Source organism: Novosphingobium olei (assembly GCF_012927405.1).
In the GTDB taxonomy this organism is placed as follows: Bacteria; Pseudomonadota; Alphaproteobacteria; order Sphingomonadales; family Sphingomonadaceae; genus Novosphingobium; species Novosphingobium olei.
Genome location: NZ_JABBGM010000008.1, coordinates 110,486 through 156,029, shown reverse-complemented (window position 1 = coordinate 156,029; position 45,544 = coordinate 110,486). Strand labels below are relative to the sequence as shown.

Here is a 45,544-nt window from a genome sequence, read left to right as displayed (position 1 = left end):
CGATCAGCCTCGACACCACCGGGAAGGTGGGCGGGAATTAATCGGAATGGGGGGGCGGGATCAGGTCGGAATCCCGGGCGGGAATTCCTCGGAATGGCGGGCGGTATCATTTCGGAATCCGCAAGCTGCGCGTCAATGCGCCAGGCGACGATTCGCACCAGCCCGACCAGCAGTTGATCCAGCTGCTCTCCGATGCCTTCGAGGCACGGCGCATGATACTCGCCTCGCCCGGGCAGTCGCTCAACCAGATTGCGGCTCGGGAAACCTGCTGCCGAACACGGCTGGCAAAACTGCTGCGCCTTTCCTGGCTCAGTCCTCGCCTGGTCGAGCTTGCTGTCGCTGGAACGCAGCCGAAGGGCATGACCAAGAAGAACCTGCTGGGTACCGATCTGCCGCTCGACTGGAGCGAACAGGAGCGCGTGTTCGGGCTGGAGCACTAGCGCTCTGCTCCGCCCGAAAATCGACCTGCAGTCAGGAAAGCGCGAGCGGAGAATCGGGACAGATTCGGCGGCCTTCTAGAGGCAAGATCTGTATTCTCTGCCCGCACGCCGCCAGCGCATATCCCACGACAGTCGCGGTTCTGCGCGCCATTACACCTAAAGGTGCCCGAAGGCGAAGATCAGTGTCTCATGCTGACTGTCTGGTGCTTTCGAGAAGACTCGAGAAAAAGTACAAAATCGCCACAAGTTTCGTCACTAAATTATCCACGCGGATAATGTTCACGCGAGTACGAGCGCATTCCGCGACCTGACGATTAACGGACGCCATTGGGTGACTTTGAGGAAATCCCTCCGCCAGTCCCCTCAGAGAGAATTTTCGTTTCCTCTGAAGAACTTAACACTGACTGGTGCGGTCGAGAAGACTCGAACTTCCACGGGCTTTCGCCCACAACGACCTCAACGTTGCGCGTCTACCAATTCCGCCACGACCGCATATCGTCCCGGGCGCGAAGGCTTCGAGCTGGCTCGAAAATCGGCGTCCCGTCGGGGTAGGAGGGCGCCCCTAGCAAAGGACTTTGGGGGGCGCAACAACCATCGCACGATTTTTTCATAGCCGCGCAGGCGGGCCCCCTTCCGGACGCGGTGCTACTCCGGTTTCCAGCCGATTTCGGCCACCTTGGCGGACTTCGGCACGTCGGTTACCGCCTCGTTGATCGTCACGCTCTCTCCCGGCTTCAGGCTCGCCTTGGGCGGGTTGACGTCCCAGGTGTAGACGACCTTGTCGCTGGCATCGCGCAGTACGATCAGGATAGGCGGAAGATCGCGCACATCCTTGCCGACATTGGTCACCGTGCCGCTGGCGCCGAAGTATTCGGTGCCGTTGGGCAGGGTGCGACGGTCCTGGCGCTCGGCCGGGAAGGACAGCTGCAGGTCAGCCTGATTGGGCCCGAACGTGGGCCGCGCCACCGGAAGCCAGTCGGGCAGGCCGAACCAGGCGACCGCGCCGATCAGCGCTGCCACGAGCAGCGCGAAGGCGACCGCTGCGGCTGTCCACAACTTCGCGGGGTTTCGGCGCGGGCGGAACGGCGGTTCGTGATCGAAGCTCGACGGGGCGGACTGGAAATCATCCGCGCCTTCGTCGCTGAAGCCATAGCGGCGCGGCACGCTGGGCGCGGCGGGTGCGGCATCCTCGACTGCAGCAACGGGGGGTGGAGAAACCGGGGCCGGGGCAGCGGGCGGCGGCGGAGCTGCGGGCGCCGGAGCGGCCTGCGGAGCGGCTGCGGCAGAAGGCTGCGGCACTGGCGCTGCGACCGGTTCGGCAGCCACCACCGGCGCGGCGGCGGGCGCCCGTTCAGGAAGCTCCGGCCCCTGCTGGAACCAGCTGTGGCGGCACTTGGCGCAGCGGACGGTGCGACCTTCTGCACCGATCGCACTGTCGGGAACGACATAGCGCGTCGAACAGGCGGGACAGGCGATAATCATGAACCAAGGTCTAAGCATGCCCGGCACAAGGGAAACAATAGCCGCGCGTGCTGCAAATTGCGTCCCCGGCCTTTTTTCCACATGGATTGACGCCTATAGCGCTGGAAACGACACAAAGTGCACAATGCCGGGCAGACCGGCGCAGCATCGTCACGGGATCCGCCGCAACAACATGACCACGACCGACGCCGAAATCGTCCAGTTCGACAACGTCGGGCTGCGTTACGGCGCCGAGCGTGAAGTGCTGACCGACGTTTCCTTCACGCTCTATCCCGGCTGCTTCTATTTCCTCACCGGCGCCAGCGGCGCGGGCAAGACCAGCCTGCTCAAGCTGCTGTACCTGGCCCAGCGCCCGTCGCGCGGGCTGATCCGCATGTTCGGTACCGATGCCATCACCCTGCCGCGCGAACGCCTGCCAGGCTTTCGCCGCCGCATCGGCGTTGTGTTCCAGGACTTCCGCCTCGTCCCCCATCTTTCGGCCTTCGACAACGTGGCCTTGCCCTTGCGCGTTGCCGGGGTGAGCGAGCGCGAGATCATCAGGCCGGTGACCGAAATGCTCGACTGGGTGGGCCTGGGCGATCGCCAGCATGCCCGCCCCGCCACGCTTTCGGGCGGGGAGCAGCAACGCGTTGCCATCGCCCGGGCGGTGATCGCCCGGCCCGACATCCTTGTGGCCGACGAACCGACCGGCAACGTCGATCCGGACATGGCGCTCAAGCTGATGCGCCTGTTCGAAAGCCTCAACCGGCTTGGCACTACCGTTGTCGTCGCCACCCACGACCTGCACCTGCTGGGCAAGGTCGATGGCAGCCTGCTGATGCGGCTTGACAAGGGACGGCTGGCCGATCCGACCGGCGCCTTGCGCTATCCCCCGCGGCGTGAAAGCGGCGGGATCGGCTTTGCCGACGCGCGGGGACCGGGCGCTCCCCGGCTGGGCGAGATGGACAGCGACGGGCTGGCATGAACTCCTGGCCCCTTCCCCTAGCCGGCGCGACGCGACGCGGCGATGCCCGGCTTCTGCCACAGGGCGCCCTTTCCGGCCCGATGCCGTGGGTGATCGCGATCATGATCGCGCTGACCGTGGTTGCCGCCGGCAGCGGCCTTGCCCTGCGCAACGCCGCGCGCGCCGCCAGCGCCGATCTGGAGGGCGGGGTCACCATCCAGATCGTTTCGGCCGCCCCCGCCGAACGCAATCGCCAAGCCGATGCCGCGCTTGCCGCGCTGAAAGGCATGCCGGGCCTCGCGTCGGCAGATCGCGTGGCGCAGGCCCGGCTCGAGGACCTGATGGAGCCCTGGCTCGGCACGCGCCCGGGAGACGACGTAGAAGCGCTGCCCATCCCCGCGCTGATCGACCTGCGGCTTGATGGCACGGCAACGCCCGAACGCCTCGCCGCCCTGCGCGCGCGTATCAAGCCAGTCGCGCCCGCTGCGCGGGTGGACGCGCAATCCGCCTGGCTCACGCCCGTGTTTCGGGCCATCGGGGCGCTGCAATGGCTGGCAGGCGGCCTGATCGCGCTGCTCGCGCTCGCCACGGTTGCGGCGGTGCTGCTGGCATCGCGCAATGCGCTGGGCAGCCATCGCGCCACGATCGAGATCGTCCACATGCTCGGCGGCACGGACCGGCAGATCGCGCGGGTGTTCCAGCGCGGCATGGCGGTCGATGCGGCGGTGGGCGGCCTCGCTGGCTTCCTGTTCGGCACGGCGGCGATGCTGGCGCTGGGCCGCGCCTTCGCACCACTCGGCTCCGGGCTGGCCAGCGGAGCGATGCTCGGCTGGATCGACTGGCTGGCGCTAGGCATCATCCCGCTCGCCGGCATCGCGCTCGCCGTCGTCACCGCGCGGCTGACAGTGCTCGCCGCCCTGCGCGAGATGCTGTAGGATCATCGGCGATGCGCAAGCCACCCGGCCTTTTCCGTCGTCTGCTGGCGAGCGTTCTGCTGGTCTGGACGCTCGGCTTCCTGTGGTTCGCGCTGTTCCTGCCGCAGCCGGCGGGCGACGTGCGCACCGATGGCATCGTGGTGCTGACGGGCAGCGGCGGCCGCATTCCCCGCGCGTTCGATATCCTGCGTCGGCATCAGGCGGACAAGCTGCTGATCTCCGGCGTCGATACCGAAGTGCGCCCGCGCGAATTCGCCGCCGAATACGACGTGCCCCCGCGCTTGTTCGCCTGCTGCGTCACGCTTGGCTACGAAAGCGTCGACACCCGGTCGAACGCACAGGAAGCCGCACGCTGGATAGCGGCGCGCCACATCTCCTCGGTCCGCCTCGTCACCACCGATTGGCATATGCGCCGCGCCGCCTTCGACTTGCGCATCGCCGGCCCGAAGGATCTGGTGATCGTGGAGGACGCGGTCCGGTCGCGTCCCAGCTTCAAGATCCTGTTTATGGAATACAACAAGTTGATCGCGCGCCTGATCGCGTGGGCGGCGGGCTGGTAGGCGCTGGCAGAAATGGCATCCACCGACGGTTCACGCGGAGCACGGCTCTCCGAAGTGCTGCGCAGCCTTGCGTTCTACGCCGTGTTCTATCCGGGAACGGCGCTGTTCGTGTTCGCCTGCGGGCTGTGCGTGCCGTTCTCGATGCCGGGGTTCCGGCGCGTGGTGCGCGCCTGGGCCGGGTTCCATCGCTGGTGCGCGCGCGCGCTGGTGGGCATCCGGCTTGAGGTTTCGGGCTATGCCCCCCGCGGACAGGTGCTCTACGCGATCAAGCACGAGGCCTTTTTCGAGGCGATCGATTTGCCCTGCCAGTTCGATCTGCCAGTGGTCTTCGCCAAGGCCGAGCTGATGCGCATTCCGCTGTGGGGCCGCACCGGGCGACGCTATGGCCTGATCTCTGTGGAACGCGATGCCGGCGCGCGCGCTTTGCGCACGATGATTTCCGAAGCGCGCCGCCTGACCGCCGACGGCCGCCCGCTGGTGATCTTTCCCGAAGGCACGCGTGTGCCGCACGGCACGCAGGCGCCGCTGCAATCGGGCTTTGCCGGAATCTACAAGCTGCTCGGCCTGCCGGTGATTCCGGTCGCAGTCGATACCGGCCCGCTTTACCATCGGCGCTGGAAGCGTGCGGGCATCGCCCATTACCGCTTCGGCGAGGAGATCCCACCTGGCCTCCCGCGCGAGGAAGTCGAAGCCCGCGTCCATGCCGCGATCAACGCGCTGAATCCCGTCCCATGACCGGCGAAGCGCCCCGGCAGGAGCAGTATTCTTCAGACGGGGACGACCATCGCGGGGCGCTCGAAGTGCTGGGCCCCGGCCTTGTCACCGGCGCGGCGGACGACGATCCGTCCGGCATCGGCACGTACAGCCAGGTAGGCGCGCAGTTCGGCTACAACCTTACCTGGGCACTGCTGTTCAGCCTGCCGCTGATGGCCGCGATCCAGGAAATCTGCGCGCGCATCGGCGCCAGCACCGGGCTCGGTATCGCGCAGAACCTCAAAGAGCACTATCCACGCAGCCTGCTGCGCATCGTCGTGCTGCTGCTGCTGGTAGCCAACGTGATAAACCTGGGCGCGGACCTGGGCGCGATGGGTGCGGCCTTTGCGCTGATTGTGCCCGGCCCGGTCCTGCCGGCGACGATCGCCTTCGGGTTGATCAGCATCCTGCTCGAGATCTTCGTTTCTTACGAACGCTACGCCAACGTGCTCAAGTGGGCGACGCTGTCGCTGTTCTCATACTTCGCGGTGGTCGTACTGGCGCAGGTCGACTGGCCCGCCGCGATCAAGGGCACGCTGGTGCCCGGCTTCGCCTTCGACAGCGATCACGTCATGGCGCTCGTCGCCGTGCTCGGCACGACGATCAGCCCCTACCTGTTCTTCTGGCAATCCGCGCAGGAAGTGGAGGAGCAGCATCGCCGCCACACCAAGCCGCTGATGGTCAGTCCGCGCAGCGCCGGCAAGGAGTTGCGGCGCATCCGCACCGATACGCTGATCGGCATGACCTTCTCGAACCTGACCGCGATCGTGATCGTCATCGCCACTGCCGCCACGCTGCATGTCGCCGGGGTGACCCAGATCAGCAGTTCGGTCGAAGCGGCAACGGCGCTGCGGCCGCTGGCAGGCGAGCTTGCGTTCGCGCTTTTCGCCATCGGCATCATCAGCACTGGCCTGCTTGCCGTGCCGATTCTGGCTGGCTCGGTCGCCTATGCCATCGCAGAGATGTTCGGCTGGCGCGAAGGGCTGAACCGCGCGCCGCGCGAGGCCAAGGCGTTCTATGCGGTGATTGCGCTGGCAACCTGCGCCGGGATCGCGATGAACTTTTCCGACATCAACCCGATGAGGGCGCTTTACTGGTCTGCCGTGGTCAACGGCCTGCTCGCCCCGCCGCTGATGGTGGTGACGATGCTGATCGCCAGCAACCGACGGATCATGGGCAACTTGGTGGTATCGCGCGGGCTGGCGTTCGGCGGGTGGCTGTCGACGGCGGTGATGACCGCCGTCGCCGTGCTGTTTCTGGTGATCTAGAGCCAGATAAGGTTAGGCCTTCAACCGCTGCCGTTGTGATCGCTGCGGCCGAAGTCGGGCCGCGCATCGTCCTGGCCCATTTCGATGATCCCTCGCCGGATCGCGCGGGTGCGGGCAAAGTGATCGAACAGCGCATCACCATCGCGCTTGCGGATCGCCTTCTGCAGCTCGGTCAGGTCCTCGGTAAAGCGCTGGAGCATTTCCAGCACCGCCTCGCGGTTCGAGAGGAACACGTCGCGCCACATCGTCGGATCGGACGCGGCGATGCGGGTGAAGTCGCGGAAGCCGCCGGCCGAATACTTGATGACCTCGCTTTGGGTCACTTCCTCAAGGTCCGAGGCGGTGCCGACGATAGTATAGGCGATCAGGTGCGGCAGGTGGCTGGTGACGGCCAGCACGCGATCGTGGTGTTCGGGGTCCATCGTTTCCACGCGTGCGCCCAGCGCTTCCCAGAAGGCATTGAGCGCCGCGACCTGCGCGGCATCGGCGTCCTCGGGCGGGGTGACGATGCACCAGCGGTTGCGGAACAGCGTAGCGAACCCTGCGTCCGGCCCGCTCTGCTCGGTACCGGCGACGGGGTGGGAGGGGATCACCGGATGGCCCGGCAACGCCTCGCCCAGCTGCGCCATCACGCTGGCCTTGCTCGACCCGACGTCGGTGACCAGCGTTTGCGGTGAAAGCCCTGACGCCATCGCCTTGGCCGCCGCGCCCATCGCGCCGACCGGCACGCACAGCACGACCAGATCGGCACCCGTCACGGCCTCGGAAGCGCTATCGGCAACCGTTCCGGCGAGCGCGATTTCGCGCGCGCGGGCGCGCACGCCCGCATCGGCGTCGTAACCGGTGGTCACCGAATCGGGCAGGTACTGCTGCACCGCCCGCAACACGGAACCGCCGAGCAAGCCCAGGCCGATCACCGCGACGTGGCGGAAAGGGGCGGCGCTCACTGTGCGGCCTCTGCCATGGTGCGCAGCGCGGTGGCGATATCGTCCATCTGTTCGGGCGTGCCGATGGTGATGCGCAGGCACTGCGGCAGCCCCTGCCCCGGAAGCCAGCGCGTGATGTAGCCGTGCTCCATCAACCCGTCGTAGGCGGCTTCGGCGGTCAGCTTGCCGGAAAACTCGATCAGCACGAAGTTGGCCTCGCTCGGCAGCGGACGAAGCCCGTGGTTGCCGAGTGCCTCGAGCGCGGCGACGAAGCGCGTCCGCTCGCGCAGGTTGTGCAGCCGGCTCGCCTCGACGAAGTCCTGGTCCGCCACCGCCGCGATGCCGGCCGCCTGCGCGGTGAGCGAGACGTTGAACGGGCCCCGGATGCGGTTGAGCATGTCGACGATCGCCGGCGCGCCGGTGCCCCAGCCGATGCGTTCGCCGGCAAGGCCGTAGATCTTCGAAAACGTGCGCGTGACCAGCACGTTGGCGCTCGACGCGGCAAGCTCGAGCGCGCCGTCTGCGTCTTCGGGCGCCACATATTCGGCATAGGCCTGGTCGAGCACCAGCAGGATGTCCGGGCGCAGCCCGGCGTGCAGCCGCGTGATTTCGCTGCGGCCGATGTAGCTGCCGGTGGGGTTGTTGGGATTGGCCAGGAACACCACCCGCGTCCGTTCGGTCACGCTGGCAAGCAGCGCATCCACATCAGTGCCATAGTCGCGATCGGGCGCGATGACAGGCGTGGCCCCGCAGCGCCGCGCAGCGATGTCGTAGACCGAGAAACCGAAGCGCACGTAGAGCACTTCGTCGCCAACGCCGGCATAGGCTTGCGCTGCAAGGTTAAGCAGTTCGTCCGATCCGGTGCCCATGACGATGCGTTCGGGCGCAATCCCGTGCAAATCGCCCAGCGCCTTGCGCAGGTCCTTGCTGTCAGGATCGGGATAGAGCGAGGGCGCAAGCGGGGCGGTGCGCGCGGCCAGCGCCTGCGCGCTGGTGCCTAGCGGGTTTTCGTTGGCCGAAAGCTTGATCAGCGGCCGGCCGTCCTTGCCCGCCGACTTGCCCGGCACATAGGCATGGATGCCCAGGATCCATTCCTTGGGGCGCGGGGCATCGGCCACTTCGCCCACTGGGGACATCGGGGCTGCGGAATTGTCGGAAACGTCTGCCATCACGGGAGCGGGCCTTAGCGACCTTGCGCGATCAAGGAAACAGCCCCTTTCAGCGCGTCTCGCGATAGAATTTCATCTCGCCTTCCGCGCGGCGCAGCACCAGCGCGGTGCCGACCAGATCGGCGCAAGTCTTGTCGAAGCGCGCCTTGTCCATGTCATTGGGCACCAGGGTCACCGCCAGCCGCCCGCTGGCACCGAAGGGGAAGCGTGGGCTGGCAAGGTTGTGGACGGGTTCGATCAGTTCGACCCAGCGCGGCGTGCGCTTTTCCCCCAACGGCAGTACCCAGCCATCCTCGAGCGTGTAGCCTCCGGCCAGATCGCCGGCATCAGCGGCATCGCCATCGCCGAAGCCGACCCGCACGCCGATCCCGGCGATCCCGGCGCCGCTGGGCCAGGTGACGCGCACCGTCGGTCCCTTGGTCACCGGCACCGCGCGCCATTCGGGTGCGACCGGCGCAGGTTCGGTGGTTAAGCAGGTGCGCGTGCCGATGAACTGCCACGATCCGGACGCATCCTCTGCCAGGGCGCCCGCGACGAGGTGATATTCGAAGCGGTGATCGGCGGTGATGACCAGAGAGCCGCGGATCTCCGGCCCAGCATCGAGGCGGTAGGAACCCGTCATTTCGACCGGCAGGGCCTCGGCTACCACGGGGCCAGGCTTGGCCTCGTCCTTGCCCTTCTCCTTGCGCGCCAGGGCATGGGCGGGCGCGATGAGCAGGGCGAGCGTGGCCAGCATGCCGAGGCGGAAGCTTGCGTCGAATCTCATGCCGCGAGTGTGACCCCCGCTGGCCATCGTGCAACAAAAAAGGGCCGGAAGCGGGCTAGCGCTTCCGGCCTTCAGTCTGTTCGCAGGAGGAACATCGTCTGGCGGTGCCGGGGGAAGAGAGGGAGAGGATCAGCTCCCCCGGCCCCGCCAAGCTGGTAGAAACTCAGTAATTGTAGGCGCGTTCGCCATGCTCGGTGATGTCGAGGCCTTCGCGCTCGGCTTCCTCGGTCGGACGCAGACCGATGGTCTTGTCGAGGACGAAGAAGAGGATCGCGGAGACGCCACCCGAGAGGACGAGGGTCAGGACAACCGCTTCGATTTGGGTCTTGAGCTGTCCGAGCATGTCGTAGGTGCCGGCCTTGGCGGGGAACACGGTGTAGTCCACCCAGCCCTGGCCGCCGAGCGACGGGTCCGCGACGATCGCGGTGCCGATCGCACCAACGATGCCGCCGATGCAGTGCACGCCGAACACGTCGAGCGTATCGTCGTACTTGAGCGCGTTCTTCACGGTCGAGACGAAGATGAAGCAGATCGGCGAGACGACGAGGCCGAGGACGATCGAGGTCATCGGAGCTGCAAAGCCCGAAGCCGGAGTGATCGCGACGAGGCCGGCGACGGCACCCGAGGCAGCGCCGAGCATGGACGGCTTGCCGTGCTTGATCTGCTCGACGATCGACCAGGAGACGGCCGCGGCGGCGGTGGCGACGAAAGTGTTGATGAAGGCGAGCGCGGCGAGGCCGTTGGCTTCGAGGTTGGAACCGGCGTTGAAGCCGAACCAGCCCACCCACAGCAGCGAGGCGCCGATCATGGTCATGGTCAGCGAGTGCGGCGGCGTGGCTTCCTTGCCGTGGCCAAGGCGCGGACCGATGATGAGGCAGCCGACCAGGCCGGCGATACCGGCGTTGATGTGGACGACGGTGCCGCCGGCGAAGTCCAGCGCGCCCCAGCCATAGAGCAGGCCGGCATCGGCGGTGTTGTCCGACAGGAAGTCCGGACCCGCGAAGTACCACACCATGTGCGCCATCGGGAAATAGACCAGCGTCAGCCACAGCACGGTGAAGATCATCAGCGGGGTGAACTTCACGCGTTCCGCGAAGGCACCCACGATCAGCGCCGGCGTGATGCAGGCGAAGGTCATCTGGAAGATGACGTAGGCATATTCGGGAATGTAGACGTTGTTCGAGAACGTGGCCGCATACGTCGAGGCCGAAACGCCGGCCAGGAACGCCTTCGACAGGCCGCCGAAGTACGGCGAACCGCCGGTGAAGGCGATCGAGTAGCCCCAGCTGACCCAGACGAGGGCCGCAACCGACACGATCATGAAGACCTGCATCAGCACCGAGAGCATGTTCTTGGTGCGGACGAGACCGCCGTAGAACAACGCCAGCGCCGGGATGCTCATCAGCAGGACGAGCGTGGAGGAGAGCAACATCCAGGTGGTGTCGCCCTTGTTGACCATGGTGGCCATCTGTTCGGCGGTCGGCGCCTTGATCGGCCCGGCCTGTGCAAACGCGGCGGACGCGGCGCCGAGCGTCAGCCCCAGCCCCGCTACGCCACTGATCATCTTGCGGATCATTTGGTTACCCCTCATGTCGGAAGTCAGAGAGCCGTGTCGCCGATCTCGCCCGTGCGGATGCGCGTGGCGGAGGCCAGGTCGAGCACGAAGATCTTGCCATCGCCGATGGCTTCGGTGCTTGCGGTCTGTTGGATGGTTTCGATGATCTGCGGCGCGAGCGCATCGCTCGCGGCGATCTCGATCTTCACCTTGGGCAGCATGTTGGTCGAATATTCGGCGCCGCGGTAGATCTCGGTCTGGCCCTTCTGACGGCCAAAACCCTTCACTTCCGACACCGTCATCCCGGCAACGCCCAGCCCGGACAGCGCTTCACGCACCTCGTCCAGCTTGAACGGCTTGATGATGGCGATGATGAACTTCATTCATGCCCCCTTTCGCGGCCTTCCCGCCGGGCGTCCCGCCGGCTAGAAAGTTAAAGCAAAGGGCATGCCAAACCGAAAAATGCCTAGAAAACATACGTAGGCAGGAACAAACCCAACCAAATTGGGTTAATGCGCGCCCGATTCTTGTGCAGCGCAACGTGGCTGCCTAATTTTTGGGCAACACTCCCTGCCGCAAATTTGGGCAGTGGACTGGTCGCTCACAGCGAGAGGCGCGCAAACACCGGCAAGTGGTCGGACGCGATCGCAGCCTGCGGGCTGTGATGCACCCCTGCCGCTTCCACCCCCCAATCCTTGCTCACCACGATCCGATCGAGCTGGGCGAGCGGCCGCCGGGCCGGAAAGCTGCGCCCCGGCGCGAGTACCGCGAGGCCGGAATCGAACGCCGCCAGCGCTCCGCCGCGCTGCGTCCATTCGTTGAAATCGCCCATCAGCACGGCGGGCAGAACACCGTCACGGGCCTTGAGATGATCGCAGACCGCGCGCACCTGCTGGCGGCGGCGCAGGCCCGACAGGTCGAGATGCATGCCGACGACGCGGAACGGCCGCCCATCGACGGCGAGTTCGGCGCAGACCGCACCCCGCGGCTCGAGCGTAGGTAATGCGACGGCGCAGACATCGCGCACCTCGATCCCGCGCCGCACCAGCAGCACGTTGCCATGCCAGCCAAGGCTGAGCGGCCGCATCCCGGGGGCAACCGGCACCCACGGGCTGTGATCGTCGAGGCTGGCGCGCGGGATCACGCTTTCGCGCGCCCCGAACCGACGATCGGCCTCTTGCAGGGCGATCACGTCGGCATCGATTTCGCGCAGCACGGCAAGGATACGGTCAGGATCGCGCCTGCGATCGAGGCCCACCCCCTTGTGGATGTTGTAGCTGGCGAAAGTCAGGCGCACCGGGTGACAATTCCTGCGCCGAGCGGCCGGTTCCCCGTCAGGCTCCCCGGCGGGTGCGTCTTCAGAGGAAGTCCTTCAGCGTCGCGATGAAGCGTTCGAACTGGTCGTGGTGCAGCCAGTGCCCGGCGTTTTCGAATTCGACCACTTCGGCATTGCGGAAGTGCTGGATGCGGCCATCGCGTTCGGGATTGCCAGCGGTCGAATCCGCACCGTTGAGCAGCAGCGTGGGACAGGTGATCGCGTTCCACAGCCCATGGAGCTGTTCAGGGCTGATATCGTAGGGCGCGGCGTCGACGTTCAGGTGCGGGTCGAACTTCCAGCTGAAGGTGCCGTCCTCGTTGCGGTTGATACCATGGAGCGTGAGGTGCCGCGCCTGAACGTCGGTCAGGTACGGGTTCTCGCTCTTCATGCGCGCATAGGCGTCTTCAAGGCTGGGATAACGGCGCGGCAGGCGGCCGGCGGCCTTGCGCTTTTCGCCGATGAATTCGCGCACGCGCCGTGCGAACGGCACGTTCTTCATCATCGCCTCGCGCTCGGGCGTCGGGAAGATGCCTTCGATGGCGACGAGCTTGCGCACGTTTTCGGGAAACAGCCCGGCATAGCGCAACGATGTGTTGGCACCCCACGAATGCGACACGATCGTCACCGGCGCCAGATCGAGCTGATGGATCAGCTGGGCCACGTCGTAGACCAGGTCCATCGTCCGGTAGTTGCCGTCCGAAGTCCATTCGCTGTCGCCATGGCCACGGTGGTCCATGGCGATGACGTGCCAGTCCTCGCGCAGCGCCTCGGCCGTCCAGTCCCAGCTGCGGCAATGGTCGCGGCCGCCGTGCACCAGCAGCAGCGGCGGCTTGTCGGTGTTGCCCCAGTCGACATAGTGCAGCCGCAGGCGTTGCGAGATGAAGGTGTTCGAAGTCGGGCCGAGCAGGTTCATGCCCGCTACCTGCAACGCGATGCCCCCTTGCGCAACCCCCGCAGGACTACCTTTCCTTGGTGGCAGAAAAGGTCAACTCGGGATTGCGCTCCTGCTGGTAGCTGACGTCCCAAGCCGATCGCGCCATGAACACCGGATCGCCATCGCGGTCCTTGGCAAGGTTCGACAGGTTGAAATCGGCAAAGCCCTTCAAGGCGGCGTCGCTGCCCTTGATCCAGCGCGCGGTGTCGAAGGGCGAGGCTTCAAGTACAGCTTCCACCTTGTATTCGGCTTCCAGCCGGCTGATCAGCACGTCCAGCTGCAGCTGGCCGACCACGCCGACGATCCACTGGCTGCCAATCTCGGGATAGAACACCTGGATGACGCCCTCTTCCGAAAGGTCGTCGAGCGCCTTGCGCAGCTGCTTGGTCTTGGTCGGGTCCTTGAGCGCCACGCGGCGCAAGATTTCGGGGGCGAAGTTGGGCAGACCGGTGAAGCGGACGTCATTCTTTTCCGACAGCGTATCGCCCACCCGCAGCGTGCCGTGGTTGGGAATGCCGATGATGTCGCCGGCTTCCGCCGTATCGGCAATCTCGCGGTCCTGCGCGAAGAACAGGATCGGCGAATGAACCGCGATCGGCTTGCCCAGGCCCGAAGGCGTCAGCTTCATGCCGCGCTTGAACGTGCCCGAAACCATGCGCATGAACGCGATGCGGTCGCGGTGCTGCGGGTCCATGTTGGCCTGCACCTTGAAGATGAACCCGGTCACGTCGCTCCGTTCCGGCAGGACGGTGCCTTGTTCCGACGTTTGCGGGCGCGGCGGCGGAGCGAAGCGGGCGATGGCGTCGATCAGTTCGGCCACGCCGAAGTTCTTGAGCGCGGAGCCGAAATAGACCGGGGTCAGGTCGCCATGGCGATAGGCTTCAAGATCGAATTCCGGATAGCCGGCCTGCGCCAGCTCGATCTCTTCGGCCACCTCGGCCGGGATCGGCGCGCCCTCGCCCTTGGCGTCGCGCTTGCCCAGGAACTCGCGGCTGTCGCCTTCGGGGCGTGCGATCGTGTCGGTGGCGAAGTCGAGCACGCCTTCGAAGATGCCGCCCATGCCGATCGGCCAGGACATCGGCACAACGTCGAGCGCCAGCGCATCGGCCACTTCGTCCAGCGTCTCGAACACGCTGCGCCCTTCGCGGTCGACCTTGTTGACGAAAGTGATGATCGGCACCGAGCGCATGCGGCAAACCTCGAACAGCTTGCGGGTCTGCGGCTCGATGCCCTTGGCCGCGTCGATCACCATGATCGCGGAATCGACGGCGGTGAGCGTGCGGTAGGTGTCTTCGGAGAAGTCTTCGTGGCCCGGCGTGTCGAGCAGGTTGAACACCACGCCGTCCTTCTGGAAGGTCATCACCGACGAGGTGACCGAGATGCCGCGCTGCTGTTCGATCTTCATCCAGTCGGACCGCGCGCGCCGCGCTTGCCCGCGCGCCTTCACCTCACCCGCAAGGTGGATCGCGCCGCCTTGCAGCAGCAGCTTTTCGGTCAGCGTGGTCTTGCCCGCGTCAGGGTGCGAAATGATGGCGAAGGTGCGGCGATTGGACATGGGAGCGCCCCCTAGCGAAGGGGCGCGCCGCTGTCACGCATCGGCCTCGTGCCGACATGGGTTCAACGCGCGGAAAGACACAGCCGCAGCGCTTCGGCCTCGGTCTTGTCAGGCAGGCGTCCGCCCCGACTGGAAAGCTCCAGGTGCGAGCCTGACCCGCGCGAGGTGACGACAACTTCCATGTCCTTCGCGGTCAATCCCTGACTTAGGCACGCACGCAAGCCGCCCGCCGCAAGCGCCGAGTTGGCGAACAGGACGTGGCGCATTTCCGCCTTGCGCTCGCGCTCGCCCACGGTCAGCGCAAGGACCACCAGCGCGCCGATCAGCGCGATCATCACCGCCATCCGCTTCATGCGGGCCGCACCGTGATCGCCAGCCGGAACCGCGCCGTTTCGCCCGGCGGCAGGGTGACAACGCCCGGCTTGTCGGAAAAATCACCGTCGAAGCCCACCGGATCGGCCACGCCAGTCCAGGGCTCCAAGCAGATGTAGCGCGCGCCGGGTACCTGCCATGCGCCGAACATCGGGCTGTCGGGAAAGGCAAGGTCGATCCACGCTCCGCCATCCGCGCCATAGGACAGCTTGCGGCTGGCAAGGTCGGTCCAGATCAGCGCGTCAGCCTCGAACAGGGCCGAACGCAGCGCAAGTTCGCGGCCCTTCACCGGCGTCGCCTCGCCTTGGGGCAGCAGCAGGCCGGTGCCCTTGGTGATGCGGCGCACGTCCTGCGGTTCGTCGCGTTCGAACACGATCCTGTGCGCGGCCTTGTCCGCCCCGCCGGGAAGCGGCCACGCGAAGGCGGGATGGAAGCCGAAGCTGAAGGGCAGCGGGCGGTCGTTGGGATTGAACACGCTCGCTTCGACCACCAGCGTGAAGTCTTCGACCGAGAAGGCGAGTTCGAGCACGAAGCCGAACGGGAACACGGCGCGGGTATCCGGCGAATCGGTCAGACGAAAGCGCGCGTTGGCTGGCCCGGTCTCAAGGGCGGCGAACTGGCTGCGACGGGCAAAGCCGTGCTTGGGCAGCATGTATTCCCGGCCATCGACGCGCAGTGTGTCACCGGCCAGCGCACCGACGATGGGAAACAGCAGCGGCGCATGGCCGGTCCAGAATGCCGGATCGGCATCGGTCATGTATTCGGTGCCCGCAGCATCGCGCAGCGACCAGAGTTCGGCGCCCAGCGGATTGATCGCGACCTTCAGATCGGGACTGGCAATGCGCACCAGGTCGTCGTCTTCGTCCATCGAGATCATGCGCTGTCCTTAACGTTTTCTTCGGCGGCCGCCGGTATCCTTCCACACGGCTTCAACCGGGGGGACCGAGCCGATGCGTGGCGATGCCGACTTGCCCGCCCTTCTGCGTGTTGCATCGCAACAGCGCGGAGGGCAACCATGATGATGGCGCGAAAGCTGGGACTGCTTGCGCTCGCAACTCTGGCGCTCGCCGGATGCAGCAAGGGCACGCACTACCCTGTCACGCCCGCGCAGGCGCACCAGATGCTGGTCAAGCGCGATCTGCCGCTGATGATGTTCGGCGCCGAGGCCACCGGTACACGGCTGGTGGCGGCGTCCAACAGCCAGGTTGTCTGGGCGGTGACCGATGCGAACGACACCGAGATGCTGCGCCTTGCCGCCAACATCGCCCCCGAGGCAGACGGCAGCCGCATCAGCACCGAAGTCCTGCCACCTGCCGGGCGTCGCCACGACAAGGTGGAACAGGGCCTCGCCGAAAACGAGGCTATTGCCGATCTCTATCGCGCAGTCGGCGAAGAGCAGGTCGCATCGACGATGGCCGACCGCAAGTTCCGATATGACGCGATCAACAGCGCGATGATCAAGGCGGCCTTCGCCACCCTGCCCAAGCTGCAGCAGCAGGCGATGGAACAGGCGTCCGAAGCGCAGCGGGCGCGGCGCGAGGCGGAGACGAACGCCCGCTCCGGCTATGCCTCGGGCGATGACTGGAACGCGCGCCGCCGCGAACGGGCCGGCGAGCCCGATCCGACCTTCGGCAAGCCGATGGACGACCACGGCAGCAGCACCAGCGACGACGAGGACTACTGAAGCCCTCGTCGCACAGGCTCATCCGCGCAGGGTGGCACCCTGCTTGGCCGCCGCTGCGACAATCCTGTCGGCGATCGCCTTCAGCGCGGCTTCGTCGTAGCTCTTCTCGACCGGTTGCAGCGTAACTTCCACGGCCACGCTCTTGTGGCCCTCGGGCACGCCAGCGCCCCGGAAATCGTCGAACACGCGCGCGGCCACGATGTTGGCCTTGTCCGCTCCGCGCACGCTGCGCAGCAGATCGCCCGCCGGCACGCCCAGCGGCAGCAGGAAGGCAAAGTCGCGCGTCACCGCCTGCAGCGCGGGTGGCGTGAAGGGCGCGCGGGCAAAGCCGCTCTGTGCCTTCTTCGCCGGGATGCGATCGAGGAACAGTTCGACCAGAGCCACCGGCCCGTCGATGTCGAAGGCCTTGGCCGTGCTGGGGTGGATCATGCCGAAGCGCGCCAGCACCTGCTTGGGGCCAAGCCGCAGGGTGGCCGACTGGCCGGGATGGAACTGCGGCCCCGCCTCACCCATGACCTGCAGGTTTTCGACCGGCGCGCCCGCCTCGCCGAGCAGGGCCAGCGCCTCGGCCTTGGCGTCGAACGCGTCAAACGCGCGGGCCTTGCCGGTTGCCCAACCGCGCGGTGTACGCTCACCAGCGAGCACGACGGCAAGGCTCAACTTTTCGTCGCTGGCCCCGCCTTCACCGCGCAGGTAGCGGCGGCCGACCTCGAACACGCGCACCGAGGTGGCGCCGCGATCGAGGTTGCGCTTGGCCGCACCGAGCAGGCCCGGCAGCAGCGACGGACGCATGGCCTTCAGGTCTTCCGAGATCGGATTGGCGAGCGTCCACACGCCCCCGTTTCCATCGGCGAAGTGTGCGGCCTCGCTCTCGGGCAGAAACGACCAAGTCACGGCTTCATTCAGCCCCCGCGCTGCCGCTGCCCGGCGCACGCGCCGCTCCAGCGTCTGCGCAGGCGTCGCGGTCGGCTTGGCCACGCCATCCGCGCGCGGCAAGGCAACGGACGGCACGGCATCGAGGCCATGAACGCGGATCACTTCCTCGACGATGTCGGGCGCGCCGTCGACGTCCGGACGCCAGCTCGGCACCGACACGGCCCAGTGATCACCCGTATCGACCACGCCGAAGCCCAGCGCTGCCAGAATGTCCTGCTGCCGCCCGCCCGACACGTCGACACCGCCGAGCTTGCCGACAAGCGCCGGATCGTAGGCGACGGTCTTCTGGCCCGAAGGCGGCGTGCCCGCGCGCACCACTTCGCTGGCTTCGCCGCCGCAGATCTCCACGATCAGCTTCGTCAGCAGGTCGAGCCCGGTATCGAGAAACCCCGGATCGACGCCACGCTCGAAGCGGGTGCGCGCGTCCGAGGACAGCGCGAGCGCCTGTCCGGTGCGGGCGATGCGCTGCGGATTGAAGTAGGCCACCTCAAGCAGCACGTCGGTCGTCGCGTCGCTGCAGCCCGAATGCTCACCGCCCATGATCCCGGCGATGTCGTGCACGCCGGCATCGTCGGCGATCACGGTCATGCCGGCATCGAGGATGTAGTGCTTGCCGTTGAGCGCGGTCACGCCTTCGCCGTCCACCGCGCGGCGTGCCACGACCGCGCCGGTCAGCTTGGCCAGGTCATAGGCATGGGCCGGGCGGCCATAGCCCAGCATGACGTAGTTGGTCGCATCGACCAGCGCCGAAATCGGCCGCTGGCCCGCGCCCTTCAGCGCATCCTGCAGCCACTTCGGGGAGGGTCCGTTCTTCACGCCACGGATCACGCGGCCATAGAACGCAGGGCAGCCCTCGGGGTCGTCGGTGCGGATCTCCACCGGGCAGGGATAGCTGCCGGCCACGCCGCCTGTCGCGATCGGCTTCAGCGTGCCGAGGCCTGCCGCCGCCAGATCGCGGGCAATGCCGTAAACGCCCATGCAGTCGGGGCGGTTGGGCGTGATCGCCACGTCGAACACCGGATCGCTGCCGAGGTAGTCGGCAAAGCTCGTGCCCACCGGCGCATCGGCAGGCAGCTCGATGATGCCGTCGTGTTCCTCGCCCAGCCCCAGTTCGCGGGTCGAGCACATCATGCCGTTGGATTCGACCCCGCGCACGGCGGCGACCTTCAACGTCATGCCGTTGGCGGGCACCACCGCGCCGGGGACGCCGAGAACGCCGACAAGGCCTGCGCGGGCGTTGGGCGCACCGCACACCACCTGCAACGGAGCGCCTTCCCCGGTATCGACGGTCAGCACCTGCAGCTTGTCCGCCTGCGGATGCTTCTCTGCGGTCAGCACGCGCGCCACCTTGAACTTGGCGAGCGCGGCCGAGGCATCCTCTACGCCCTCGATCTCAAGTCCGAGCGCGGTCAGCTTCTTGGCGATGGTATCGGCGTCGGCTTCCGTGTCGAGGAAGGTCTTGAGCCACGAAAGTGCGAACTTCACGGCCTAACTCCCACGCCGCCCGAAAGGGTGGGCACATCCAGCGCCCCGAAACCATAGTGCGACAGCCAGCGCGCATCGCCATCGAAGAAGGCGCGCAAGTCGTCCATGCCGTATTTCAGCATGGCAAGGCGATCGACGCCGGTGCCGAAGGCAAAGCCCTGCCATTCGTCGGGATCGAGTCCGCCGAATTCGATCACCTTGCGGTTGACCATGCCGCTGCCGAGCACTTCCATCCAGCCGCCGTTCTCCACGTCGCCGCCACCGCCGACCACGCGCTTGCCGTTGATCACCGTGTAGCCGACGTCGACCTCCACCGAAGGCTCGGTGAAAGGGAAGTAGCTGGGACGCAGACGCAGCACGATGTCGTCGCGTTCGAAGAACGCCTTGAGGAAGGTCTCCAGCGTCCACTTGAGGTGGCCGAGGTGAATGCCCTTGTCGATCACCAGCCCTTCGATCTGGTGGAACATCGGCGTGTGCGTCGCATCCGAATCAGAGCGATAGACGCGGCCCGGCGCAATGATGCGGATCGGCGCGCCTTGCGCGATCATCGAGCGGATCTGAACCGGGCTGGTGTGCGTGCGCAGCAGCATCGACCGGCCCTTGGCGTCGGTATCGGGGAAGTAGAACGTATCGTGCATCGCGCGCGCCGGGTGCGTCTCGGGCATGTTGAGCGCGGTGAAGTTGTGCCAGTCGTCCTCGATCTCCGGCCCGCTCGCCACGGCAAAGCCCAGGTCGGCGAAGATTTCGGCCAGTTCTTCCATCACCTGGCTGACCGGGTGGATCGAACCCCGCGGCACCTCGGGCGCGGGCAGCGACAGATCGACCGTTTCGGCCACCAGCCGCGCTTCGAGCGCCGCGCTTTCCAGCGCCGCCTTGCGATCGGCCAGCGCCGCGGTCACGCCTTCGCGCGCGGCGTGGATGGCCGGCCCCTGCACCTGCCGCTCTTCCGGGCTCATCTGCCCCAGCGTCTTGAGCAGGGCGGAGACCCAGCCCTGCTTGCCGAGCGCGGCCACGCGGATCGCTTCCACCGCTTCGGGCGTGTCGGCCGCGGCGATCGCGGCGAGAGTTTGATCGAGCTGTTCCATGGTGGCTCGCGCGCTAGCGCCAAACCGCAGCGAATCCAACCCCGCTACCCGCCCGCCCCTACCTATCTGCCGGATGCTTGAGCAGCGGGTGGTGCAGCGCCTGCACCGCAGCGCCCGCCGCCTCGAGCCGCGCGCGCATCACGCCCGACAGCACCGGGTGAGGCGCGGCGACATACTGGCTCGGGCTCATGCCCATGAAGCGGTGGAAGTCGCGCACGAACTGGGCCTGGTCGTGGTAGTGCCCGTCGATCGCGCCGATCCATTTCAGGCTGGGGTCGAGCATGTATTGCGCCAGGCTGCGCATGAAGCGCTGGCGGCGCAGCAGCAGGCGCGGCGGAAACCCGAAGTGCCGCCGGCAAAGACGCTCCAGCGTGTGCGCCGGCAGCCGCGCCGCTTCGGCAAAGTCGGCCACGGTCGCAAGGTCGGGATCGAGCAGCGCGGCATGGCAGGCGACGATCCGCTCCTCGTCCGGCAGTTCGACCGGCACGCGGGCGGCGAAGTGCGCGCCGATCCTTTCAAGTTCGCCCGCTTCGTCCGCCGTTTCCCCGAACAGGCCCTCGATCAGCGGACGAAAGGCGGCAAAGATCCGCTCTTTCCGCGGGTCCATCAGCCGATCAGCATAGACGTGCGCCGGGGCATCGACGAACCGCGCCCAGCCCAGCGGCAGGAAGCCGATCCCCCAGATCCGCGTGGTGCCGACGGAAAAGCGCACCGTGGTGCTGGTGGGTCCGGTAAAGGTCGCCTGCACCCCGCCCAGCGGTGCGCCGCCGCCGATGTCGCTATCGGGATAGCTGCCCTGAAACATGCGCAGGTTGGCCCATTCCGGATGGAGCCAGTCGAATGCGCTGGCGCCTTCGGGCACGTCGATCTCGGTCAGGTAGAAGCTGGTGAAATACGGCCGCAGCTCCGCTGGCGGCGGATGAAACCGAACCCGGACAACAATGCCCCCGGACACTTGTGCGATCCCCTGTCATGCCCTGTTGGCACACGGCATAGACCCAATCCGGTTTCAAAAGAAACACCGAGATGAGGATCGAGCGCCCGCCTCGCGCCGCGCAGACGAAAAAGGGCGCCAACCTTTGCAGGTGGCGCCCCAATCCGGTTGGCTTCGACCAGCAATTACGCCGGAAGAGCAGCCTTCGCCTGCGCGATGACGGCGGTGAACACGCCACCTTCGTTCATCGCCAGGTCGGCCATCGCCTTGCGATCGAGTTCGATCCCGGCGAGCTTCACGCCGTGGATGAACTGCGAATAGGTCAGGCCTTCGGCGCGGACAGCGGCGTTGATGCGCTGGATCCACAGGGCGCGGAACGTGCGCTTCTTAACCTTGCGGTCGCGATAAGCGTACTGGCCGGCCTTTTCGACGGCCTGACGGGCGACGCGGATGGTGTTCTTGCGACGGCCGCGATAGCCCTTCGCCTGATCCAGAATCCGCTTGTGCTTGGCACGGGTGGTAACACCACGCTTGATACGGCTCATAAGTCAGCGCTCCTCAGTTCAGCCCGTAGGGCGCCCACTTCTTGATCACCTTCGCATCGGCGTCGGAGATCACTTCAGTGCCGCGGTTCTGGCGGATGTACTTGGCGTTGTGGCTGATCAGGCGGTGGCGCTTGCCGGCAACGCCGTGCTTCACCTTGCCCGATGCGGTGATCTTGAAGCGCTTCTTCACACCGCTCTTGGTCTTGAGCTTGGGCATTTTCGTCTCCTTGACTGAAAGCGCGGCAGACCCGCCATGGCAGCCCTAGTTGGCCAGGCGAGTCCTCGAATCCGCGCTGCGGAAGCGGGGCCATTAGGGGAAGCGGGCCAGAAAGGCAAGCGCTACCCGGCGCGCGCTCACCTCTTCCCGATATCTCCCAGCTCGAACGGCGTGGTCTGATACGTCTCGTTGATCCAGTTGCCGAACAGGATGTGGCCGTTTCCACGCCAGGTGTTGACCGGGTGCGCCTTGGGATCGTCGCTCGGGAAATAGTGCTGCGGCAGATAGCCACCCTCGTCGCGCGCGTATTCGCCCGCCAGCGTCAGCGTATCGTATTCCAGATGGTTGAACATGTGCAGGGCGTTGTGCGCCGGATCGTCGATCAGGCACAGCCCGGTCTCGTCGCTTTCTGCCAGGACCTGAAGCCCGCGCCCTTCGGGCAGGTCCTCCCGGCGCATCTCGCTCCAGCGCGATACGGGCACGTCGAACACGTCGGGAAGCCCGCGCATCCACGGACTGGCGGGCGCGCGATTGTGGTGGCGGAACACGCCGGAGGCCTTGCCGGACAGGTTGTGCTTTTCCACCCCGTGGAAGTGGTGCAGCGCCGCCATCGCGCCCCAGCACACCGACAGCGTGCGGTGGACGTTGTCCTGGCTCCAGTCGAAGATCCGCCGCAGCTCGTCCCAGTAGGTGACGTCCTCGAACGGCATCGTTTCAACCGGCGCGCCGGTCACGATCAGCCCGTCGAACTTTTCCCCCTTCACCTCGCACCACGGGCGATAGAATTCAGCCAGGTGCCCGGCCGACGTGTTCTTGCTCACGTGGTCGGAGATGCGCAGCAGCTCCAGCTCCACCTGCAGCGGCGTTGCCCCCAGCACCCGGGCGATCTGCGTTTCGGTGGTGATCTTGTCGGGCATCAGGTTCAGCAGCGCGATGCGGATCGGTCGGATATCCTGCCGCGCGGCCTCGGTCTCGCCCATCACGATCACGCCCTCGGCTTCGAGCGTGCGGCGGGCGGGCAGGCTATCGGCAATGCGGATCGGCACGGGCAACTTCCTCTGCAACGGCAGGGACGGACGCTGACGGGCGCGTCGCACGGAAATGCAGCCTGGGCTCCGCTTGGTTGCCGGACCGGCCACATCCCTCCGTGCGAGGAGGCGCCACCTTGCCCGGAGAAGGCAGGTTGGCGTCGGGGCGTCTTCCCCAACTCTTGATGCTGGCGGCGATGTAGCGCGCGACTGCCGCAATTGCAACCAAGCGCGCGTACCGACCGTCCGGGCAACTTCTCGCAAACCATTCGCAACAAGCCTTGCTAATGCGAACGCCTCTCATTACAAGGAGTAGGTCAGCTTCGGAGATTCGGGCCCGATGTTCATCTGCATCTGCAATGCGATCCGCGAAAAGGATCTGCGCGCCACCGCTCGCTGCCATGGCGGCGATGCAGAGGCGCTTTACGGCCGGCTCGGCTGCCAGCCGCAGTGCCGCCAGTGCCTTGACGATGCAGAGGACGTGATCGCCGACGAACGCGCCTGCGTGGCGGCTTAACCTTTTAACCCGGCGCAGCCTCGCTTGGCGCTTGCCCACACGGCCCGGTGCGGGCACCATTCCCGTCCTGCCAGCCATTTTCCGGGAGAAGCGCCATGAAGGGCGATGCCAAGGTCATCGAATATCTCAACAAGGCGCTGCTCAACGAGCTGACCGCGATCAACCAGTACTGGCTGCATTACCGCCTGCTCGACAACTGGGGCGTCAAGAAACTCGCCGAATTCGAACGCCACGAATCGATCGACGAGATGAAGCACGCCGACAAGCTGGCCGATCGGATCCTGTTCCTGGACGGCCTGCCCAATTTCCAGGCGCTCGGCCGGCTGCGCGTGGGCGAAAGCGTGGAAGAGATCCTGAAGGCCGACCTGGCGCTGGAAATGGACGCGATCCCTCTGCTCAGGGACGGCATCGCCCATTGCGAAAGCGTGCGCGACTACGTGACCCGCGATCTGCTGCAGGACATCCTCGAAAGCGAGGAAGATCACGTCGACACGCTCGAAAAGCAGTTCGACATGATCGCTCGCATGGGAATCGAAAACTACATCCAGCTGAACAGCAAGCCGGCCGAAGACTGACGCAATCGCCGCGCGGCCACTGTATTTTTCCCGATGGCGCGCCGTCCGGAGTCCTAACCCGGCATCGTTAGCCGCATCGTGTTCAACGACGCGGACCGTAGCGATGACCGACCTGCCCATTTCCCGCAAGCTGATGCTGGCTATCAGCGCCTTTATCGCAACCCTTCTGATCATTGGCGCGACCGGCTTCTTTGCGGTCGGCTATCTTTCCAGTATCACGCAGGACCTTGGCGTAGCGCGGCGCGAAAAGCTGGAGGCCGCAGCTGACATCAACACAGCAGTCTCTGACATGCGCGGCGCCGAAGCCGGGCATATCCTGTCTGTCACGCCGGACGAAATCAACGCTGCGGCCGCGAAGATTCGCGCGTTGCGCTCGATCATCGACGCCAAGGTCGACTGGCTGAGACCGCGCTTGAACAAGCCGCAGACGAAGGCTGCGCTCGAAGCGTTCATCCCCTTGCGCGATGCCTACTATGTCAAATCGGATGCCCGCATCGCGCTCTCCGCACAGAACCGCAACCAAGAAGCTTTCGACAGCTTCAAAGCCTCTGAAGCCGATTTCAATCGGCTAAACGATGCCGCAGCAAGCATGCAGAACACGCAGGCCAAGCTGATGTCCGACTTGGCAGCCGACGCGGCGTCCGCGGCATGGACCGTGCGATTGATCGTGGTCGGTGTCACGGTCATCGCTTTCGGCGTGGCCGGCGTGCTGTTGGTCCTCCTGACGCGCCAGATCGCAAATCCGCTGGTTGAAGTGACCGAAACGATCTCGCTGCTCGCCGAAGGGCGCACCGACGTGATTGCCCGCGCCACCAACCGGCGCGATGAAGTGGGCGATCTTTCGCGCGCGACGCTCGCCCTGCGAGACCTGCTCGTTGCGGCCGAGCGTGCCAAGGACGACCAGGCCCAGCTCATCGTCCGCAGTATCGGCGCAGCCCTGTCCGAACTGTCGCGTGGCAATCTTTCCCACCGCATCGAGGCCGAGTTGCCCGGCGTGTTCGCCTCGCTAAAGGCCGATTACAATGGCGCGGTCACGACCATGTCGCAGACGATGGCCGAAATCGCCACGGTCTCGCACGGCGTCGACCGCGGCGCGGGCGAGATCCGCCACGCATCCCAGGACCTGTCATCTCGCACCGAGGAACAGGCCGCCAGCCTTGAGGAATCGGCTGCCGCGCTTGCCGAGGTAACGCGCACCGTGTCCGACAGCGCCAATGCCGCGCGCGAAGCCAACCAGGCCGTCAGCGGCGCAACCGGCGAAGCAACCGCGTCAGAGGACGTGGTGCGTCGCGCCATCGCCGCGATGGACGCGATCGAAGGCACCAGCCGCGAAATCGAACAGATCATCGGCCTGATCGACGGCATTGCGTTCCAGACCAACCTGCTCGCGCTCAACGCCGGCGTCGAAGCCGCGCGCGCAGGCGAAGCGGGCAAGGGCTTTGCCGTCGTCGCCACCGAAGTGCGCGCGCTTGCCCAGCGATCGGCGGAAGCGGCGAGCGAGATCAAGACCCGCATCAGCCAGGCCTCGCGCGAAGTGGCCAACGGCGTCTCGCTGGTCTCCGAAACGGGCAGCGCGCTCGCCCGCATTGTCGAACAGATCCACCGCGTCAGCGGCTTGATGACCCGCATCGCCGAAGCTTCGGAAACGCAGTCGGCCGGCCTGATCCAGGTCAACGCCGCAATCAACGAGATGGGCAAGATGACCCACCAGAACGCGGCGATGAGCGAGGAATCGACTGCCGCCGCGCGCAGCCTGGCTACCCAGTCAGCCGAACTGCTCGACAAGGTCGCGCGCTTCCACCTTGGCCAGCAAGGCGCGAACCTTGCCGCCTTCCCCGGCCCGACCACATCGGCCAAGGCTATGCCGGCCCCCGCCTACGAGCCGACGCCGGTGCGCGTGGCCGAGGCTGCCCCCCTGCGCGTTGCCAACGGCGGCTTCGCCCCGGCCGCATCCGGCGCGGACGACTGGTCGGAGTTCTAGGGCCGCAGCCTTCAGCGCGGCGGGGCGGCCTTGGCCACCTCGCCGCCCTTCATCACGAAGCTTACTTTCTCCAGCGCCCGCACATCGGCCAGCGGATCGCCGTCGACCGCGATCAGGTCGCCGTAGCGGCCTGCCTCGATCGCGCCGACATCGCCCGTCTTGTCGAGGAACTTCGCGGCCGTGAGCGTCGCTGCGCGGATCGCCTCGATCGGGGTCATCCCCCATTCGACCATCTTGGCGAACTGCAGCGCGTTGTTGCCGTTGGGATAGACGCCGCCATCGGTGCCGAACAGCAGCGTCACGCCCGCGGCATGGGCGGCGCGGAACGTCTCACGCTGCTTGCGCCCGATCATCCGCTCCTTTTCCAGGCTCTCGGCAAAGACGCCATTCTTCTCGCCTTCGGCCAGGATGTAGTCGTCGTTGTAGATATCCATGTCGAGCGCCGCGCCCTTTTCCTTGGCCAGGCGGAAGCTTTCCGCATCGGCGAGGCTCGCATGCTCGATCGTGTCGACGCCTGCTCGCAGCGCCGCATTGATGCCGGCCGTGCCGTGCGCGTGCGCCGCCACGCGCATGCCCAGCATGTGCGCCTCGTCCACCACCGCCTTCAGCTCGGCATCGTTCATCTGCTGCGCCCCGACCGAATCGGTCTTCGAGAACACGCCACCCGTCGCGCAGACCTTGATCACTTCGGCACCGTACTTGCGCACCTTGCGCACCAGCGCACGGAACGCATCGGCGGAATCGGCCACGCCCGGGGCATCGGCGTGGATCGAGGGCGGAAACTCGGTCGAATCGCAGTGCCCGCCAGTCGCGCCCAGCGCATAGGTCGCCGGTACGATGCGCGGGCCGGTGATGTACCCTTCGGCAATCGCCTGCTTCAGCGCGACGTCATCGTAATTGCCGGCACCGACGTTGCGCACCGTGGTAAACCCGGCATCCAGCGTCTTCTTCGCGTTCGCCACGCCCACCACGGTCCAGAACGCATCAGTGTATTCCAGCCCGCGATAGCCGGAATAACGCGGATCGCCGGTCAGGTGGACGTGCATGTCGATCAGGCCCGGCAGCAGAGTGCGCCCGCCAAGGTCGATCACCTCGGCGCCCTGCGGCACGGCATCGCCACGCTTGCCGACGGCAGTGATGCGGCCATCGGTAACGACGACCTGCGCATCGTCGACGCGCTTGCCCGCCACGACGTCGATCATGTGGCCCGCGCGCACCACCACCGTTCGCGCCTGCACCCCGGTCGCCGTGCCCGCCAGCAGCAGCGCGGCAACCGACGCCATCATCACCTTGTTCTTCATGGCAAACCCCTGTTGTACCCTTGTCCAACAGGTTGCACGCGCAACCGCCCGACTGCAAGCGCGGACGTTACTGCGCGTAGATCATCTTGCGCGTCATGCCCCCGTCGACAACGATCTGCTGCCCGGTGACGAAGCCGGCATCGGCCAGCCAGGCGATCGTTTCGGCGATGTCGCGCACTTCGCCAACGCGGCCGACTGGGTGCTGCGCCTTGTCCTGCTCGCTTTGCGCGGGCTCGCGACGGCGGTCGCCGCTCTGCCATGGCCCGGTCTCGATCCAGCCCGGCAGCACCGCGTTCACCCGCAGTTCCGGCCCAAGGCTGACCGCCATCGCATGGGTGAGCGAACACAGGCCACCCTTGGCCGCGGCATAGGCGAAGCTTTCTGGCTCCGACTGCAACGCCCGGGTGGAGGCGACGTGAACGATCGAGGCGCCGTCCCGCGCCCGGAGCAATCCCAGCGCCTCTCGGCTGCACAGGAACGCGGCGGTCAGGCTCGCATCGATCCAGCGCTGCCAGTCGGCCAGCGCCAGCTTGTCGAGCGGCCCGCAGTATGGATCGGCGATACCGGCATTGTTGACCAGGCAGTCAATCCCGTCGGTCCACGCCGCAATCCGGGCAAAGGCCCGCCGCACCTGCGATTCGCGGCCGACATCGCAAAGCACCGTCAGCGCATCGCTGCGCGGCAGCATCGCCGCAAGCTCGGCCAGCCCCTCGCCGTCGAGGTCCAGCCCGACGACGCGCCAGCCCAGCGCGGCAAAATGAAGCATCGTCCCCCGCCCTATGCCGGAGGCGGCTCCGGTAACGACAATGACGCGGCGGGGATCGGAAGAAGCGCTTGAGCGGGTCATGGCCGCTTCAACGCCGAGCCCCCTTCCCGGTGCCCGAAGCGAAGCTTTTTGCCCCGCACCGCGCAACAAAGGCGGAAAAATCGCCCGACGGCACCCGCTTCAGGCCCGGATGCAGCGCCCGCGCATGGATATAGGCTTCGGCCAGGACGCGGCGCACGCCGATCCGTACGTTCACGCGCTTGCGGCGATATTCCGGCCAGCGCCGGTCCGCCTCCTCGTACCGGTCGAACTGTGCCAGTATCCGCCGGTCGAAGCCTTGGCGCGGGCTGTAGAGCCAGCCTTGCACCCACCCGCCCTGGCGACGCGGCGTGAGCACCGGATACCAGCCAGCGCCGTGGGCCACCACGCGCAGTTCCCCGCGCACCGCCCCGTGCCCGATCGGCTCCAGCAGCCGCATCGCCGCTGCGCTTGTCGGATTGTCGTGTTCGTGGGTCAGCGTGCCATAGAAGAAGAACAGCCGCCCGCGCACGCCGGTCAATGCCCGCAGGCAAGCGCCTCGACCACGTCCTCCAGCCGCGCCGGATCGCCCAGCGCCAGGACATGGCCGTCAGATCCTGCGTGCAGCGGATCGCCGTTCCAGTCGGCCATCACCCCGCCCGCGCCTTCGACGATGGGCACCAGCGCCGCCCAGTCGTGCAGCTTGAGGTTGGCTTCGCAGACAAGGTCGATCTGCCCCGTCGCCAGCATCGCATAGTTGTAGCAGTCGCCACCCATCACCATGCGCTTGTGGTCGGTCTTGGCGGCCAGCGCCATGAAGTGCTCGCCCTGGTGATCGTCGAAATAGTGCGGCCCGGTCGTCGCCAGCGTGGCATCCGACAGCTGGCGGCAGGCGCGGACGCGCACTTCCTTGCCGTTGAGCGTGGTCGGGCGGCCCATCGCGCCCACCCAGCGTTCGCCGCTGATCGGCTGGTCCAGCACGCCCAGCACGGGAAAGCCTTCGACCACGAGCGCGATCAGCGTGCCGAACAGCGCGCGGCCGGCCAGGAACCCTGCGGTGCCGTCGATCGGGTCGAGTACCCAGCTGCGATTCGACTTGCCCGCGGTTGCACCGAATTCCTCGCCGATCACTGTGTCCTGCGCACGTTCGGCGGTCAGGATGCGGCGCATCGCTTCCTCGGCGGCACGGTCCGCCAGCGTAACCGGCGTTGCATCTCCCTTGCGTTCTGCCGTTACGCTGCGGAAATATGGGCGAATTGCATCGCCGGCCGCGTCGGCGAGGCGCAGGGCGAGAGCGATATCGTCGTCGAGGTTCATGGTACCCGGCATGGACACAGCCTCCGGGGACGGTCAACCCCGCGCGATGCTTCGCAACGAAATACCTCCATTCTGGTGCTTGGAGGACAGGTCATTTCATGATTATGGGCAAAATTGTCATGGCGTGACGCAGGTCACGGGTCGCGACGGCCACGCTGGCTATCAAGTCGGCATGGTAACGAAAACGGGGAGCATCATGACCGAACAGGCTCAGCCTGCCTTCGACCGCACGCTGGCGCCGAGCGGGCACGCGACGCGTGACGGGCAACCGCTGTCCTATAACCGCGCGCCGACGCCGGATCTGGCGCCATGGATCGCGCGGCTGTACGTCACCGATGTGCATGCGCCGGAAGATTATCGGCTCGAATGCGGACTTTTCTGCGACACCGGTTTCCTGCGTGTCCAGCTTCGCGGCACGTGGACGGCCCAGACCCTGGACGGAACGCGCGAACTGGGTCGTTCGGCCCTGTTCTTCGGCCCCAACACCCGGCGCATGCCGATCGGAGTGACGGGCAGCTTCACCAGCGTCGGTGTCGCTTTCCGCCCGGGATGCCTGACCACGCTTGGCCTGGGTCAGATCGCCAGCCACCTCGACCGCTTGATCGAGATCGACCAACTGGGATTCTCGTCACAGCGGTGGCTGGACCTGGTCAGCGGCGTGTCGAACCCGGAAAAGATCGTCCTTGCCATGGAGCAGGAACTGCGCGCGGTTATCCTCAACCGCAAGCCGGCTGAGCCCGACCCGGTTTCCACCCGGTTCGAAGCGGCCGCCTTCGACGATCCGACCGCCACCGTCGCGGCGCTCGCTGCCGACATGGGCGTCGACCAGCGGCGGCTCGAACGGATCGTCCGGCGCGATTTCGGCATTCCGCCCAAGCAGGTCCTTCGCCGGGCCCGCGCGCTCGACATGGCGAGCCATCTTCGCGGCGTGGCCGACCAGGCCGAAGCCGATTCCCTGGTCCTGCGCTATTACGATCAGAGCCACCTGATCCGCGATTTCTCCGCGCTGTTCGGGATGAGCCCGCGCCAGTTCATGGCGCGCCCCCAGCCGCTGATGACGCTCGCCCTCGAAACGCGTCAGGCGCGGCGGCTCGAAACGATCGAACGCATCGCGCCGGGCGGCATCCGCCCCTGGCAGTAGAGCAGATACGCGCTTTATTGCATATGCAATGAGAAGCTGATCGGCGGGTGGCTGTCCTACACGGCCCCTGCCGCGCTATGCCCGGGGCATGAGCAAAAATAAATCCAGCGATCGCAGATGCTTGACGCACCACCTCACGCGGCGCACGCTTGCCTTGCAGCCGGTACCGGCGAAGTTGACATTTCCCCTTTGTAGTCTGTCAACTTTGTCAACTTGGGGGTCCGAGGTACGCCTGCGGCAGCCTCAATCGAACAGGCTGGAGACCGAGCTTTCATCGGCGATGCGGCGAATCGCCTCGCCGATCAGCGGGGCGATCGTCAGCACGCGGATGCGGTCGCAATCGCGCGTTGCATCGGTGGCAAGGATGGTATCGGTGATCACCAGTTCCTTCAGCGCCGAATTGCCGACGCGCGAAACCGCCGCGCCCGAAAGCACGCCGTGGGTGATATAGGCGGCAACGCCCGCCGCACCCGCATCGAGCAGTGCCTGCGCGGCGTTGCACAGGGTGCCGCCCGAATCGATGATGTCGTCGATCAGGATGCACATCCGGCCCTTCACGTCGCCGATGATGTTCATCACTTCGGACTGGCCCGGCTTGTCGCGGCGCTTGTCGACGATCGCCAGCGGCGCGTTGTCGAGCCGCTTGGCCAGCGCGCGGGCGCGCACCACGCCGCCGACGTCCGGCGAAACGACCATCAGGTCCTGGCCCCCGTACCGCGTCTGGATGTCCGCGGCCATGACCGGCGCTGCGAACAGGTTGTCGGTCGGGATGTCGAAGAAGCCCTGGATCTGCCCGGCGTGGAGATCGACCGCCAGCACGCGGTCGGCGCCCGCCGTGGTGATCAGGTTGGCAACCAGCTTGGCAGAGATCGGCGTGCGCGGGCCGGGCTTGCGGTCCTGACGGGCATAGCCGAAGTAGGGCACCACCGCCGTGATCCGCTTGGCCGAAGCGCGGCGCAGCGCATCGATGCAGATCAGCAGTTCCATCAGGTTGTCGTTGGCCGGATAGCTGGTCGACTGGATCACGAACACGTCCTCGCCGCGGACGTTCTCGTGGATCTCGACGAACACTTCCTCGTCGGCGAAGCGGCGCACCGCCGCGTCGGTCAGCGGGAGCTCGAGATAGGCCGCGACGGCGCGCGCGAGCGGCAGGTTGCCGTTGCCGGACATGATCTTCATGGGCTTCCCTCGAATCCTTGGCTGATCCCTATTCGCGCGCCCTTAGCCCATGATGACAGCTTTGCAACGATTCACGGCGGATTACCCGCAACTCTTGCGCCCGCCCGCCATTGCCCCCTAGGAACCGAGCCATGGCCGAAAAACTGACGATCACCCTTGCCCAGCTCAACCAGTCGGTGGGCGATCTTGCGGCGAACGCCGCCGCGATGCTCGCCGTGCGGGAAAAGGCGCGCCATGCCGACCTGATCGTGTTCCCCGAAATGCAGCTGATCGGCTACCCGCCCGAAGACCTGATCCAGAAGCCTGCGCTGATCCAACGCGCGGCCGCCGAGCTTGAAAAGCTGGCCGCGGTTACCGCAGACGGCGGTCCGGCGATGCTGGTGGGCAGCGTGTTCGTTCGCGACGGCGCGCTGCACAATGGCGTTGCCCTTCTGGAGGGCGGCAGGATCGCCGCGACGCGCTTCAAGTACGAACTGCCAAACTACGGCACGTTCGATGAAAAGCGCCATTTCCTGCCCGGCCCCTTGCCCGAACCCGTGCTGTTCAAGGGCGCGATGCTCGGCCTGCCGATCTGCGAGGACATCTGGCACCCCGACGTGTGTCGCCACCTGGCCGAACTCGGCGCCGAGATCTTCATCTGCGTCAACGGCAGCCCGTACGAGATCGACAAGGACGTGCTGCGCATCGACGGCGTGGCCAAACGCCGGGCGATCGATACCGGCATCCCGCTGATCTACCTCAACCGCGTGGGCGGACAGGACGAGATCGCGTTCGATGGCGCCAGCTTCGTCGTAGGGCCTGAAGGCGCGCTGTGGGTACAGATGCCCGACTGGGAAGAAGCGGTGGTAGACACCGTGTGGAACAAGGTTGCTGTCGGCAGCGGGCATCGCTGGCGGTGCGAAGCGGGCGAAGTCCACGAACTCGCCGAACATCCCGAAGACATCTACTGCGCGATGGTCACCGCCTTGCGCGATTACGTCAACCGCAACCGCTTCCCCGGTGTGGTGCTGGGGCTTTCGGGGGGGATCGATTCGGCGATCTGCGCGGCGATTGCGGTCGATGCGCTGGGGGCGGAGCGGGTGTGGTGCGTGATGATGCCCAGCCGTTACACCAGCCAGGAAAGCCTCGATGACGCGGCCGGGTGCGCGCAGATGCTGGGCGTGCGGCTGGATACCGTGCCGATCATGCCCGCCGTCGATGCCTTTGCCGACATGCTCGCGCCGGTGTTCGAAGGCCGCAAGCCCGACCTGACGGAGGAAAACCTGCAGTCGCGCATTCGGGGCACCACGCTGATGGCGCTGTCGAACAAGTTCGGGCCCATGCTGGTGACCACCGGCAACAAGAGCGAGATGAGCGTCGGCTACGCCACGATCTATGGCGACATGAACGGCGGCTACAACCCGCTGAAGGATGCGTACAAGACCACCGTCTTCGCGATCTCGAAGTGGCGCAACACGGCGCGCCCGAAGATCGGGTTGGGCCCCGATGGGCCGGTCATGCCCGAACGGATCATCACCAAGCCGCCGAGCGCGGAACTGCGTCCGGACCAGAAGGATTCGGACAGCCTGCCCGATTACCCCGTGCTCGATGCGATCCTGACCGGCCTCGTCGAACACGAAAAGAGCGTCGACCAGATCGTTGCCGAAGGCTTCGATCGGGCCACGGTGGCGCGGGTCGAACGCCTGCTCAATGTCGCCGAATACAAGCGCCGGCAGGCGCCGCCGGGAGTAAAGCTTGGCGTGCGGAACTTCGGTCGCGATCGTCGGTATCCAATTACGCATGGATTCAGAACGGCTTAAGGGTGGCATGGACAGGGTTTCGCGACTGAAAGGTGGGGGATATCTGACGTCTGTTGCCAGCGTGATCCTCCTTGCTGTCCCGGCCTTCAAGTCCGTCATGGAAAGCGTGGGCATGACCATCAGCCTGATTGGCGGCATGCTGCTTTCGATCATCGGCATGGGTCTGCGCTGGCATTCGCACCGGACGGAGCAGCGCAGCAAAGTAGTTGCGAACGATTCTCATTGACAGGCTGAAGGCACGCTCTAACTTGCGAACCGTTCGCAAGAGGAGTCCGTTGCGTGAACGATCAGACCACCCCTGCCCCCTCCGCCACGATCACCGCGCTCCGCCGGCCGCACGACATCCGCGGCCTTTCGCTCAACGCACTGCATCTGGTCATGGCAATGCGCCTGTGCGCCCTGTTCGAACGTGCCGGGCGTGATCCGGTGCCCGATCTGGCGCAGCGCTATCGCAGCGTCGAAGCGGCCTGCGCGGTGCACGGTCTGGTCCGCACGATCGTGCACACATGGCCCGAACCGTTCATGGTCAACCGACCCTGCTGCCTGGCGATGACTCCGGACGAAGTGACGCTGGCGGGCATGACCCGCAGCGCCATCGCCGCCGATCGCGCGGGCTTTGCCGCCATGCTCGACGGGTTCGTGCGCACCGATCGGCACGAGGCCCTGCACGAAGCGACGCGGCATGCGGTGGCGAGCTTGTCCGCCGTCGCCTGACCCGTCCGGCAAGGCAGCGGTCGGGGGTGGCCAAAGCTGGCCTGAGTGCCTAATCGCGAACGCCATGTCCTCCGCCCCCACCGCCTCCACTGCTGCCGTCGTCACCCGCTTTGCGCCGTCGCCGACCGGCCGGCTCCACGTCGGCAACATCCGCACCGCGCTGCACAATTGGCTGATGGCGAAGAAGCACGACGGGCGCTTCCTGCTCCGCATCGACGACACCGACGCGGCACGCAGCCGGGAAGAGCATGTCGATGCGATCCGCGCCGACCTTGCCTGGCTGGGCCTCCACCCCGATGGCGAGGAGCGCCAGTCGGCCCGTTTTGCGATCTACGAGGAAGCCTTTGCCCGCCTTGCCGAACAGGGCCGGGTCTATCGCTGCTATGAAACGGCGCAGGAACTGGAGCTCAAGCGCAAGATCCTGCTGGGGCGCGGGTTGCCGCCGATCTATGACCGCGCCGCGCTGGCGCTGACCGAGGCGGACCACGCCGCGAAAGCCGCGGCGGGCGAGAAGCCGCACTGGCGCTTCAAGCTGGACCACGATGCCCCGATCGAATGGATCGACGGCGTGCGGGGGCCGCAACACTTCGATCCGCGGCAGATGTCCGACCCGGTCGTGCGCCGGGCCGACGGATCGTGGCTTTACATGCTGCCAAGCGCGATCGACGACGTGGCCATGGGCATCACCGACGTGCTGCGTGGCGAGGACCACGTGTCCAACACTGCCACGCAAGTGCAGATGTTCGCTGCGCTGGGCGCCAATCCCACGCGCTTTGCCCATGCCGCGCTGCTGACCGGCGCGGAGGGCAAGTTGTCGAAGCGCCTTGGTTCGCTGGGTGTCGAGGAACTGCGGGCCGAAGGAATCGAGCCGCAGGCGCTGGTCGCGCTCTTGGCGCGGTTGGGAACGGCCGATCCGGTCGACCCTGCGCTAGATGCCGCCGCGCTCGCCGCAAGCTTCGACCTGTCGCGCTTTGGCCGGGCGCCGGCGCGCTTCGATGAAGCCGAACTGGCGCGAGTCAACGCGGCGATCGTCCACGCCCTGCCGTTCGAGACGGTGCAAGACCGTCTGCCCGAGGGCATGGGCGCGGCGGCCTGGGAAGCGATCCGGCCGAACCTTGCACAGGTGGGGGAAGCGGCGGACTGGTGGCAGGTGATCACCGGGCCGATCGAGGCGCTGGACTTCGACGCCGAAACGCGCGCCTTCCTGGATCAGGCGGCAACGGTTGCAGCGCAGATAGACTGGAACGATGGCCCGTGGGCAGCGCTGACCGGCGCGCTGAAAGCGGCGACGGGACGCAAGGGCAAGGCGCTGTTCCTGCCACTGCGACAGGCGCTGACCGGCATGGACCACGGCCCGGACATGAACACGTTGCTGCCGCTGATCGACCGGGACGAAGCCGTCAGGAGGCTCCAACGCTGACCGCTTGCCAAGCAAATCGGCGCAATCTAGCCCTGTAGGCATGAGCGCTGCGCCGCAACCCGATCTGATCTTCGATGTGGGTGCGCACCGGGGTGAAGACAGCGCATTTTACCTGAAGGCCGGATATCGGGTGGTTGCGGTCGAGGCCAATCCGCAATTGGCCGCCGCGCTTCGCAAGCGCTTTGCCGACGAGATCGAGCAAGGACACTATTGCCTCATCGAACAGGCCATCGCGGCGCGCAAGGGGACGGTGCGCTTCTTCATCAACGACACGGTGAGCGACTGGGGCACGGCCGATCCCGACTGGGCCGCACGCAACGCCCGCTTCGGCGCGCCATCCCGGCCGATCGACGTTGCAGCCGACCGTTTCTCGACCATGCTGGAAGCGCACGGCTGCCCGCATTATTGCAAGATCGACGTCGAAGGGGCAGACCACCTCTGCCTTCAGGCAATGGGCGAGACGGCATTCCGCCCGCGCTATCTTTCAATCGAAACGTCTGGCCGATCCTGGCGCGAACTGAAGGCGGAATTCGCGCTGCTGCAAGCGCTGGGCTACACCCGCTTCAAAATTGCCGACCAGAGCCGGCATCCGCGAGGGCCGTTCACCGGCAAGGATGGCCGGCGGTTCGAGCATGAGATGCCGATGGGTGCATCAGGCCCTTTCGGCGAGGACGTGCCTGGTGAGTGGCTGACCGCCCGGCAGGCTATCGGTCGGTACCGCCGGATCTATGTGGTCTATGCGCTCTATGGCAACCGCGCCCTGCTGCGGCGCGTAGTCATGGCGCTGCCGCTGCTGCGAAGGCTGGAACGGCTGGTGACATGGCACGACACGCACGCGAGGCACGGCACCGCAGGGGAATAGACCAAGCGAGGCCACGCTAGGGCAGGCGTAGCTGCTCTAGGCCCGGCCCGTGGCTGCGACGAGGTGCGAAGGATCGATGCCTTCGGCGCGCCAAGCGGCCTTCCAGCGGTTTTCGACCGGGGTATCGAACAGGATTTCGCGGCGGCCCTGCACCGCGTGCCAACCGTGCTGGCGCATCTCGCCTTCGATCTGTCCGGCCGACCAGCCGGCATAGCCGAGTGCCACCAGCCATTTGCTGGGGCCGCGCCCCTCCGCAATCGCCCGCAGCACGTCGAGCGAGGCCGACAGCGCGCAGAGCCCGGCGACGTGAACGGTGCCATCACCGCCCCAGTCGTCCGAATGGAGCACGAAGCCCCGGGCGGTCTCGACCGGGCCGCCGACCAGGATCGGCACGTCGGGCGCCACGCCGGGGTCGATGCCGACATCCCTGAGCAGGCCGTGGAACGAAATGCCTTCGCGCACCTGGCCAAGCCCGATGCCGAGTGCTCCGTGATCGTCGTGCACGCACATCGCGATCACCGCATGGTCGAAGCGCGCATCGCCCATCCCCGGCATCGCGAGGAGCAGGCGTCCGGACAGGTATTGCGCTTCGGTCATCGCGGATAGCCTACGCGGTCATGGCGAGAGGAGAAAGCGCCCATACGATCAGGCGGCGACCGCCTTGCGCCCCTTTTCCTCGGTCGCGGCTTCGAGCAGGCGCTTTTCGACGCTGCGGGTGCGCGTCTCGCCCTCGAGCTTTTCGCCGAGCAGGTCGGTGACGTAGAAGGTATCGACCGCGCGTTCGCCGTAGGTGGCGATATGCGCGGAGTGGACGATCAGCCGCGCTTCGAACAGCGCGCGCGCCAGGCGGGATAGCAATGCCGGGCGATCGAGCGCGCCGACCTCGATCACGGTGAAGCGGTTCGACGCCTTGTTGTCGAAGATCACGATCGGCTGCACTTCGAACGCATCGGCGCGGGCGCGGGCGGAAGGCCGCGCGGTGAGCTGGGGAAGGAGCTTGACCCGGTTGGCCAATGCATCGGCGATCGCGGTCTTGAGCCGGGCGATCTGCGAGGCTTCGTTGAGCGGGCGGCCCAAGGGATCCTGGACGAGGAAATTGTCGACCGCGGTGCCGTTGCGCGCCGTGTGGATGCGCGCATCGATGATGTTACCGCCAGCAAGGTGGATGCCGCCGGCGATGCGGTAGAACAGGCCCGGATGGTCGGCCGCGAGCACGGTAACGAGCGTGGCCCCGCGTGCGGGGTACCAGTGCGCCTCGACCGTGAGCGGTTCGCCAAGGCCAGCGTCCATCTGCTGCAGGTTGAGTGCAATGATGTCCTCGGGCTCGGCAATCCAGTAGGCATCGCCAAGCTGGCGTCCGACCGTGCCGATCAGCGCGTCGCGTTCCTTGAGCAAGGTGCCGACCGCCTTCTTCTTGGCAGCGATGCGTTCGGCGCGGCCGTGCTGCTTGTGGCCAAGGCGGAGCATTTCCTCGCCCGACAGGAACAGGTCGCCCAGAAGCTGCCGCTTCCAAGAATTCCAGATGCCGGGGCCCACTGCACGGATATCGACGATGGTGAGGACGAGAAGCAGGCGGAGCCGCTCGACGCTTTGCACCACATTCACGAAATCGGCGATGGTCTTGTAGTCGGCAAGGTCACGCTTGAACGCGGTGGCGCTCATCAAAAGGTGCTGGCGCACGAGCCAGGCGACGAGTTCTGTTTCGGCCGGCGAGAGGCCAAGGCGCGGGCACAGCTTCATCGCGACTTCGGCGCCGAGAATCGAATGATCGCCGCGTCGGCCCTTGGCGATATCGTGGAGCAGCGTTGCGACGTATAGCACGCGGCGCGAAGAGACTTTGGCGATCACCTCGCTCGCCAGCGGGTGCTGCTCCTTCTCTTCGCCCTTTTCGATACGGGCGAGCAGGCCGATGGCGCGGATGGTGTGCTCGTCGACCGTGTAGTGGTGGTACATGTCGAACTGCATCTGCGCGACGACGCGGCCGAAATCGGGCACGAAACGACCGAACACGCCTGCTTCGTTCATCCAGCGCAGCACCGTTTCGGGATCGTTGCGGCTGGTGAGCAGATCCATGAACAGCGCGTTGGCGCGGGGATCCTTGCGCACCGCCCCATCGATCAGGCCGGCATCGCGGCTGGCGAGGCGCATCGCCTCAGGGTGAATTTCCAGATTCTCGCGGTCGGCCAGCGTGAACAGTTCGACCAGCCGCACCGGGTCCTGCGCAAAAAAATCGTCGCCAGCCACGCCCAGCTTGTCGGCCACCAGCGGAAAGTCGCCGATCTTGCGTGTGCGCTTGGGCTTGAAGCGCGCAAGGAAGCCGGTGCGCGCCTTCTTCGCGAACTGTTCGTCCAGCTGCGCCAGGAACACCCCTGTGAGCGAGCCGACCTGCTTTGCCTGCAGGAAGAAGAACTGCATGAACCGCTCGACCGCGCTTTTGCCCGGGCGATCGGCGAAGTTCATCCGCATGGCGACTTCGCGCTGGAGATCGAACGTCAGACGGTCCTCGGCACGCTTGGTCAGCGTGTGGAGATGGCAGCGCACCGCCCAGAAGAAGTTTTCGGCACGGCGGAACTGCCGGTACTCGGAAGCCGTGAGCAGGCCTACGTCGACCAGCTCGGACGGATCGCGCACCTTGTGGATGTACTTGCCGATCCAGTAGAGCGTGTGCAGATCGCGCAGGCCGCCCTTGCCCTCCTTGACGTTCGGTTCGACGACATAGCGGCTATCGCCCAGGCGCTTGTGGCGTTCGTTGCGCTCGGCCAGCTTCTCGGCCACGAACTGGCGTTCGGTGCCGGCGGCCACCTCGTCCCAGAAACGACGCGAGCCTTCTTCGTAAAGCGGCTGGTCACCCCAGACGTAACGTCCTTCGAGCAGCGCGGTGCGGATGGTCAAGTCGCTTTTCGCCATGCGCACGAGATCGTCGAGCGAGCGGCTGGAATGGCCGACCTTCAGCCCCAGATCCCAGAGGAAATAGAGCATCGCCTCGATCACCTGCTCGCACCACGAGGTCGGCTTGATCGGGGTAACGAAGGCGATGTCGACGTCCGAGTGTGGCGCCATTTCGCCACGGCCATACCCGCCGACCGCCAGAATCGCGATGCGCTCTCCCGTCGAGCGGTTGCTGGCGCGATAGACCCGGCCGACGACATGATCGTAGATCACGCGGACGAGCTGATCGACGAGGAAAGCCTGTCCTTGCGCGCATTCATAGCCGGCCGAGGGCTTGGCTTCGAGCCGGCGGGCGAGTTCGTCACGCCCACGGGCCAGCGCATCGCGCAGAAGTTCGACGACGGCCGGCCGCGACTTTTCGCCCTGTTCGGCGGAAACGGTCGCGACCGCGTCGGCAAGGGCGCGGCGATCGACGATCGCGCGCTGATTGGCAATCCTGGGGAGCGTCATCCCACCCCCTTAGCGTGTCTTCACTTTACAGTCTCTGCCCATTCGGCCCGGTACTTCTCACGAAGCGAACGCCGATCGACCTTTTCGGTGCCAAGGCGCGGCAGGGGTTCGTGGACTTCCCAGAACTTCACCGGGATCTTGAAGGCGGCGATGTGTTCGGCAAGGAACGCGCGCAGTTCGTCGGGCGTGACCGAGCAACCCTCCTTGGCAAGGTAGACGGCCGCCGGAACCTCGCCATACAAATCGTCGGGCAGGCCGAAAACGCTGGCTTCGCCGACGCAAGGATGGGCGTAGATCGCGCTTTCGACCTCGATGCAGGCGATGTTTTCGCCGCCGCGAATGATGATGTCCTTCTTGCGATCGACGATGAACAGGTAGCCGTCCTCGTCCAGCGTGCCGAGGTCGCCGGTGCGGAAGTAGCCGTCAGGCATGATCGCCGCCGCAGTCGCTTCGGGGTTTTCCCAATAGCCGAGGAAGTTGGCGATCGAGCGGATCGCCACTTCGCCAACGGTGTTGGGCGGCAGCGGCTTGCCGTCATCATCGAGGATTGCCATGTCGACCAGCGGGCGCGAAGCGAGGCCGGTGCTGTTCGGCTTGTTGAGGTAGTTCTCGTTGAAGTTGCCGGCCCCGACGCCGTTGGTTTCGGTCAGGCCATAGCCGATGATCGGGAAAGCGTGCGGCATCGCCTTGCGCAGACGGTCGACGTGTTCGACCGGGCGCGGTGCACCGCCAGCGGCAAAGGTGACGCAGCTCGACAGGTCGTACTTGTCGCGATCGGGATGGGTGGCGATCTCGAAGCTCATCAGCGGCACGCCGACGAAGTAGCTGATCTGTTCGCGCTCGATCAGCTCCATCGCCTTGATCACGTCCCACTTGGCCATGAGGACGAGCTTGCGGCCCAGGGCGAAGGACTGGAGGAACACCGGCACTTCGCCCGTGACGTGGAACAGCGGCACATTGACCAGGGTCGAGGGCTGGCGTTCGGGCGGCGTTTCACCACGCGCCACGGCAACGCCCAGCGCCATCACGCTCTGCGCGAGGTAGTTGAAGGTGCCCTGCACGACACCGCGGTGATCCGAATAGGCGCCCTTCGACAGGCCGGTCGAGCCGGAGGTGAACAGCACCGTGGCAAGATCGTCGCCGGTTAGGTCGGGCAACGCCGTCGCCGCGCCACCCCCCTTGGCGAGCAGCGCCTTGAGCCCTTCGAGCGGCGGCACGTCATGTACCAGGGGCAGAATCTCTGCGCCGTGAGTGTGGCCTTCGAGCCGGGCCGCACGCGGACCGTCGGCGATGAGGTAGCGGCAATCGACCATGTCGATCCCGTGGACCATCTCCTCGCCTTGCCACCAGCCGTTGAGCAGGACGGCGCAGCCGCCGGCCATGAGCACCGCCATGTAGGCGACGACCCAGCTTGCCGAATTGCGCGCGGCAATGCCGATGCGGTCACCCTTGCGCACGCCGTGCCCATCGATCAGGCCGCCTGCCACTTCGCGCGCGGCGGCATAGATCTGACCGAATGTCAGCCGCTGGTCGCCATCGATGATGAACTCCTTGTCGGCATGTTCGGCGCAGAAATGTGCGAGATAGGCAACCAGGTGCGGCGGTGCCGCGGCGATCATCGGCAGGTCCTGCCCATACTTGCGGTAGGTCGTCAGTTCGAACATTCCGCCCGACGAAATCAGGCCGTCCATTACCGCTTTGAGCTCACGATCAAGCTGCGTCTGCATCGCGTTTTGTCTCTCTCCAGTGCATGGGCCGATCTCAGTCGGCTTTTGCGGTTTGCCCGCCGATTTTCCCTGTGCCACAAGCCGGTGCGACAGGCGCCCGGACGGCTGAACCCAAGCTGGCCGGAATAGTCCTGAAAAGCAACCTTGTCGGAGACGCGAAACTTGCTGTTACAATCGGTCGCCGCGGCAGCCGCGCTCGCACCGCACCAGCCTCTCCAGTGGACCGACCTCGGCCTGTCGCCGATCGCGCTCGATCTCGGCTTCTTTACCATCAAGTGGTATTCGCTCGCCTACCTTGCCGGCATCCTGCTGGGGTACTGGCACCTGTCGAAGATGATCCGCCAGCCCGGCGCGCCGTTGGCGCAGCGGCATGCCGACGATCTGTTCTTCTATGCAACGCTGGGCATCATCCTTGGCGGGCGACTGGGCTATGCGACGTTCTACGCGCCGGAGCTGTGGGCCCATCCGCAAAACCTGATCAAGCTGTGGGAAGGCGGGATGAGCTTTCACGGCGGCCTGATCGGCACGACGATCGCGATCGCCTATGTCGCGTGGCGCGGGGGCCTGAGCTTCGTTCGGGTGTGCGACTACATGGCCGTGTGCGTGCCGTTCGGCCTGTTCTTCGGCCGCTGCGCCAACTTCGTCAATGGCGAGCTGTGGGGCAGGATCACCACGCCCGACATCCCCTGGGCCATGGTTTTCCCCGGCGGCGGCCCGATGCCGCGCCACCCGAGCCAGCTTTACGAAGCCGTGCTCGAAGGCCTCGTTCTCGGCACCGTCCTGCTGCTGATGTTCTGGAAGACCCGCGCACGCTGGCGGCCGGGTCTGCTCGTCGGGGTGTTCGGCTTCGGCTATGCGCTTTCGCGCTTCACGGTGGAATTCTTCCGCGAACCCGACGCGCAGCTTGAAGACTTCGCGCATCGTTCGGGCCTGTCGATGGGCCAATGGCTGACGCTGCCGATGATGGCGCTGGGCCTGTTCCTGATCCTGCGCGCACTGAACCGTGCACCTGTCGCGGTGGCCTTTGCCGGCGCAGACCGCAACGCCGGAGCGAGCGTGACCGGTCCCGTCGTGGAAACGGGGGCGGGCAAGAGCGAAGCGGGCGGCGCGTGAGCGAACCGCTGCGCCGCATCTTCGAGCGGCTGATCGTCAATACGGGGCCAATCAGCGTGGCCCACTACATGGCCGAATCGAACGCGCGCTATTACGACAGCCGCGATCCGCTGGGCCGCGACGGCGATTTCGTGACCGCGCCCGAGATCAGCCAGATGTTCGGTGAACTGCTGGGGCTGTGGCTGGCGGACCTTTGGATCCGCGCCGGGCGCCCCTCGCCGGTCCACTATGTCGAACTGGGCCCAGGCCGGGGCACCCTGGCGCGCGATGCGCTCAAGGCCGCGCGGCGCTTCGGGCTCGAAACGAGGCCCCACTTCGTCGAGGCGAGCACGGCGCTGAAGGGCGCGCAGCTCGAGCTTCATCCCGACGCCTTCTGGCATTCGGACCTATCGACCCTGCCGACCAACGGCCCACTGCTGATCATCGCCAACGAATTCATCGACGCGCTGCCCGTGCGACAGATCGTGCGCGCGGCGAACGGCTGGCGCGAACGCATGGTCGGTCTGGTCGACGGAGCGCTGACGCCCGTGGTCGGGGATCGACCGATGGATTCGGCGGTGCCGAGCGAATTCGGCGACGCTCCGGAAGGCGCCATCATCGAAACGTGCCCTGCGGCTGCGGCCGTCATCTACGAGGTCGCCGGCCGGCTTGCGAACCAGGGCGGTGCGGCGCTGTTCATCGATTACGGGCATGCCGAGCCCACGCTTGGCAGTACGCTGCAGGCAGTGCGGGCACATCGCATGGTCGATCCCTTTGCCGCGCCGGGAGAGGCGGACCTTACCGCGCATGTCGACTTTGCAGCGCTTGCCGCGATCGCCCAGTCGCGCGGGGTGCGCTGGCTAGGCACGGTCGAACAGGGACGATTCCTGCGCCTGCTGGGCATCGAGGCGCGCGCCGATGCGCTGATCGCGTCGGCGCCAGAGCAGGCCGACGCGGTGATCGCGGCGCGCGATCGGCTGATCGGCGAAGGCCAGATGGGCGCGCTGTTCAAGGTGATGGGACTCGCCGCGGCGCACTGGCCCGATGGTGCGGGCTTCTGAAACAGGCAGACGGGCCCGCCGTGAGCCTTTGATACCACGGAATTACGCCGGAATCCGTGGTTTCCCCTTGCCCAAAAAGCCTGTTGGCAAAGCGACGGATTTGCGTCTATCAGGCGCGCCAAGTGGGGTAGGGCGTCGTGCGCTTGCGCACGCCTTTCCCCGCCAGAGCGGCAGCGCTCGCCTTTGGCCGCAAGGTTCATTTGGCGACGCTTCCGCGCGGTTCAAGAGGGGCAAGTTGGACCGCGCCCGGTCCGCGGGCGCGGCGGCAGCAGGCAGGGAATTTCAATGGCTGATGAGGCGAGCATCGATCCGGCGGAAGTGACCGGAGAGGGCGTGCGGCGGCGCGATTTCATCAATATCGCGGCGGTAAGTTTTGCGGGCGTGGGCGGTCTTGCCGTGCTTTATCCGCTCGTGTCGCAAATGAGTGCGTCGGCTGACGTCCTGGCCGAAAGCTCGACCGAGATCGACGTTTCGGCGATCCAGCCGGGTCAGGCGATCAAGGCGGTGTTCCGCAAGCAGCCCGTCTTCGTGCGCAACCTGACCAAGGCGGAAATCACCGAAGCCGAGAAGGTCGACACCTCCTCGCTGCGCGATCCGCAGACGCTGGAAGAGCGCACCAAGGAAGGCAAGACCAACTGGCTGATCACGATGGGTGTCTGCACCCACCTCGGCTGCGTTCCGCTGGGCGCCGGCGAAGGCGAAGTGAAGGGCGAGTTCGGCGGCTATTTCTGCCCGTGCCACGGTTCGGTCTACGACACCGCGGCGCGCATCCGCAAAGGCCCGGCACCGAAGAACCTCGAAGTGCCTCCCTATGAATTCACTTCCGACACTGTCGTGAAGATCGGCTGAGGACAGATCCGATGAGCTTTCCCTGGGCGAACGAGTACAAGCCTGCCAACCCGCTGACGCAGTGGCTCGACGAAAAGCTGCCGCTGCCGCGCTTCGTCTACAATGCCGTGGGCGCCGGTTACCCGGTTCCGCGCAACCTGAACTACATGTGGAACTTCGGCGTTCTCGCCGGCTTCTGCCTGATGCTCCAGATCGTGACGGGCGTCATCCTGGCGATGCATTATGCCGCCAACTCGGGCGTGGCCTTCGACAGCGTCGAACACATCATGCGCGACGTGAACTGGGGCTGGATGCTGCGCTACGCGCATGCCAATGGCGCCTCTGCGTTCTTCGTGGTGGTCTACATCCACATCTTCCGCGGCTTCTTCTACTCCTCGTACAAGGCCCCGCGCGAAATGATCTGGCTGCTGGGCGTGGTCATCTTCCTGCTGATGATGGCGACCGCGTTCATGGGCTACGTGCTTCCCTGGGGCCAGATGAGCTTCTGGGGTGCCAAGGTCATCACCGGCCTGTTCTCCGCGATCCCGCTGATCGGCGATCCGCTGCAGCAGTGGCTGCTGGGCGGCTTTGCGCCGGACAACGCCGCGCTGAACCGCTTCTTCTCGCTGCACTTCCTGCTGCCGTTCGTGATCGCGGGTGTCATCATCCTGCATATCTGGGCGCTGCACATCCCCGGCTCGTCGAACCCGACCGGCGTGGAAGTGAAGCAGGAATCGGACACCGTGCCGTTCCATCCGTACTACACCGCCAAGGACGGTTTCGGCCTGGGCGTGTTCCTGATCCTGTACTGCGCGGTGCTGTTCTTTGCGCCGAACATGCTGGGTCACCCGGACAACTACATCGCCGCCAACCCGCTTTCGACCCCGGCGCACATCGTTCCTGAATGGTACTTCTGGCCGTTCTACGCGATCCTGCGCGCCTTCACTGCGGACTTCT

Annotated in this window: 45 protein-coding genes, 1 tRNA gene and 1 riboswitch (1 of these 47 only partly in view); of the genes, 20 read left to right on the top strand and 26 right to left on the bottom strand. The window is 66.1% G+C overall.

Annotation, left to right across the window (positions count from 1 at the left end):
* Nucleotides 1-173 precede the first annotated feature (173 nt).
* Entirely contained in the window at nucleotides 174-440 is a 267-nt protein-coding gene (locus tag HHL27_RS16610; RefSeq protein WP_169494503.1) for a hypothetical protein, read from the top strand.
* A 405-nt stretch (nucleotides 441-845) separates the two neighbouring features.
* On the opposite strand, the gene HHL27_RS16605 is transcribed toward HHL27_RS16610, so the two are convergent.
* Nucleotides 846-932: transfer RNA gene (locus HHL27_RS16605), tRNA-Leu, on the bottom strand.
* Nucleotides 933-1,085: 153 nt separating this feature from the next.
* Nucleotides 1,086-1,922 carry a zinc-ribbon domain-containing protein gene (locus HHL27_RS16600; RefSeq protein WP_169494502.1) on the bottom strand — a complete coding sequence of 279 codons (837 nt, stop codon included), beginning with the start codon at nucleotides 1,920-1,922 and terminating at the stop codon, nucleotides 1,086-1,088.
* A 172-nt stretch (nucleotides 1,923-2,094) separates the two neighbouring features.
* Here HHL27_RS16600 and ftsE point away from each other — a divergent pair, with 172 nt between their 5' ends.
* The 5 genes from ftsE to HHL27_RS16575 are packed head-to-tail and all read left to right on the top strand — an operon-like array spanning nucleotide 2,095 to nucleotide 6,381.
* The gene (ftsE, locus tag HHL27_RS16595) at nucleotides 2,095-2,886 is read left to right on the top strand and encodes a cell division ATP-binding protein FtsE (RefSeq protein ID WP_169494501.1); all 792 of its coding nucleotides are present in this window, start codon (nucleotides 2,095-2,097) and stop codon (nucleotides 2,884-2,886) included.
* Entirely contained in the window at nucleotides 2,883-3,800 is a 918-nt protein-coding gene (locus tag HHL27_RS16590; protein ID WP_169494500.1) for a cell division protein FtsX, read from the top strand. Before ftsE ends, HHL27_RS16590 begins: the two co-directional genes overlap by 4 nt.
* A gap of 11 nt (nucleotides 3,801-3,811) precedes the next feature.
* Nucleotides 3,812-4,360 (top strand): YdcF family protein, encoded by a 549-nt coding sequence (locus HHL27_RS16585; RefSeq protein ID WP_169494499.1) that lies wholly within the window; start codon nucleotides 3,812-3,814, stop codon nucleotides 4,358-4,360.
* 12 nt (nucleotides 4,361-4,372) lie between these two features.
* Entirely contained in the window at nucleotides 4,373-5,095 is a 723-nt protein-coding gene (locus HHL27_RS16580; RefSeq protein WP_169494498.1) for a lysophospholipid acyltransferase family protein, read from the top strand.
* Nucleotides 5,092-6,381 (top strand): Nramp family divalent metal transporter, encoded by a 1,290-nt coding sequence (locus HHL27_RS16575; RefSeq protein ID WP_169494497.1) that lies wholly within the window; start codon nucleotides 5,092-5,094, stop codon nucleotides 6,379-6,381. The genes HHL27_RS16580 and HHL27_RS16575 overlap by 4 nt, the downstream gene beginning before the upstream one ends.
* Before the next feature lie 20 nt (nucleotides 6,382-6,401).
* Here the strand turns inward: HHL27_RS16575 and HHL27_RS16570 are convergent, their stop codons facing one another.
* From HHL27_RS16570 to HHL27_RS16525, 10 genes are all read right to left on the bottom strand, one after another.
* A complete protein-coding gene (locus tag HHL27_RS16570; RefSeq protein ID WP_169494496.1) occupies nucleotides 6,402-7,328 on the bottom strand; it encodes a prephenate/arogenate dehydrogenase family protein in 927 nt (308 codons plus the stop codon).
* A complete protein-coding gene (gene hisC / locus HHL27_RS16565; RefSeq protein WP_169494511.1) occupies nucleotides 7,325-8,443 on the bottom strand; it encodes a histidinol-phosphate transaminase in 1,119 nt (372 codons plus the stop codon). Before hisC ends, HHL27_RS16570 begins: the two co-directional genes overlap by 4 nt.
* An 82-nt stretch (nucleotides 8,444-8,525) precedes the next feature.
* Nucleotides 8,526-9,242, bottom strand: a complete 717-nt coding sequence (locus HHL27_RS16560) for a hypothetical protein (protein ID WP_169494495.1) — start codon at nucleotides 9,240-9,242, stop codon at nucleotides 8,526-8,528.
* Nucleotides 9,243-9,405: 163 nt separating this feature from the next.
* On the bottom strand, nucleotides 9,406-10,818 hold the full coding sequence (locus tag HHL27_RS16555; RefSeq protein ID WP_169494494.1) for an ammonium transporter: 1,413 nt from the start codon (nucleotides 10,816-10,818) through the stop codon (nucleotides 9,406-9,408).
* Nucleotides 10,819-10,841: 23 nt separating this feature from the next.
* Nucleotides 10,842-11,180: a P-II family nitrogen regulator gene (locus HHL27_RS16550; RefSeq protein ID WP_169494493.1), complete on the bottom strand. Its 339-nt coding sequence runs from the start codon at nucleotides 11,178-11,180 to the stop codon at nucleotides 10,842-10,844.
* Between the two features lie 218 nt (nucleotides 11,181-11,398).
* The gene (locus HHL27_RS16545) at nucleotides 11,399-12,094 is read right to left on the bottom strand and encodes an endonuclease/exonuclease/phosphatase family protein (protein WP_169494492.1); all 696 of its coding nucleotides are present in this window, start codon (nucleotides 12,092-12,094) and stop codon (nucleotides 11,399-11,401) included.
* Between the two features lie 61 nt (nucleotides 12,095-12,155).
* Nucleotides 12,156-13,028, bottom strand: a complete 873-nt coding sequence (locus tag HHL27_RS16540) for an alpha/beta fold hydrolase (RefSeq protein ID WP_169494491.1) — start codon at nucleotides 13,026-13,028, stop codon at nucleotides 12,156-12,158.
* A gap of 46 nt (nucleotides 13,029-13,074) precedes the next feature.
* Complete coding sequence (locus HHL27_RS16535) at nucleotides 13,075-14,604, bottom strand: peptide chain release factor 3 (RefSeq protein ID WP_169494490.1); 1,530 nt, start codon at nucleotides 14,602-14,604, stop codon at nucleotides 13,075-13,077.
* Nucleotides 14,605-14,666: 62 nt separating this feature from the next.
* Entirely contained in the window at nucleotides 14,667-14,957 is a 291-nt protein-coding gene (locus tag HHL27_RS16530) for a hypothetical protein (RefSeq protein WP_169494489.1), read from the bottom strand.
* Nucleotides 14,954-15,853, bottom strand: coding sequence for an aldose 1-epimerase family protein (locus HHL27_RS16525; RefSeq protein WP_420874074.1), 900 nt, complete (start codon nucleotides 15,851-15,853; stop codon nucleotides 14,954-14,956). Before HHL27_RS16525 ends, HHL27_RS16530 begins: the two co-directional genes overlap by 4 nt.
* 138 nt (nucleotides 15,854-15,991) lie before the next feature.
* Here HHL27_RS16525 and HHL27_RS16520 point away from each other — a divergent pair, with 138 nt between their 5' ends.
* The gene (locus HHL27_RS16520) at nucleotides 15,992-16,660 is read left to right on the top strand and encodes a hypothetical protein (protein WP_169494488.1); all 669 of its coding nucleotides are present in this window, start codon (nucleotides 15,992-15,994) and stop codon (nucleotides 16,658-16,660) included.
* A gap of 18 nt (nucleotides 16,661-16,678) precedes the next feature.
* Here HHL27_RS16520 and pheT read toward each other — a convergent pair whose 3' ends face one another.
* From pheT to HHL27_RS16490, 6 genes are all read right to left on the bottom strand, one after another.
* Complete coding sequence (gene pheT, locus HHL27_RS16515; protein WP_169494487.1) at nucleotides 16,679-19,081, bottom strand: phenylalanine--tRNA ligase subunit beta; 2,403 nt, start codon at nucleotides 19,079-19,081, stop codon at nucleotides 16,679-16,681.
* A complete protein-coding gene (gene pheS, locus HHL27_RS16510) occupies nucleotides 19,078-20,166 on the bottom strand; it encodes a phenylalanine--tRNA ligase subunit alpha (protein WP_169494486.1) in 1,089 nt (362 codons plus the stop codon). Before pheS ends, pheT begins: the two co-directional genes overlap by 4 nt.
* A 58-nt stretch (nucleotides 20,167-20,224) precedes the next feature.
* Nucleotides 20,225-21,121 carry a helix-turn-helix domain-containing protein gene (locus HHL27_RS16505; RefSeq protein WP_338114927.1) on the bottom strand — a complete coding sequence of 299 codons (897 nt, stop codon included), beginning with the start codon at nucleotides 21,119-21,121 and terminating at the stop codon, nucleotides 20,225-20,227.
* A gap of 164 nt (nucleotides 21,122-21,285) precedes the next feature.
* Nucleotides 21,286-21,645: a 50S ribosomal protein L20 gene (gene rplT, locus HHL27_RS16500; protein WP_169494485.1), complete on the bottom strand. Its 360-nt coding sequence runs from the start codon at nucleotides 21,643-21,645 to the stop codon at nucleotides 21,286-21,288.
* Between the two features lie 13 nt (nucleotides 21,646-21,658).
* Complete coding sequence (rpmI, locus tag HHL27_RS16495; protein ID WP_124810521.1) at nucleotides 21,659-21,862, bottom strand: 50S ribosomal protein L35; 204 nt, start codon at nucleotides 21,860-21,862, stop codon at nucleotides 21,659-21,661.
* Nucleotides 21,863-21,999: 137 nt separating this feature from the next.
* Nucleotides 22,000-22,908 (bottom strand): homoserine O-acetyltransferase/O-succinyltransferase family protein, encoded by a 909-nt coding sequence (locus HHL27_RS16490; protein ID WP_169494484.1) that lies wholly within the window; start codon nucleotides 22,906-22,908, stop codon nucleotides 22,000-22,002.
* A 63-nt stretch (nucleotides 22,909-22,971) separates the two neighbouring features.
* Nucleotides 22,972-23,084, bottom strand: a riboswitch (SAM-I-IV-variant riboswitch).
* Nucleotides 23,085-23,230: 146 nt separating this feature from the next.
* On the opposite strand from HHL27_RS16490, the gene HHL27_RS16485 reads away from it, so the two are divergent.
* The 3 genes from HHL27_RS16485 (at nucleotide 23,231) to HHL27_RS16475 (ending at nucleotide 25,963) form a co-directional block, all read left to right on the top strand.
* Nucleotides 23,231-23,407: a (2Fe-2S)-binding protein gene (locus tag HHL27_RS16485; protein ID WP_169494483.1), complete on the top strand. Its 177-nt coding sequence runs from the start codon at nucleotides 23,231-23,233 to the stop codon at nucleotides 23,405-23,407.
* Nucleotides 23,408-23,502: 95 nt separating this feature from the next.
* Nucleotides 23,503-23,982: a bacterioferritin gene (gene bfr, locus HHL27_RS16480; protein ID WP_169494482.1), complete on the top strand. Its 480-nt coding sequence runs from the start codon at nucleotides 23,503-23,505 to the stop codon at nucleotides 23,980-23,982.
* A gap of 103 nt (nucleotides 23,983-24,085) precedes the next feature.
* Nucleotides 24,086-25,963, top strand: coding sequence for a methyl-accepting chemotaxis protein (locus HHL27_RS16475; protein ID WP_169494481.1), 1,878 nt, complete (start codon nucleotides 24,086-24,088; stop codon nucleotides 25,961-25,963).
* 11 nt (nucleotides 25,964-25,974) lie between these two features.
* Here HHL27_RS16475 and HHL27_RS16470 read toward each other — a convergent pair whose 3' ends face one another.
* The 4 genes from HHL27_RS16470 to HHL27_RS16455 form a co-directional block, all read right to left on the bottom strand.
* On the bottom strand, nucleotides 25,975-27,264 hold the full coding sequence (locus tag HHL27_RS16470; RefSeq protein WP_169494480.1) for a Xaa-Pro dipeptidase: 1,290 nt from the start codon (nucleotides 27,262-27,264) through the stop codon (nucleotides 25,975-25,977).
* 67 nt (nucleotides 27,265-27,331) lie between these two features.
* Entirely contained in the window at nucleotides 27,332-28,111 is a 780-nt protein-coding gene (locus tag HHL27_RS16465; RefSeq protein WP_169494479.1) for an SDR family NAD(P)-dependent oxidoreductase, read from the bottom strand.
* Between the two features lie 7 nt (nucleotides 28,112-28,118).
* Nucleotides 28,119-28,580, bottom strand: coding sequence for a gamma-glutamylcyclotransferase family protein (locus tag HHL27_RS16460; protein ID WP_338114929.1), 462 nt, complete (start codon nucleotides 28,578-28,580; stop codon nucleotides 28,119-28,121).
* Nucleotides 28,581-28,585: 5 nt separating this feature from the next.
* The gene (locus HHL27_RS16455; protein ID WP_169494508.1) at nucleotides 28,586-29,365 is read right to left on the bottom strand and encodes an inositol monophosphatase family protein; all 780 of its coding nucleotides are present in this window, start codon (nucleotides 29,363-29,365) and stop codon (nucleotides 28,586-28,588) included.
* A gap of 196 nt (nucleotides 29,366-29,561) precedes the next feature.
* Here HHL27_RS16455 and HHL27_RS16450 point away from each other — a divergent pair, with 196 nt between their 5' ends.
* On the top strand, nucleotides 29,562-30,506 hold the full coding sequence (locus tag HHL27_RS16450; protein ID WP_169494477.1) for a helix-turn-helix domain-containing protein: 945 nt from the start codon (nucleotides 29,562-29,564) through the stop codon (nucleotides 30,504-30,506).
* A 243-nt stretch (nucleotides 30,507-30,749) separates the two neighbouring features.
* Here the strand turns inward: HHL27_RS16450 and HHL27_RS16445 are convergent, their stop codons facing one another.
* On the bottom strand, nucleotides 30,750-31,685 hold the full coding sequence (locus HHL27_RS16445; protein WP_169494476.1) for a ribose-phosphate pyrophosphokinase: 936 nt from the start codon (nucleotides 31,683-31,685) through the stop codon (nucleotides 30,750-30,752).
* A 131-nt stretch (nucleotides 31,686-31,816) separates the two neighbouring features.
* Here HHL27_RS16445 and HHL27_RS16440 point away from each other — a divergent pair, with 131 nt between their 5' ends.
* The 5 genes from HHL27_RS16440 to HHL27_RS16420 all read left to right on the top strand — a co-directional run bounded on the left by HHL27_RS16440 (nucleotide 31,817) and on the right by HHL27_RS16420 (nucleotide 36,480).
* Entirely contained in the window at nucleotides 31,817-33,484 is a 1,668-nt protein-coding gene (locus tag HHL27_RS16440) for an NAD+ synthase (protein ID WP_169494475.1), read from the top strand.
* 7 nt (nucleotides 33,485-33,491) lie between these two features.
* Nucleotides 33,492-33,710 (top strand): hypothetical protein, encoded by a 219-nt coding sequence (locus tag HHL27_RS16435; RefSeq protein WP_169494474.1) that lies wholly within the window; start codon nucleotides 33,492-33,494, stop codon nucleotides 33,708-33,710.
* A 53-nt stretch (nucleotides 33,711-33,763) separates the two neighbouring features.
* Nucleotides 33,764-34,198: a hypothetical protein gene (locus tag HHL27_RS16430; protein ID WP_169494473.1), complete on the top strand. Its 435-nt coding sequence runs from the start codon at nucleotides 33,764-33,766 to the stop codon at nucleotides 34,196-34,198.
* Nucleotides 34,199-34,262: 64 nt separating this feature from the next.
* On the top strand, nucleotides 34,263-35,618 hold the full coding sequence (gltX, locus tag HHL27_RS16425; RefSeq protein ID WP_169494472.1) for a glutamate--tRNA ligase: 1,356 nt from the start codon (nucleotides 34,263-34,265) through the stop codon (nucleotides 35,616-35,618).
* 40 nt (nucleotides 35,619-35,658) lie between these two features.
* Entirely contained in the window at nucleotides 35,659-36,480 is an 822-nt protein-coding gene (locus HHL27_RS16420; RefSeq protein WP_169494471.1) for an FkbM family methyltransferase, read from the top strand.
* Nucleotides 36,481-36,516: 36 nt separating this feature from the next.
* Here HHL27_RS16420 and HHL27_RS16415 read toward each other — a convergent pair whose 3' ends face one another.
* The 3 genes from HHL27_RS16415 to HHL27_RS16405 are packed head-to-tail and all read right to left on the bottom strand — an operon-like array spanning nucleotide 36,517 to nucleotide 41,606.
* On the bottom strand, nucleotides 36,517-37,077 hold the full coding sequence (locus HHL27_RS16415; RefSeq protein ID WP_169494470.1) for a YqgE/AlgH family protein: 561 nt from the start codon (nucleotides 37,075-37,077) through the stop codon (nucleotides 36,517-36,519).
* Between the two features lie 48 nt (nucleotides 37,078-37,125).
* Complete coding sequence (locus HHL27_RS16410; RefSeq protein WP_169494469.1) at nucleotides 37,126-39,879, bottom strand: [protein-PII] uridylyltransferase; 2,754 nt, start codon at nucleotides 39,877-39,879, stop codon at nucleotides 37,126-37,128.
* Nucleotides 39,880-39,899: 20 nt separating this feature from the next.
* The gene (locus HHL27_RS16405) at nucleotides 39,900-41,606 is read right to left on the bottom strand and encodes a class I adenylate-forming enzyme family protein (protein WP_169494468.1); all 1,707 of its coding nucleotides are present in this window, start codon (nucleotides 41,604-41,606) and stop codon (nucleotides 39,900-39,902) included.
* Between the two features lie 162 nt (nucleotides 41,607-41,768).
* On the opposite strand from HHL27_RS16405, the gene lgt reads away from it, so the two are divergent.
* From lgt to HHL27_RS16385, 4 genes are all read left to right on the top strand, one after another.
* Nucleotides 41,769-42,719, top strand: a complete 951-nt coding sequence (gene lgt / locus HHL27_RS16400; protein ID WP_169494467.1) for a prolipoprotein diacylglyceryl transferase — start codon at nucleotides 41,769-41,771, stop codon at nucleotides 42,717-42,719.
* Nucleotides 42,716-43,759 (top strand): SAM-dependent methyltransferase, encoded by a 1,044-nt coding sequence (locus HHL27_RS16395; protein ID WP_169494359.1) that lies wholly within the window; start codon nucleotides 42,716-42,718, stop codon nucleotides 43,757-43,759. The genes lgt and HHL27_RS16395 overlap by 4 nt, the downstream gene beginning before the upstream one ends.
* Before the next feature lie 285 nt (nucleotides 43,760-44,044).
* The gene (gene petA, locus HHL27_RS16390; protein WP_169494466.1) at nucleotides 44,045-44,608 is read left to right on the top strand and encodes a ubiquinol-cytochrome c reductase iron-sulfur subunit; all 564 of its coding nucleotides are present in this window, start codon (nucleotides 44,045-44,047) and stop codon (nucleotides 44,606-44,608) included.
* Between the two features lie 11 nt (nucleotides 44,609-44,619).
* On the top strand, nucleotides 44,620-45,544 hold the 5' portion of the coding sequence (locus HHL27_RS16385) for a cytochrome b (RefSeq protein ID WP_169494465.1). It continues 365 nt past the right edge of the window; the window shows 925 of its 1,290 coding nt (coding positions 1-925); its start codon is at nucleotides 44,620-44,622; the stop codon falls past the right edge of the window.

Bases quoted from the DNA above. Each gene is read 5' to 3' on its own strand.
- HHL27_RS16600 (WP_169494502.1), bottom strand. From the start codon at position 1,922: ATGATTATCGCCTGTCCCGCCTGTTCGACGCGCTATGTCGTTCCCGAC.
- ftsE (WP_169494501.1), top strand. From the start codon at position 2,095: ATGACCACGACCGACGCCGAAATCGTCCAGTTCGACAACGTCGGGCTG.
- HHL27_RS16590 (WP_169494500.1), top strand. From the start codon at position 2,883: ATGAACTCCTGGCCCCTTCCCCTAGCCGGCGCGACGCGACGCGGCGAT.
- HHL27_RS16585 (WP_169494499.1), top strand. From the start codon at position 3,812: ATGCGCAAGCCACCCGGCCTTTTCCGTCGTCTGCTGGCGAGCGTTCTG.
- HHL27_RS16580 (WP_169494498.1), top strand. From the start codon at position 4,373: ATGGCATCCACCGACGGTTCACGCGGAGCACGGCTCTCCGAAGTGCTG.
- HHL27_RS16575 (WP_169494497.1), top strand. From the start codon at position 5,092: ATGACCGGCGAAGCGCCCCGGCAGGAGCAGTATTCTTCAGACGGGGAC.
- hisC (WP_169494511.1), bottom strand. From the start codon at position 8,443: ATGTCCCCAGTGGGCGAAGTGGCCGATGCCCCGCGCCCCAAGGAATGG.
- HHL27_RS16560 (WP_169494495.1), bottom strand. From the start codon at position 9,242: ATGAGATTCGACGCAAGCTTCCGCCTCGGCATGCTGGCCACGCTCGCC.
- HHL27_RS16555 (WP_169494494.1), bottom strand. From the start codon at position 10,818: ATGATCCGCAAGATGATCAGTGGCGTAGCGGGGCTGGGGCTGACGCTC.
- HHL27_RS16550 (WP_169494493.1), bottom strand. From the start codon at position 11,180: ATGAAGTTCATCATCGCCATCATCAAGCCGTTCAAGCTGGACGAGGTG.
- HHL27_RS16540 (WP_169494491.1), bottom strand. From the start codon at position 13,028: ATGAACCTGCTCGGCCCGACTTCGAACACCTTCATCTCGCAACGCCTG.
- HHL27_RS16535 (WP_169494490.1), bottom strand. From the start codon at position 14,604: ATGTCCAATCGCCGCACCTTCGCCATCATTTCGCACCCTGACGCGGGC.
- HHL27_RS16530 (WP_169494489.1), bottom strand. From the start codon at position 14,957: ATGAAGCGGATGGCGGTGATGATCGCGCTGATCGGCGCGCTGGTGGTC.
- HHL27_RS16525 (WP_420874074.1), bottom strand. From the start codon at position 15,853: ATGATCTCGATGGACGAAGACGACGACCTGGTGCGCATTGCCAGTCCC.
- HHL27_RS16520 (WP_169494488.1), top strand. From the start codon at position 15,992: ATGATGATGGCGCGAAAGCTGGGACTGCTTGCGCTCGCAACTCTGGCG.
- pheS (WP_169494486.1), bottom strand. From the start codon at position 20,166: ATGGAACAGCTCGATCAAACTCTCGCCGCGATCGCCGCGGCCGACACG.
- rplT (WP_169494485.1), bottom strand. From the start codon at position 21,645: ATGAGCCGTATCAAGCGTGGTGTTACCACCCGTGCCAAGCACAAGCGG.
- rpmI (WP_124810521.1), bottom strand. From the start codon at position 21,862: ATGCCCAAGCTCAAGACCAAGAGCGGTGTGAAGAAGCGCTTCAAGATC.
- HHL27_RS16485 (WP_169494483.1), top strand. From the start codon at position 23,231: ATGTTCATCTGCATCTGCAATGCGATCCGCGAAAAGGATCTGCGCGCC.
- bfr (WP_169494482.1), top strand. From the start codon at position 23,503: ATGAAGGGCGATGCCAAGGTCATCGAATATCTCAACAAGGCGCTGCTC.
- HHL27_RS16475 (WP_169494481.1), top strand. From the start codon at position 24,086: ATGACCGACCTGCCCATTTCCCGCAAGCTGATGCTGGCTATCAGCGCC.
- HHL27_RS16470 (WP_169494480.1), bottom strand. From the start codon at position 27,264: ATGAAGAACAAGGTGATGATGGCGTCGGTTGCCGCGCTGCTGCTGGCG.
- HHL27_RS16465 (WP_169494479.1), bottom strand. From the start codon at position 28,111: ATGACCCGCTCAAGCGCTTCTTCCGATCCCCGCCGCGTCATTGTCGTT.
- HHL27_RS16455 (WP_169494508.1), bottom strand. From the start codon at position 29,365: ATGAACCTCGACGACGATATCGCTCTCGCCCTGCGCCTCGCCGACGCG.
- HHL27_RS16450 (WP_169494477.1), top strand. From the start codon at position 29,562: ATGACCGAACAGGCTCAGCCTGCCTTCGACCGCACGCTGGCGCCGAGC.
- HHL27_RS16445 (WP_169494476.1), bottom strand. From the start codon at position 31,685: ATGAAGATCATGTCCGGCAACGGCAACCTGCCGCTCGCGCGCGCCGTC.
- HHL27_RS16440 (WP_169494475.1), top strand. From the start codon at position 31,817: ATGGCCGAAAAACTGACGATCACCCTTGCCCAGCTCAACCAGTCGGTG.
- HHL27_RS16435 (WP_169494474.1), top strand. From the start codon at position 33,492: ATGGACAGGGTTTCGCGACTGAAAGGTGGGGGATATCTGACGTCTGTT.
- gltX (WP_169494472.1), top strand. From the start codon at position 34,263: ATGTCCTCCGCCCCCACCGCCTCCACTGCTGCCGTCGTCACCCGCTTT.
- HHL27_RS16420 (WP_169494471.1), top strand. From the start codon at position 35,659: ATGAGCGCTGCGCCGCAACCCGATCTGATCTTCGATGTGGGTGCGCAC.
- HHL27_RS16415 (WP_169494470.1), bottom strand. From the start codon at position 37,077: ATGACCGAAGCGCAATACCTGTCCGGACGCCTGCTCCTCGCGATGCCG.
- HHL27_RS16410 (WP_169494469.1), bottom strand. From the start codon at position 39,879: ATGACGCTCCCCAGGATTGCCAATCAGCGCGCGATCGTCGATCGCCGC.
- HHL27_RS16405 (WP_169494468.1), bottom strand. From the start codon at position 41,606: ATGCAGACGCAGCTTGATCGTGAGCTCAAAGCGGTAATGGACGGCCTG.
- petA (WP_169494466.1), top strand. From the start codon at position 44,045: ATGGCTGATGAGGCGAGCATCGATCCGGCGGAAGTGACCGGAGAGGGC.